Below are 56090 nucleotides of genomic sequence, written 5' to 3'. Positions count from 1 at the left end.
TAAAGAAAAAAGACCACTTGAGAACGGAGATGACGGAATGGATCAGATCGGCTTTCTCGAACCGCGGCCGTCGGTGCTGTCGCGCCGCCGCGAAATCGTTGCCGATCTCGTCGATCTCCTGCCGGAAGGCTGCCTTGTGCACGAGCCGCGTGAACTGGTGCCCTTCGAGACGGATGCCTTCGTCTCCTATCGCCGCCTGCCGCTCGCCGTCGCCCTGCCGGAGACGACGCAGCAGGTCGCGGCCGTGCTGAAATATTGCCATCGCTACGGCGTGCCTGTCGTGCCGCGCGGTGCCGGCACCTCGCTGTCGGGGGGCGCGATCCCGCAGGAGGATGCGGTGGTCATCGGCCTTTCCAAGATGGCGCGCATCCTGGATGTGGATTTCGCCAACCGCACCGCGACCGTCCAGGCCGGCGTCACCAATCTCGCGATTTCCGATGCCGTCTCCGCCGACGGCTATTTCTATGCGCCCGATCCGAGCTCGCAGCTCGCCTGCACGATCGGCGGCAATATCGGCATGAATTCCGGCGGCGCGCACTGTCTGAAATACGGTGTGACGACCAACAACCTGCTCGGCGTCAAGCTGGTCATGATCGACGGCACGATCGTCGATCTCGGCGGCAAGGCGCTCGATGCCGGCGGGCTCGATCTTCTCGGCGTCATCTGCGGCGGCGAGGGGCAATTGGGCATCGTCACGGAGGCGACGGTGCGGCTGATCGCCAGGCCGGAGGGCGCGCGCCCGGTGCTGTTCGGCTTCGACAGCTCGGAGGAGGCGGGCGCCTGCGTGGCCGATGTCATCGCGGCCGGCATCATTCCCGTCGCCATCGAGTTCATGGACAAGCCGGCCATCGAGATCTGCGAGGCCTTCGCCCATGCCGGCTACCCGATGGATGTCGAGGCGCTCCTGATCGTCGAGGTCGAGGGGTCGGAAGCCGAGATGGAGGCGATGCTGTCAAGCATCATCGAGATCGCCGGCCGTCATGGTGTCAAGGTCGTCAAGGAAAGCCAGTCCGCGACGGAGGCGGCCCTCATCTGGAAGGGCCGCAAATCCGCCTTCGGCGCCACCGGCCGCATCGCCGACTATATCTGCATGGACGGCACGGTGCCGCTTGGCCAACTGCCCGCCGTGCTGCGCGGCACCGCCGAGATCGTCGCGAGATACGGCCTGCGCGTCGCCAATGTCTTCCACGCTGGCGACGGCAACATGCATCCGCTGATCCTGTTCAATGCCAACGATCCCGAGGATGCCGCCAAGGCCGAGGCCGCGGGCAACGAGATCCTGAAACTCTGCGTCGATGTGGGCGGCTGCCTGACCGGCGAACACGGGGTCGGCATCGAGAAACGCGACCTGATGCGTCATCAATACAGCTATGCCGATCTCGCCCAGCAGATGGCCGTGCGCGCGGCCTTCGATCCGCAATGGCTGCTCAACCCGTCGAAAGTCTTCCCGCTCGAAGGGCGCCCCGCCTGATGACACCGATCCACGAACCGCTTTCCGAGGACGCCGCAAGCCGTCTTGTCCAGGTCGCCAGCCTCTCGAAATCCCCCTTCGTCATCAGGGGCGGCGGCACGCGCAGCCTGCACAGCACGCCCGAGGGGGCCGATGTGCTGTCGGCGCGTGGCCTCAACGGCATAGTCGCCTACAATCCCGCCGAGATGACCATGACGGCCCGCGCCGGCACGCCGCTGGAAGTGGTGGAAGCAGCGCTTGCCGAAAAGCGCCAGATGCTGTCCTTCGAGCCGAACGACCTGCGCGGCGTGCTCGGCTCCTCCGGCATCCCGACGATCGGCGGCGTCTTCGCCACCAATGCCTCCGGCCCGCGCCGCCTGACGGCAGGGGCGGCGCGCGACAGCCTGCTTGGCGTGCGCTTCGTTAACGGCACGGGCGAGATCGTCAAGGCCGGCGGACGGGTGATGAAGAACGTCACGGGCCTCGATCTCGTCAAGCTGCTTGCCGGCTCGCACGGTTCGCTGGCGCTGCTGACGGAGGTCACCTTCCGCCTGCTGCCGGTGCCGGAAACATCCGCCACCATCGTCGTCTCCGATCTCAACGATGCCGAAGCCGCCGCTGCCATGGCAACGGCCATGTCGCTCCCGGTGGAAGTCTCGGGGGCGGCGCATCTGCCCGAAAGCGTGCGGGGCCGTTTCATCGGCGGCGCACTGCCGCCGGGCGCCGCCACGGTGCTGCGTCTCGAAGGCCTCTCGGCCTCTGTTACGGTGCGCGGCGAAAAGCTCGTGTCCGCCATGGCCCGTTTCGGTGCCGTGTCCCGTCTGGAAGCTGAGGGCACGAAACGCCTCTGGCGTGAAATCCGCGATGCCGCACCCTATGCCGACGGCACGCCGCGCCCGCTCTGGCGTGTCTCGGTCGCGCCTATCGCCGGCCAGCAGCTCGTCGCGGCGCTTCGTCTGGAAACCGGCGTCGATGCCTTCTACGACTGGCAGGGCGGCCTCGTCTGGCTGCGCATGGAATCCGATCCCGAGGCCGCACTGCTGCGCCGCTACGTCAAGGCCGTCGGCGGCGGGCACGCGACGCTTCTCAGGGCGCGTCCCGAGGTGCTGGCGGCGACGCAGGTGTTCCAGCCGGAGACCGAGGGGGTTGCCGCCCTGCAATCCCGTGTGAAGGCGAGCTTCGATCCGTTGGGCCTGTACGTTTCCCCTCTGCTTGGTCATCAGAAGGGATAGTAGCCATGGGACGCCTTGCCGGAGATTCGATTGCCAGTCAGCGCCACAAGTCCTGGAAGGAACAGGTGGCAGAGGCGCGTGAGGAAAAGGCCACAAGCGGCGACCGGCCGCCCGAACCGCTCAGCGCGCCCGGTGCTGCCCGGCGGCGCATGGCGCTGCTCTGGTGGCTTGGCGCCTATAGCGGCGAAGCGACATTGGTGGGTGCGCGGGGCGCGGTGCCGCTCACGCCCGACATGCGGTTTCTGCTCGCCAGGAGATATCTCACGCTTTCCCGGCGAAGCAGCGGCGTGCTCGCAAGCCCGTTGCGCCGGGAAAACGAGCTTCAGATCACTGTTGCTGGAAAGCTGGCTCTGACCGCCGCCCGTGTCACCGAAGCTGAAAAGGCTTACATCATCGCAGCCCGCAGAAACCGAATGCTGCGCTAGAGTTTTGTTTTTTTTGCCGCATGATCCGACGCCCGAGCGATGCCGCTTTGGCCGGAAATGCCTGGTGCGGCATCTGAGGAGTTGAGACGTGCAGACGAATTTCACCGCCGAGCAGCTTGCCGATCCGCATGTCGCGACATCCGAAAAGATCCTGCGCAAATGCGTGCATTGCGGCTTTTGCACCGCCACCTGTCCGACCTATGTGACGCTCGGCAACGAGCTCGACAGCCCGCGCGGCCGTATCTATCTCATCAAGGACATGCTGGAAAACGGCCGGGCGGCGGATGCCGAGGTCGTGACCCATATCGATCGCTGCCTGTCCTGTCTTTCCTGCACGACGACCTGTCCGTCGGGTGTCGATTACATGCATCTCGTCGATCACGCGCGCATGCATATCGAAGAGACCTACAAGCGCCCGTTCTGGGATCGGCTCACCCGCGCCGTGCTGGCCGTGACACTGCCCTATCCGAACCGTTTCCGCCTGGCGCTGAAGGCGGCGAAGCTTGGCCGCCCCTTCGCAGGCCTCCTGAAGCGTTTCAAGCAGCTGGAACCCTTCGGCGTGATGCTGGACCTTGCGCCGCGCGTGCTGCCGAAAGCATCCGACAGCGCAAAGCCCGGCACACATCCGGCCACGGCACCGCGCCGCGGGCGGGTCGCGATCCTCTCCGGCTGCGCCCAGCCGGTGCTGAAGCCCGAGATCAACGCGGCGACGATCCGGCTTTTGACGCGCCTCGGCGTCGAGGTCGTGGCGCCGGCGGGCGAGGTCTGCTGCGGCTCGCTAGTGCACCATATGGGCCGCGAAGCGCAGGCGCTGGAGGCGGCGCGGCGCAATGTCGATGTCTGGCTCGGCGAGATCGAAAAGGGCGGGCTCGATGCGATCATCATCACGGCCTCCGGCTGCGGCACGACGATCAAGGACTACGGCTTCATGCTGCGCCTCGATCCTGATTATGCCGACAAGGCGGCGCGCGTCTCGGCGCTTGCCAAGGATGTGACGGAATATCTTGCGACCCTCGATCTGCAGCAGCAGGAGGCCAAGGGCCTGACGGTTGCCTATCACTCGGCCTGTTCCATGCAGCATGGCCAGAAGATCACCATGGCGCCGAAGGCGTTGCTCAAGGCGGCGGGCTTTGTCGTGCGCGATCCGGCCGCGGGCCACCTCTGCTGCGGCTCGGCCGGCACCTACAACATCCTGCAGCCGGAGATCTCCGGCAAGCTGAAGGCGCGCAAGGTCAAGAATATCGAGGCGACCAAGCCGGACCTGATCGCGACCGGCAATATCGGCTGCATCACGCAGATCGCGACGGGCACGCAAATCCCCATCCTGCACACCGTCGAGCTGCTCGACTGGGCCTATGGCGGGGAAAAGCCGGCTGTGCTTTCCTGATCCTGTCACGTGCGGAACTGCCAGCCGTCTAACGCTTTGCTAGAGGATCGGCCTTCCAATCCATCCGGAGATCCCGATGCGCCGCCTTCTGCTTTCGCTCGCCGCCCTTGCCGCCTTGTCCTCGCCCGCCTTTGCGACCGGCGGCTTCAGCTGCGCGATCAAGGATGCCAATCTCGCCTTCGATGCGGAGGGCGGTTTCAGCTACGGTCTCGGCGGTGGTTTCCTGAATTTCCGCGGCGAGATCGTCCTGCCGAAGGACATGGCACCGAAGGGGCTGGAGCGCGTGACGCTGACGCCGGCGCATCTCGGCCATGAATGGCTCTATGACGGCGAGCTACGCCTGCTGCTGCATGCGGAAACCGAAGGCGACCTGCCGTTCGGCTCGATCGACCTCATCGTCAAGACCACGATGGGCGAGGACGAGATCAGCTATGACGGCGATTACCGGATGATCGTGCACAACGCGGAAGGCGAGGGGATCGAGCGCACCGGCAAAGTCTCCTGCTCGGCCGGCTGAAACGACGATGCCGGCGCGAGGCCGGCATCCGAAGCGTTTGGGCGACGGCGGATCAGCCGCCGAAGCCGAACAGGTTGCCGAAGAAATCGACGCCCTTGTCGTTGTAGCTAACCGCGCCCTGGCGGTTGCCGGGGCCGACCACGATGACCTTGGTGCCGATGTCGGCGCGGGCATAGAGATGTTCGACATCCTTGTTCATCATGCGTATGCAGCCTGAAGACATGTTGAGGCCGATCGTCCAGGGCTGGTTCGTGCCATGGATGCGGAAGATCGTGTCGCGGCCGCCCTTGTAGAGATACATGGCGCGTGCGCCGAGCGGATTGTCCTCGCCGCCTTCCTGCACCACGGGCAGGATGCGGCCCTTCTTGGCCTCGCGACGGCGCATCTCGGCCGGCGGCGTCCAGCTCGGCCATTCCGCCTTGCGGCCGACCTTCACCACGCCCGACCAGCCGAAGCCTTCGCGGCCGACGCCGATGCCGTAGCGCGTCGCCTTGTTGTTGCCTTCCACATAGTAGAGGAACTTGTTGTTGGTATCGACGATCACGGTACCGGCCGGCTGGTCGGTGACGAACCGCACCTTGGTACGCTTGAACTTCTGCGCGACCTGCTTCTTGCTCTGCGGCTGGGCGACGAGCGTGACATCGGAGGTCGTCTGGCTGCCTTGAACCGTGGCACCGGGGAAGGCGTTCGCCGACGTCACCGGAAGGGTCGCCGTGGCGGCGATGGTCGCTGCCAGCAAGATCGAAGCGTATTTCCGCATGTGTAGTCCTCTCAATCCCTGAATTGCGCGAGGCTAACCGAGTCTTGACCGATTTCAAGTCGGCTTGCTGCCTGCAAGACGCATATGGCGGCTGTTTTCTTCGTTCTGTTGCCCAAGAGAGGGCCAAAACGCAAACATCTCCGGCTGCGCAGCAGCCGGAGATGTTTCGATGACCGTATCGCCGGTCGTTAGATGACGATGACCTTGGTTCCGACATTCACGCGGTCGTAGAGATCGACGACGTCTTCGTTGCGCATGCGAATGCAGCCCGACGAGACCGCATAGCCGATCGTCCAGGGGGCGTTCGTGCCATGGATGCGGTAGAGCGTCGAGCCGAGATACATGGCGCGCGAGCCGAGCGGATTTTCCGGGCCGCCCTCCATGGAGGCCGGCAGGTAGTGGCCCTTGGCAGCCTCGCGGCTGATCATTTCCTGCGGCGGCGTCCAGGTCGGCCATTCGGCCTTGCGGGTGATCGTGTGAGCGCCCGCCCATTCGAAGCCCGGCTTGCCGACGCCCACGCCGTAACGCCGCGCCTGACCGTTCCCGAGCACCAGATAGAGGAAGCGGTTGTTGGTGTCGATGACGATCGTGCCGGCCTTGTGCTCCGTCTCGTAGGAGACGGTCTGCGGCAGGTACATCGGGTCGAATTTCGACTTGATGACATTGCGCGCCTGGCCGGTCGCCGAGACCTGCTCGACGCGGGCGACGTTCTCGCGGCGGATCACGCGGCGCTGCTGCACCTGCTGGCGCTGGATGATGCGGCGCGTGGCGACGGCCGGTTGCACGCCTTCGCCGGTCAGTTGCATCACCCAGGGAGCGGTGAGGTCGGGGCTGATGATGATGGGCGGTTGGCTGATATACCGGTCGTTGGCATGGGTCGCCGTCGTGGTGGCCAGAAGGGTGGTGGCCAAAAGGGTTTTGGCTAGAAGGGTGCGTATCAACATCGGACGTACTCGCTACTGATCGTCGCCGGTCTGCGCCGTGAGAGATGCGGCGCCGGTTCGCAGGAATGCTTGCACTCTCGAATGAAGCGAATGGTAAACGGCCGTTCATGAAGCGTGCACGATGCCGATAAAGCTTTGAGTAGGGTTATTGCCTGCTTTCCAAATGTGGTTGACGAGTGGTAAATCGGAACAAAAGGAAAACGGAGGCGGCGATGACGACACGGGGACTGCTGGACGGCGACGACGGGCGCACGCGCTGCGCATGGCATGGCAATCTGGAGGACTATCGCCGTTATCACGACGAGGAATGGGGCCAGCCCGTCACCAGCGATATCAGGCTTTTTGAGAAAATCTGCCTCGAAGGTTTTCAGTCCGGCCTGTCCTGGCTGACGATCCTGCGCAAGCGCGAAGCCTTCCGTGCGGCCTTCGCCGGCTTCGATTTCGACAAGGTCGCGGCGTTCGGTGATGCCGACATCGCCCGCTGCCTTGCCGATACCGGCATCGTGCGCCATCGCGGCAAGATCGTCTCGACGATCAACAATGCGAAGCGGGCGCAGGCGCTGCGCGACGAGTTCGGCACGCTCGCGCGCTACTTCTGGAGCTTCGAGCCGACGCCGCAGGAGCGGCCGGAACGGGTGGAGTGGGACATCATCGTCGCCAATCCCACGACGCCCACCTCGGTGCGCCTGTCGAAGGACCTGAAGAAGCGCGGCTGGACCTTCGTCGGCCCCACCACCGTCTATGCCTTCATGCAGGCGATGGGGCTGGTCAACGATCACGTCGAGGGTTGTTTCTGCCGTCCACAAGTCGAAACGAAGAGAAACGGGCTGGCGCGTCCCTAATTCTAGGGATGCCGTCACAAATATATCTTTGATTCTACAGCGAATCATGTAGCTTGATCTCAAGCGGCATTATCATACATCGGAAAGTCTGGGGACGACCTGCGCGTGCGTAGTCGTGATGGGCCGCTTTGTGCTGAATGATTTGGCATGGGGGACACATGGCGCCAAAAGCATCCGCATCAGACGATTCTCGTCTTGAACACTGGGCCTGCGACAAGGCTCAGGAAATCATGCTCCGGGAAGGCTTCCGCCTCATCCGGACCGCCCGCAGCGGCAACAACACCGAACTTCGCGAAACGAGTCTCCTGATGGCCCGCGTCATTGCGGCCTCGCTTGTCGAGGCTTCGGCGGCCCAGAGGGCGCTTCCGGCCGGCGAATAGGGTGCCGCGCAACGTCTGAGCGATCAAACGGAAAGGCCCGCCGGTTTCCCGGCGGGCCTTCGTGTTTAGACTTGGCTTTCGTCAAGCGTTACTTGGCGTTCTTTGCCAGCCATTCCTTCATCATGGCAATCTCGCCCTCCTGGGCGGTGATGACATCCTGCGCCAGCTTGCGGATGTCGGCATCCTTGCCATGCTCCAGCTCCACCTTCGCCATGTCGATGGCGCCCTGATGATGGGCGATCATGCCGCGTACGAAATCGACGTCGGCATTGCCGGTGAAGTCGATCGCCATGGCCGCATGCATTTTCGCATTGGCATCGATGAAGGCCTGCGTGGAAGGGCTGCCGTCCGCAGGCGCGCCCATCGTCATGCCCTGATGGGCGGAGTGGTCCGCCTCCTGGGCGAATGCGGGCAGAGTGAAGGCGAGCGAAAGGGCTGCGCCAAGAAACAAGGTCTTTGCGTTCATTATATTTTCCAATTCTGAACAGATTGCGGGAATTTTTCTCGGTCTGTTCAGGACCGGGGAGGCGGATCGAGCGGGCGCTGTTCCAGGCCGGCAAGGGCCGGCGCTATGGCAGGTGTGCGTTCCGAAACGACGAGCAGGCGCCCAGCGGGTTCGATCCGGTCGGCCTCTATCGCGAAACAGGCGGAACAGGCGACGGGGTGGGCCATTGGCTTCGTCTTGCCATGATCGCCGCCGCCGTCCTTGCCGGTCATGTCATGCATGGCATGCACGCCGGCAGGTTGGCCAACACTGAGCGTCGCCGCCATCGCCGGCAGCCAGCCGGAGAAAAGCGCGCCCAGAATGGCGAATAGCAAAAGGAGCTGCCTCATGAAACGAGAGATAGGTGGCCGCCGTGCAAAAGGGAAGGGGTCAGTTCAGCGCTTTCGGCCTTGAGCCCATCCGCATACAGAGCCGCGCTACCGCGAAGGTGCCATGGATCATGCCGCTCGTGCCGTCGACCGTATCTGACTGGCCGAAACAGAAGACGGGGCGATAGAGGCCAGGCCCCGGACGCAGCGTCGTGGAAAAGGTGAAGACGATGGGCGATGTTGCCGCGTCCTCGAGCGCTTGCAGAACCTTGGAAAGGTCCGCGGAATCGTAGAGGCGAATGAGGTCCATGATACCGCAGGGGCTGCTGCATATTCCGTGCAGGCTCGCCGCTTTCGGCCCTAGCCGCACGATGCCGGTTGCGAGTTCCGCACTCCATTCCTCGCATACGAAAGCGCTCTCCAGCTCGCTTGGATTGATGCCGATGATCTCGGCTACAGAGGCGAGGTGGGTGGAATGGGTCTTCGCTTTTAGTGCCATGCGGTTTGGTCCAGAGAGGGACAACCGATGCTCCGGGCATTCGGTCGGCGAGGCGCGGGAATAGGCTATCATGGCCGTCACCTCTGGAAACGTCGCGATTGTGCGTTAGGCGACCTGCGAAACGGCAGTCACAGACGTTTACCTGGGATTAACGGTAGCCGACATCTCAGGCGGCAGGAAGCGGAGTCTCTGGTAGTTTAATCCACTTTCTGGCGTATTCTTGATGCTTGTCACGTCTAAGGGTTGAATTTGCGCGATTTCGTCCTCAGCACTGGCCATGATCTCATTGATCAATTGCGCGCCTATCGCCTGAAGGTTGGTCTGGCTCAGGCTGATATCGCGTGGAAACTTGGCTTCTCGACAGCGACGGTCTCGCGCTGGGAGCGCGGCATGGCTGAGCCCGATCTGCGCGCGACGGGCGCCATCGTCGATTTCCTGCGCCGGGCGGACGCGCAGACCGAGCGGCGCCTGCTCGCCTCCATCCTCGCGTCGGGGGAAAGCCGCAATCTCTGGGAGGGGCGGGATATCCGCTATCTCGGCGGGTCTCAGCAGGAATATCGCGAGAGCCCGGAAATGCGCGCCGTCGTCGGCACCAGCATCCGTCGTTTCCTCACCGGCCATTATCGGGCGTGCATCGAGGATCAGGCGCTGGTCGCCGGTCTCTATGCCCGCGAGGTGGCGAGCGTCGAGATCTATGGCGGCCCCGCTTTGTCGGTGACCTCCATTCCCGAAGGCTATGTTCAGATGAAGCGGCTGTCCTTCCAGTCGGAGATGCGCGGCATCATCCGCGGCGACACCCATTCGATCCTTATTCCGAAGGCCCAGGCGCAAACCACCTCGGCCGTCATCGTGCACAGCTGGGATACGCTGTCGCGGCGACCCTGAGGAGGGCTTTTGCGCCTTGCCGCTGCCCGCCCAATCCGCTAGGAAACCGGCAACGGAAATACAGGAAATTCGGGTATCCCGATGAGCGAAAAGCAGAAAAAACCCCAGAAGCTGAAAGCCCGCCTGCCGCGCGGCTTCGTCGACCGCGACGCGCTGGACATCCGCGCCGTGGGCGAGATGACGGTCAAGATCCGCGAGGTCTATGAGCGCTACGGCTTCGATCCCGTCGAGACCCCGCTCATGGAATATACCGATGCGCTCGGCAAGTTCCTGCCCGACAGCGACCGCCCGAACGAGGGCGTCTTCTCCGTTCAGGACGACGACGAGCAGTGGATGAGCCTGCGCTACGACCTGACGGCGCCGCTCGCCCGCCATGTCGCGGAGAATTTCAACGAGATCCAGCTGCCCTACCGCACCTATCGCGCGGGTTACGTCTTCCGCAACGAGAAGCCCGGTCCCGGCCGCTTCCGCCAGTTCATGCAGTTCGACGCCGACACGGTGGGCGCAGCCGGCGTGCAGGCCGATGCCGAAATGTGCATGATGTTCGCCGATACGATGGAAGCGCTCGGCATTGCCCGCGGCGATTACGTCATTCGCGTCAACAACCGCAAGGTTCTGGACGGCGTGCTGGAAGCGATCGGCCTTGGTGGCGACGACAAGGCGGGCGCGCGCCTCACCGTGCTGCGCGCCATCGACAAGCTCGACAAGTTCGGCCCCGAAGGCGTCAGGCTGCTGCTCGGCGCCGGCCGCAAGGACGAATCCGGCGACTTTACCAAGGGCGCCGGCCTTTCCGACGACCAGATCGAAAAAGTGCTCTTCTTCGTCGGCATCAAGGACTATGCCGAAAGTGCTGCCGACCTCGCCAGGCTGCTCGAAGGCAGCACGCGCGGTGGCGAAGGCGTCGATGAACTGAACCAGATCGGCCACCTCGTCACCTCTGCGGGCTATGGCTCCGACCGCATCAAGATCGACCCCTCCGTCGTGCGCGGCCTTGAATACTACACCGGCCCCGTCTTCGAAGCCGAACTCCAGTTCGCCGTCACCAACGAGAAGGGCGAGAAGGTCGTCTTCGGTTCGGTCGGCGGCGGCGGCCGTTATGACGGTCTCGTCTCGCGCTTTATGGGCCAGCCGGTGCCGGCCACGGGCTTTTCCATCGGCGTCTCGCGCCTGATGACGGCGCTGAAGAACCTCGGCAAGCTCGGCGCTTCCGAGGTTGTCGCGCCCGTTCTCGTCACCGTCATGGACGGCGATATCGAGAGCATGGGCCGCTACCAGCGCTTCACGCAGGAACTGCGCAATGCCGGCATTCGCGCCGAAATGTACCAGGGCAACTGGAAGAAGTTCGGCAACCAGCTGAAATATGCCGACCGCCGCAACGCCCCCGTCGCCATCATCCAGGGCGGCGACGAGCGCGCCGAGGGCCTCGTGCAGATCAAGGACCTGATCGAGGGCAAGCGCCTCTCCGGCGAGATCGAGGACAACACCACCTGGCGCGAAGCCCGCGTGGCGCAGGTCTCCGTGCCGGAAGCCGAGCTGGTCGCCAAGGTGCGCGAAATCCTCGCCGCGCAGGCTGAAGACCGGGCACGGGCCGGCTGAGATGCCTCTCGTCAACCTCCCCGCCTTCGCGCCCGATCTGATCGCCGATCTTGAAAAGCTCGGCACGGAGCGCGTCGATACGCCGGTCATTCAGCCGGCCGAACCCTTTCTCGACATGGCGGGCGAGGACCTGCGGCGGCGCATCTTCATGACGGAGAGCGAGACGGGCAAGAGCCTGTGCCTGCGCCCCGAATTCACCATCCCCGTCTGCCTGCGCCACATCGAAACCGCGACCGGCACGCCGAAGCGCTATGCCTATCTCGGCGAAGTCTTCCGCCAGCGCCGCGAGGGCTCGAACGAGTTCTATCAGGCCGGCATCGAAGACCTCGGCGAGCCCGATGTCGCCCGCGCCGATGCGCGCGCCGTGCGCGATGCGCTGGCCGTGCTGAAGAACCGCCTGCCGGGTCGCAAACTCTCCGTCATGCTCGGCGACCAGTCGGTTTTCGAAGCGGTCGTCGCTGCCTGCGGCCTGCCGGCCGGCTGGCAGAAGCGGCTGGTGCATGCCTTCGGCAACCAGGCGCAGCTGCAGAAGCTGATGGCCGATCTCTCCAATCCCGCCCCATCCGGTACCTTCGGCCCGGAGGTCGAGCGCCTGGCCATCTTCGGCACCCTCCACGACGAGGCGAAACTCATCGCCCATATCGACGAGACGATGGAAGCGACCGGCTATTCAACCAATGCCAGCCGCAGCCCGGCCGATATCGCGCGCCGCCTGCGCGAAAAGATGGAACTCGCCAACACCCGTCTCGACGGCAGCACATTGGCGCTGCTCAAGGAATTCCTGGCGCTGGAACTGAGCCTTGCCGACGCCCCCCGGGCGCTCGCCGCCTTCGCGGACAAGGCCGGCCTGTCGCTCGGCGCCGCACTCGCCCGCTTCGAAAGCCGTGTTGCGGCGCTCAGCGAAACCGGCGCCGATCCGTCTGAGATCACCTACCGCGCGGCCTTCGGCCGTCCGCTCGATTATTACACCGGCCTCGTCTTCGAGATCGCGCCCGAGGGTGACACGCTGGTGCTCGCCGGCGGCGGCCGTTTCGACCGGCTGCTGACGCTGCTCGGCGCCAAGGAACGCATTCCGGCCGTCGGCTTCTCGCTCTGGCTCGACCGCATCGCAAGCGTCAAGGGGCAAGCCGCATGACCATCACCATCGGCCTGCCCTCCAAGGGGCGCATGAAGGAAGACAGTTCCGCCGTGCTCGCCCGCGCCGGCTTTCCCGTCACCGCCGTCGGCAATGACCGCTCCTATCGCGGCCGTGTCGAAGGCCGCGACGATATCGAGATCGCCTTCCTCTCGGCCTCCGAAATCTCGCGCGAGATCGCCAACGGCACCGTCGATTTCGGCGTGACGGGTGAAGACCTCGTGCGCGAGGGGCTGGCGGAAGCCGATGCCCGCGTCGAATTCTGCGCCCGGCTCGGCTTCGGCCATGCCGATGTTGTCGTCGCCGTGCCGGAAATCTGGCTCGACGTCGACACGATGGCCGATCTCGGCGACGTCGCCGCCGATTTCCGCGCCCGCCACGGCCGCCGCCTGACGATCGCCACCAAATACTGGCGGCTGACCCAGCAGTTCTTCTCCGGCAACCACGGAATCCAGCTCTACCGCATCGTCGAAAGCCTCGGCGCCACCGAGGGTGCGCCGGCCTCGGGTTCGGCCGACATCATCGTCGATATCACCTCGACGGGCTCGACACTGGTGGCCAACCATCTGAAGATCCTGTCCGATGGCGTGATCCTGAAATCGGAAGCCTGCCTCGTTCGCGCCCGCAAGGCCGAGCATGCCGGCGATCCGGTCGTGGCCGAGATCATCGAAGCGGTGCGCGGCGCGCTCTGAGGCGCGCCCTTCCAGCGCGGAAAATTTTCTCCCGTACCTGACATCGGCAGGTGTTGCGCCCTATCTCTGGGGTCCTGCACCGAGGAGTTTTCATGTCCGATCTGTCATCCTTCCCCATCACCAAGAAATGGCCCGCCAAGAACCCCGATATCCTCCAGCTCTATTCGCTGCCGACGCCGAACGGCGTGAAGGTGGCGATCGCGCTGGAAGAGCTCGGCCTTGCCTATGAGCCGCATCGCATCGAGTTCGGGCCTGATGGCGTGAAGTCGCCGGCGTTCATCTCGCTCAACCCGAACGGCCGCATTCCGGCGATCATCGATCCCAATGGTCCCGACGGCAAACCGATCGGCCTCTTTGAATCGGGCGCGATCCTCGTCTATCTCGCGGAAAAGACCGGCAAGCTGATCCCGGCCGATGCCGCCGGGCGTTATGAGACGCTGGCCTGGGTGATGTTCCAGATGAGCGGCATCGGGCCGATGTTCGGCCAGTTCGGCCATTTCCACAAATTCGCCGCCGACAAGGTCGCCAACAATCCCTATCCCGCCGAGCGTTACCGCGAGGAATCACGACGCCTGCTCTCCATTCTGGAAGAGCGGCTGAAAGATCGTGAGTGGATCATGGGCGACGACTACACCATCGCCGACATCACGACCTTCCCGTGGATCCGCGGTGCCGACATCTTCTATGGCGGCCGCGAAGCGCTGGGTTATGCCGATTTCCCGGCCGTCATGGCCTGGCTGGAGCGCTGCATCGCCCGTCCGGCAAGCCAGAAGGGCCTCGAAATCCCCGCCAAGGCCTGACGCAAACGAAAAATCCGGCGGCGGCGGCCATGTTGACGCCGCCCGCCGACGCGGGCTACGTCTGGGAAAACAGGCAAGGGACGGAATATCGTGACGGGAAGACTGGTTGTTGTGGGCGGCGGTCAGGCCGCATTCGCCCTCGTTGCCAAATTGCGTGCGCTGAAGGACGAGCGGCCGATCACCATCATCGCCGCCGAAGCGAGCCACCCCTACCAGCGACCGCCGCTCTCGAAGAAGTACCTGCTCGGCGAGGCCGATCTCTCCCGCCTGATGTTCCGTCCGGAAAGCTGGTACCCCGACAACAATGTCGACATCCGCCTCTCCACCGAGGTGACGGCGATCGACCGTGACGCCAAGACCGTGACGCTGAGCGACGGTTCGACGCTGCATTACCAGTTCCTGGCACTGGCGACCGGTGCGACGCCCCGCCGCCTGCCGGCTGAGATCGGCGGCGACCTCGACGGCGTCTTCACCGTGCGCGACTACCGCGATGCCGACCGGCTCGGCTTGGAAATGCAGGAGGGCCGCCGGGCGCTGGTTATCGGCGGCGGTTATATCGGGCTGGAAGCGGCCGCCGTCGCGCGGGGCAGGGGGCTTCAAGTCACCGTCATCGAAATGGCCGACCGCATCCTCGCCCGCGTCGCTTCCCCGGCAACCGCGACCATTCTCAAGGCCATCCACAACGCCCGCGGCGTTGATGTGCGCGAAAAGACCGGCCTCGTGCGCCTGCTCGGCGAAAACGGCCGCGTCACCGGCGCGGAACTGACCGACGGCTTTGTGCTGCCCGTCGATGTCGTCATCGCCGGCATCGGCGTGACGGCCAATGACCAGCTTGCCCGCGCTGCCGGCCTTGAGGTCACCAACGGCATTGTCGTCGATGTCCATGCCCGCACCTCCGATCCCGCGATCTTCGCCATGGGCGACTGCGCCGTGCTGCCCTTCGAGGGCAATCGGGTGCGGCTCGAATCCGTGCAGAACGCTGTGGACCAGGGCGAGGCTGCCGCCGCCGTTATCGCCGGCGGGGATGCGCCCTATGAGCCGAAGCCGTGGTTCTGGTCGGACCAGTATGATGTGAAGCTGCAGATCGCCGGCTTCTGCATGGGCTTCGACGATACATTCGTTCGTCCCGGCCAGCGCGAGGGCAGCGTTTCCGTCTGGTATTTCCGGGATGGTAAACTGATTGCGGTCGATGCGGTCAACGATGCCAAGGCCTATGTGGTCGGCAAGAAGCTGATCGAGATGGGCCGCACGCCGGAGCGGGCGGCGCTGGAAGATCCGGCGACGGACCTCAAAGCGCTGACGCTTTAGGGTTTTCGCCGCTGAGGTGTGGTGCGAGACTGTTACATACTAAAACAGTTGCATCGTTTTGATATTCGTTAAGTATGATAATAGGCAGGCCCGTCGGACGCCGCCCAATACTTTCTGAATTCACTCATTTTTTAGTCTTCTCCGGCTGAGTGGGCGTCATAGCAGCTCCCACCCGGTGAAATCCTCCATGCTCCGTATCCTGACCTGCCTGACCGTCGAGCACGACCTGCGGCTCGTGCTCCTTGCGGCGCTGATCTGCTTCCTCTCCTGCTATGTCGCGGTGACGTTGACGCAGCGGGCGCTGGTGGCGGAGGGCACGGCGCGCACTCTCTGGCTGGGCGCGGCCGGCACGTCGAGCGGCTTCGGCATCTGGGCGACGCATTTCATCGCCATGCTCGCCTATGACCCCGGCGTCGCCATGGGCTTCGACATGGAGCTGACTCTGCTCTCGCTCGGCGTCGCCATCGTCGTTACCACGATGGGGCTTGCCATTGCCACCTATGTCAACGGCCGTAGCGCCGTGACTGCCGGCGGCCTGCTGCTCGCGGCCGGCATCAGCTCCATGCATTATATCGGCATGTCCGCTGTGGAACTGCCGGGCGTGTTCACCTGGGATAGGACCTATGTTGTGGCCTCGCTCGCCTGCGCCGGGCTGTTCGGCGTGCTGGCGCTGATGTTCTGCATGCGCCCGCAGCAGAGTGTGCGTGACCGCGCGGCGGCGACCGGCCTGATGGCGCTTGGCGTGGTCTCGCTGCATTTTACAGCCATGGCGGCCGTTCGTGTCGAACCGGGCCTGATGCCGGTCAGCAATGACACGATGCTGTCGACGAGCCTCATGGTGCCGCTCATCGCGGTTGTCGCCTTCTCGCTGCTCTTCACCGGCCTGACGGCCGCCGTCTTCGCCCGCCAGGCGGAACTTGCGGCGAATGAAAGCACACGCCAGTTCGCCATGCTCGTGCAGGGCGTCAAGGACTATGCCATCTACATGCTCGATCCCGCCGGCCGCGTCGCCAACTGGAACGAGGGGGCCGAGCGCAACAAGGGCTACAAGGCGCACGAGATCGTGGGTCGGCATTTTTCGCAGTTCTACAGTGCGGAGGACCTCGCCAATGGCTTGCCGGACCGGGCGTTGCGCACCGCACGTGAGGAAGGCAAATACGAAAGCGAGGGCTGGCGTTACCGCAAGGACGGTTCGCGTTTCTGGGCCCATGTCGTGCTTGATCCCATCTATGATGCCGGTGGTGCGCTGATAGGCTATGCCAAGATCACCAAGGATGTGACGAAGGAGAAGGCCGCTGCCGACCGGCTGGCCGACGTCACCAAGAACCTCGACCTGGCGCTGGAAAACATGTCACAGGGTCTCTGCCTGTTTGACAAAGACGAACGCCTGCTGATCGCCAACAAGCGCTACAGCGAAATCTTCGGCTTCCCGGAAGGCCGCATCCAGCCGGGCATGACGCTGCGCGAGATCGTCGACCAGGGCGTCGCCGACGTCTATGCCGATCCGGAAATCTGGAAGCCGCGGGCGCGCGACATGTATGCGCGCCGCCGCGCTGCCATCCAGGCGAACGACGGCGGCGTGCTCATTGAGAAACTGTCGAACGGTGTTTCCGTGCAGCTGCGCTACCGCACGCTGCCGGATGGCGCCTGGGTTGCGACCTATGAGGACATATCCGAACGCCTGCGCTCCGAGGAGCAGATCTCCTTCCTCGCCCGCCATGACGGCCTGACCGGCCTGCCCAATCGGGCAAGCTTCAACGCCAGTCTGGAGGCCGATCTCTTCTCCGCCCGCCGCTCCGGCGGCCTCGTTGCGGCCATCGGTATCGATCTCGACAAGTTCAAGGAAATCAACGACACGCGCGGCCATGCTGCGGGCGACGAGGTTCTGACCACGCTCGCAAAGCGCATGCAGGCCTGCCTTGAGGCCGACGAGACGGTCGCACGCTTCGGCGGCGACGAATTCGCGGCCGCCAAGCGCTTCGAGGACATGGCGGATCTCACCGATTTCATCCAGCGCCTCGAAACCTGCCTCAACGACGAAATCCGCATCGACGGCTATGACATCAAGCCGGGCGCGAGCCTCGGCGTCGCGATCTATCCGCAGGATGCCGATAATGTCGAAGCACTGCTCAACAATGCCGACCTCGCCATGTACCGCGCCAAGGATGCGCTGATCGAAACGGTCTGCTTCTACGAGGTCTCCATGGACGAGGCCGCCCGCAGCCGCCGCCTGATTGCAAACGATCTCTGGCAGGCCGTCGAGCGCAAGGAATTGCAGCTGCACTATCAGGTGCAGAAGGCCGTCACTTCGGGTGAGACCATCGGCTACGAGGTGCTGTTGCGCTGGCATCATCCGGTGCGCGGCACGATCCCGCCGTCAGAATTTATCCCGGTTGCCGAAGAGTGCGGCGCCATCCTGCCGATCGGCGAATGGGTGCTGCGCGAAGCCTGCCGCGAGGCCGCGACCTGGGGCAACGACTACAAGATTGCCGTCAACCTTTCACCCGTGCAGCTCGGCAATGCCGATGTCGCCGATCTCGTGCACCGCGTGCTTTTGGAGACCGGCCTCAGCCCGCGCCGGCTGGAGCTCGAAATCACGGAATCGACGATCATCGGCGACAAGGAGCGCGCGCTCAACACGCTGCGCCGCATCAAGGCCTTCGGCGTCACCATCGCCATCGACGATTTCGGCACGGGCTATTCCTCGCTCGAAACGCTGCGCGCCTTCCCCTTCGACAAGATCAAGCTCGATCGCAGCTTCATGAGCGAGGTGGAGGCAAGCCCCGAGGCGAAAGCCATCATCCGCGCCATCCTGGCGCTTGGCCAGTCGCTGCGCGTGCCGGTTCTGGCGGAAGGCGTGGAGACGCGCAGCCAGCTCGACATCCTTCTCGACGAAGGCTGCGACGAGGCGCAGGGCTATTTCCTGGGACGTCCGGTGCCGGTGGAGCGTATCCGCATAGACACGGAGAAGAGCGAAGCGGCGTAACGCCGCTTCCTACTGCCGCTTGAAGCGCCGCCCGACCAGATCGATCTGGAAGCGCGGGAAGATGAAGACGCCGATGATCGTACCGGCGTATTTCTCCTCAAGCCCCGTCGATTCCCCGACGCAGAACACCGGCTGGCGCGGCGCGCCGTCGAGATGGATCGTCGTGGAGAAGCAGAAGGACGAGGAGGAGGCCGCCGCCTGCTCGAAGAGTTCCAGCACGCGAGTGCGGTCGAGCGGCTCGTAGCAGCGGATGAGATTGAGCAGCCCGCAGGTGCGCTGCGTCAGGCCGTGCGCCTGCGTCGCCTTATCGCCAAGCGTGAACAGGCCGTTGGAAAGGTCGCCGGTCCAGCGCTCCGTCACACAGTATTGCGTCAACAGCTCGTTGTCCGTCTCGTCGAACTCCATCGAGCCCGGCAGAAATGGCGACGAGAGATCAGTCTTGATTATCTTGAACACCTACGACCTCAGGCAGTTGCTCGAATTTGACCGACACGTCGCGGCTTGCAGGCACGCAACATGCTAAAAAGCAGTGCCGGCTGACCTCCTCGAAGTCTGCCGCCCCCACTTTCTCATGAACTGAACTGCATCCGGCTCCGTCTGTGCATGCGGATCGGACGTACGCGAGAAAACCACCGCTGCCTCTCCATTCAGGTCGTCGGCGGTTTCTATCAAAATCGTTCGGGATATCTGGCTGCACGATAAGCGGCGAAAATGATGCCGTTCCCCAGCGCCTGAACCCCTTGTGAATCTTTAAAGTTCACTTGGAGCGTCTTTATAGTGGGTTTTTTGATACCATCAACGGCTTTTTGATAATTATTGTACAAATGGTCAAAATCTTTTTTCCGGAAACGATACAGGTCCGGCGGCGCAATAAAACAAAAAGGGCGGCCCGAAGACCGCCCTTTCCGTAACTGAACCGGATGGCTCAGATATAAGACCCGAAGGTCTTACATCATGTCCATGCCGCCCATGCCGCCCATGCCGCCAGGCATGCCGCCCGGTGCATCCTTCTTCGGCAGTTCGGCGATCATGGCTTCCGTCGTGATCAGCAGCGAAGCAACCGAAGCAGCATTCTGCAGAGCCGTGCGGACAACCTTGACCGGGTCGACGATGCCGAGGGCGATCAGGTCGCCGTATTCGCCGGTCTGGGCGTTGTAGCCGTAGTTGTCTTCGTTCTTCTCGAGGATCTTGCCGACGACGATGGAGGCTTCGTCACCAGCATTGTCCGCGATCTGGCGAACCAGGGCCTGGAGGGCCTTGCGGATGATGTTGATGCCGGCTTCCTGGTCGTCGTTCTCACCCTTGACGGTGATCTTCGTGGACGAACGGAGCAGGGCTACGCCGCCGCCCGGTACGATGCCTTCCTGAACGGCAGCGCGCGTCGCGTTGAGGGCATCGTCGATGCGGTCCTTCTTTTCCTTGACTTCGACTTCCGTCGAGCCGCCGACGCGGATGACGGCAACGCCGCCAGCGAGCTTGGCAAGACGTTCCTGCAGCTTCTCGCGGTCGTAATCGGAGGTGGTTTCTTCGATCTGGGCCTTGATCTGCGCGACGCGGCCTTCGATTTCAGCCTTCTGGCCGGCACCGTCGACGATCGTCGTGTTTTCCTTGGAGATCGAAACCTTCTTCGAACGGCCGAGCATGTCGAGCGTTACGTTTTCGAGCTTGATGCCGAGGTCTTCGGAGATGACCGTGCCGCCCGTCAGGATGGCGATGTCTTCCAGCATGGCCTTGCGGCGGTCGCCGAAGCCCGGAGCCTTGACGGCAGCGATCTTGAGGCCGCCACGCAGCTTGTTGACGACGAGCGTAGCAAGCGCTTCGCCTTCGACGTCTTCAGCGATGATGACCAGCGGCTTGCCGGTCTGGACGACGGCTTCGAGAACCGGGAGCATCGCCTGGAGGTTCGAGAGCTTCTTCTCGTGCAGGAGAATGAAAGCGTCTTCGAGGTCGGCGACCATCTTTTCCGGGTTGGTCACGAAGTAGGGCGACAGGTAGCCGCGGTCGAACTGCATGCCTTCGACGACTTCGAGTTCCGTTTCGGCGGTCTTGGCTTCTTCAACCGTGATGACGCCTTCGTTGCCGACCTTCTGCATGGCTTCGGCAATGTCGAGACCGACCTGCTTGTCGCCGTTTGCGGAGATCGTACCGACCTGAGCGACTTCTTCCGAGGTGTTGATCTTCTTGGCCTTGGCCTGGAGATCCTTGACGACTTCGGCAACGGCGAGATCGATGCCGCGCTTCAGGTCCATCGGGTTCATGCCGGCGGCAACGGCCTTGTGGCCTTCGCGAACGATAGCCTGGGCAAGAACGGTAGCGGTCGTCGTGCCGTCGCCGGCGATGTCGTTGGTCTTGGAGGCGACTTCGCGAACGAGCTGGGCGCCCATGTTCTCGAACTTGTCTTCCAGTTCGATTTCCTTGGCGACGGAAACGCCGTCCTTGGTGATGCGCGGAGCGCCGAAGGACTTGTCGATGACGACGTTACGACCCTTCGGGCCGAGCGTTACCTTGACTGCGTCTGCGAGGACGTCGACGCCACGCAGCATCTTTTCGCGCGCGGTGCGGCCGAATTTGACTTCTTTGGCTGCCATTGTGAAAGCTCCTGAATAGGTATCAGCGAATTGCGGAAAGGGTTATCGGCTAATCAGCCGATGACGCCCATGATGTCGGCTTCCTTCATGATCAGAAGGTCTTCGCCGTCGAGCTTGACTTCGGTGCCCGACCACTTGCCGAACAGGACGCGGTCGCCGACCTTGACGTCGAGAGCGACGATTGCGCCCTTGTCGTCACGGGTGCCGGTGCCGACGGCGACGATTTCGCCTTCCTGCGGCTTTTCCTTGGCGGTATCGGGAATGATGATGCCGCCCTTGGTCTTGGCTTCGGACTCAACGCGACGAACGACGACGCGGTCGTGAAGCGGGCGGAAGGTGGTGCTTGCCATTGTCTAATCCCTCGATCGAATGACATTGCGGATCCCTAGTGGATCCGATGATTGATGTTAGCACTCACCGATTAGGAGTGCTAGCGGCCTTGAAGTAGGCGTCGGCGTCTTACGAGTCAAGAACGCCGCTCTCAAATTATTTCGCCTGCCATGGTTACCGCAGCCCGGCAGATGGTGGCGATATCGCATGCCATCAAGTCAACACCGTGAATTTCCGTCTCTTTCCCTGTGGGCGGAGCAAAATTGCGGGAAGAGGCTTGTTTTCTTTGTCCCGCTTTGCAATGTCGGGCTTCGACCTTGAGACGGGACTTCCTGATGGCTGAACGCATCCAATCCTTCCGCGACATCGCCGCGCAGTACGACGTGGTGCTCTGCGACGTCTGGGGCGTCCTGCACAATGGCGTGGAGGCGTTCTCCTATGCCACCGAAGCGCTCGCCGAAGCGCGCAAGGCGGGCCTCACCGTCGTGCTCATCACCAATTCGCCGCGCCCGCATCCGGGCGTGAAGGTGCAGATCCGCGGCCTCGGCGTCACCGATGATGCCTATGACCGCATCGTCACCTCGGGCGACGTCACCCGCGCGCTGATCGCCGAAGGACCGAAGAAGGTCTATTTCATCGGCGCGGAAAAGGACCTGCCGCTGCTCGATGGCCTCGGCGTCGAAACCGTTGGCATCGACGAGGCCGGCATCGTCGTCTGCGCGGGCCTGCGCGAGGACGAAAAGGAAACGGTCGAGGATTACCGCGAGGAGCTGACGGCGCTTGCGCAGCGCAAGCTGTCCTTCATCTGTGCCAATCCCGATCTCGTCGTCGAACGCGGCCACAAGCTCATTCCCTGCGCCGGGGCGCTGGCGAAATTCTACGAGGGACTGGGCTGCACGACGCAGATCGCCGGCAAGCCGCATCGTCCGATTTATGAAAAGTCGCTTTCCGAGGCGCGTGACGTGCGCGGCGCCTTCGATCTCAGCCGCGTCATCGCGGTCGGCGACGGCATGCCGACGGACGTGCGCGGCGCTGAAGCCTATGGCCTCGACGTGCTCTATATTTCGGGCGGCATTCACGCCCAGCATTATGTGGAAGCCGGCCGCACCGACGAGGCCAAGCTCGCCGCCTTCCTCGTCCAGGAAAACACCCACCCGAAATGGTGGATGCCCCGGCTTCAGTGACGGAGACGGTCGTCATGACGGTATTTCACAGGAACGAAACCCGGCAGCCGCTGCCCGAACATCTGCGCGGCGGCGTCATCGCCATCGGCAATTTCGACGGCGTGCACCGCGGCCATCAGGCCGTCTTGCAGCGGGCGCTGGAGATCGCCGCCGAGCGCGGTATCCCGGCGCTGGTGCTGACCTTCGAGCCACATCCGCGCACCGTCTTCCGCCCGGAGACACCCGTCTTCCGCCTGACGCCCGCGCCGCTCAAGGCGCGCCTTCTCGAAGGCATGGGCTTTTCGGCCGTCATCGAATATCCCTTCGACCGTTCCTTCTCCGAAATCTCGGCGCATGACTTCATCCGCACCGTGCTGATGGACTGGCTGCATGCCTCCGAGGTTGTCACCGGTTTCGATTTCCATTTCGGCAAGGGCAGGGAAGGCGGCCCGGCCTTCCTGATGGCCGCCGGCCAGGACAACGGTTTTGGCGTGACGCTGGTCGACGCCTTTCGCGACGAAAACGCCTCGGTCATCTCTTCCAGCTTCATCCGCAAGCTGCTCGGCGAGGGCGCGGTGGTGGAAGCCGCCGGTCTGCTCGGCTATCATTATACGGTCGAGGCCGAGGTCATCGGCGGCCAGCAGCTTGGCCGCACGCTCGGCTATCCCACCGCCAACATGCAGCTTCCGCCGGAAGTGGAGCTGCGCAACGGCATCTACGCCGTGCGCTTCCGCCGTCCCGATGGCAGCCTGCATGACGGTGTCGCCAGCTACGGCCGGCGCCCGACAGTGACATCGAACGGCGCTCCGCTGCTCGAAACCTTCCTGTTCGATTTCGCAGGCGATCTCTACGGCGAAGTTTCCGCCGTCTCCTTCTTCGGGCATCTCCGCGACGAGTTGAAGTTCGACGGGCTCGATGCGCTCGTCGTGCAGATGAAGCGCGACGAGGAGGAGGCGCGGGCGCTGCTCTCTGGCGTCAAGCCGCTCGGGCCTATCGACCAGCGTCTCTGTTTCTGATCGCAAACCGCGTTGGCGTCTTTTCAAAACGCTGAAAAGGCCGTAAGACCGCGCGCATGATGCTCCACCGGCTGACCATCGATCTGCGAATTAGTGGCCCGGCCTTCCGCGCGCTCTGAGCGAGGCCGGAAGGTCCGGGATTTCGGGCGTTTTCGCAACGCCCCCGCCGTCATTGCCGGTGCAGATGACAGATATTCCCCCGCATGCGCGAAAGACGCGCGACGAGACGATAGCCATATCCATGACCGATACACCTGAAAAAGTCGATTATTCGTCCACCCTCTACCTGCCGCAGACGGACTTTCCGATGCGCGCCGGCCTGCCGACCAAGGAGCCGGAAACGGTGGCCCGCTGGCAGCAGATGGGCCTTTACAAGAAACTGCGCGCCTCGGCCGCCGGCCGTGAAAAGTTCGTGCTGCACGATGGCCCGCCCTATGCCAACGGCAACATCCATATCGGCCACGCGCTGAACAAGATCCTCAAGGACGTCATCAACCGCTCGTTCCAGATGCGCGGCTATGATGCCAACTACGTGCCCGGCTGGGACTGCCACGGCCTTCCGATCGAATGGAAGATCGAGGAAAAGTACCGCGAGAAGGGCAAGAACAAGGACGAGGTTCCGGTCAACGAATTCCGCAAGGAATGCCGAGACTTCGCCAGCGGCTGGATCAAGATCCAGGCCGACGAGTTCAAGCGCCTCGGCATCGAGGGCGACTTCGACAATCCCTACACGACCATGGCCTTCCATGCGGAGGCGCGCATCGCCGGCGAACTCCTGAAGATCGCCAAGAGCGGCCAGCTGTATCGCGGCTCCAAGCCCGTCATGTGGTCGGTCGTCGAGCGCACGGCGCTGGCCGAAGCCGAGGTCGAATATGCCGATGTCGAGAGCGACATGATCTGGGTGAAGTTCCCGATCGTGGAAGGCGCCGCCGATCTCAAGGGCAATTCCGTCGTCATCTGGACGACCACGCCCTGGACGATCCCCGGCAACCGCGCCATCGCGTTTTCCTCGCGCTATCCCTATGGCCTGTTCGAGGTCGAGAGCGCGCAGAACGATTTTGGCCCGCAGCCCGGCGAAAAGCTGATCTTCGCGACGCGTCTTGCCGATGAGGCGGCCGCCAAGGCGAAGCTCACCTTCAAGTTCGTGCGCGACATCGCGCCGGAAGAGCTGGCGGCGCTCACCTGCGCCCATCCGCTGAAGGACCTCGGCTACACCTTCCCGGTTCCGCTGCTCGACGGCGACCACGTCACCGACGATGCCGGCACGGGCTTCGTGCACACCGCGCCCAGCCACGGCCGCGAGGACTTCGACGCCTGGACGTCGAAGGCCCGCGAACTGGAAGCGCGCGGCATCTCGTCGAAGATCCCGTTCCCGGTGGACGACGCCGGCTTCTACACCGCAGATGCCCCCGGCTTCGACGGTGCCCGCGTCATGGACGACAACGGCAAGAAGGGCGATGCCAACGAGCGCGTTATCAAGGCGCTGATCGCGTCGAACACGCTGTTCGCCCGCGGCCGCTTGAAGCATTCCTATCCGCATTCCTGGCGCTCCAAGAAGCCGGTCATCTTCCGCAACACGCCGCAATGGTTCGTCTATATGGACAAGGAACTCGGCGACGGCACCACGCTGCGCTCGCGCTCGCTGTCGGCCATCGATGAGACCCGCTTCGTACCTGCCAGCGGCCAGAACCGCCTGCGCGCCATGATCGAGGGACGCCCGGACTGGGTTCTCTCGCGCCAGCGCGCCTGGGGCGTACCGATCGCCATCTTCGCCGACGAGAACGGCGAAGTGCTGGTCGATGACGCTGTCAACGCCCGCATCCTCGAGGCCTTCGAGAAGGAGGGCGCCGACGCCTGGTTCGCCGAGGGCGCCAAGGAACGTTTCCTCGGCAACGACCATGACGCGGCCAAGTGGACGCAGGTGATGGACATCCTCGACGTCTGGTTCGATTCGGGCTCGACGCACACCTTCACGCTGGAAGACCGCCCCGACCTGAAATGGCCGGCCGACGTCTATCTGGAGGGCTCCGACCAGCATCGCGGCTGGTTCCACTCGTCGCTGCTCGAAAGCTGCGCGACGCGTGGCCGCGCGCCCTACAATGCCGTCGTCACCCATGGCTTCACCATGGATGAGAAGGGCGAGAAGCAGTCGAAGTCCAAGGGCAACGTCGTTTCGCCGCAGGACGTCATGAAGGAATCGGGCGCCGATATCCTGCGCCTCTGGGTCATGACCACCGACTACTGGGAAGACCAGCGCCTCGGCAAGACGATCATCCAGACCAATATCGACGCCTATCGCAAGCTGCGCAACACGGTGCGCTGGATGCTCGGCACGCTGGCGCACGACACGGGCGAGGAGATCGCCCATGCCGACATGCCGGAGCTGGAAAAGCTGATGCTGCACCGGCTGGCGGAGCTGGATGCCGTCGTGCGCGAAGGCTACGATGCCTTCGACTTCAAGAAGATCGCCCGCGCGCTCATCGACTTCTCCAACGTCGAGCTCTCGGCCTTTTACTTCGACGTCCGCAAGGATGCGCTCTACTGCGACGCCCCGTCCTCGTTGAAGCGCCGCGCCTCGCTCTGCGTCATCCGCAAGCTGTTCGAGTGCCTCGTCACCTGGCTCGCTCCGATGCTGCCCTTCACCATGGAAGAGGCTTGGCTGTCGCTGAAGCCCGATGCCGTCTCGGTCCATCTCGAGCAGTTCCCTGCGGTCCCGGCCGAATGGCGCGACGATGCGCTCGAAGCCAAGTGGGACAAGATCCGCCAGGTTCGCTCGGTCGTGACGGGCGCGCTGGAAATCGAGCGTCGCGAGAAGCGTATCGGCGCGTCGCTGGAAGCGGCTCCGGTCGTGCATATCGCCGATCCGGAGCTTCTGGCAGCGCTCGACGGTCAGGACTTTGCGGAAATCTGCATCACCTCGGCCATCACGCTCGTTTCCGGTGAAGGCCCGGCGGAGGCCTTCCGACTTGGCGATGTCGCCAAGGTCTCGGTCGAGCCGAAGCTGGCAGAGGGCCGGAAATGCGCCCGTTCCTGGCGCATCACGACGGATGTCGGTTCGGATGCCGACTATCCCGACGTCTCGGCGCGTGACGCCGCCGCACTGCGCGAAATCGGTTTCCGCCGCGCGGCGTAACAACCTTCACTCTGTTGACGGCCGGTGATTCCGGCCGCCAACACCAGCGTGTGAATTGCGCTTGCGGTTTTCATCCGCTATTGCTGCCTGAAAATGGTCGGATTGTTCCGCCATGGCACGGCGGTGTATTGCCTGCTCGGGTTTCGGCGTACCGGCTCTGCTGGAAGGGTTTGATGGGAATGATGCGACATATTCGGGTGCATGCCGGACTTCTCGGCCTCATTGGCGGAAGCCTTCTCCTCACCGGTTGCATGGGCCCGACCTATGGCACGAGCAAGTCCTCCGGCGAGCAGCTGCTGGACGACCTCGGCAATGCCGTGATGATCCAGACGCCGGATGCCGACGCCGCCAAGAAGATCCGCTACCAGCCGCGCGGCGCGCTCGTCGTGCCGGGCAACAAGGAAGCGCTGGTCACGCCGCAGCAGTCCGTCGCCAGCAAGGACAATGCCGGCTGGATCGAAAGCCCGGAAGACATGCGCGACCGCCTGCGCGCCGAGGCCGACGAGAACAAGGACAACAGCCACTACCGTTCGCCGCTCGCCTCGCAATCGACCACGAACCACAACCTGACGACCGCCCAGCAGACCGCCGCCTATCGTGAAGGCCGCCGCATCCAGCAGGGCGCCTATTCCGACAAGCGCCGTTATCTGAGCGACCCGCCGCTGGATTACCGCCGCATGCCTGCGGAGGCCCAGGCCGATCTCGGCGAACCGGAAAAGGTCAAGGAACGCCGCCGCAAGAAGGAGGCGAAAGCCGCCAAGCAGACGGGTTCGAAGTGGTGGCCGTTCTAAGGCCATGACCTCCTACCGCATTCGTCCTGCGGTCGCGGCCGATGCCGCGATCATCCTGCGTTTCATCCGCGAACTCGCCGACTACGAAAACGCGCTCGCCGAAGTGGCAGCGACGGAAGAAAGCGTGGCCGCCTCGCTGTTCGGCGAAGGCTCGATCAGCCGCGCGGCGATCTGCGAAACCGTCGATGGCGATCCGGCAGGCTCCGCCGTCTGGTTCAAGACCTATTCCACCTGGCAATCGAAGAACGGTCTTTATCTCGAAGACCTCTATGTCACGCCCGCCCATCGCGGTGGCGGCGTCGGCAAGATGCTGCTGCGCCACCTCGCGCGCACCGCCATTGCCGAGGGCTGCGGCCGTTTCGAATGGAGCGTGCTGGACTGGAACGAGCCGGCGATCCGCGTATATGACGCGATCGGCGCTGAGCCCCATCCGGAATGGCTGCGCTATCGCCTGTGGGGCGACAAGCTGAAGGCTTTTGCCGAAGGCTGACTAGCGCCGCCCGGCGAAGAAATCCCTGAGAATGTCGGCCGCCTCGGTGCCACTCAGGCCGGAATAGACATCCGGCGCGTGGTGGCAGGTCGGCTGAGCAAAGAACCGCACGCCGCTTTCCACCGCGCCGCCCTTGGGATCGTCTGCGCCATAATAGAGCCGGCGGATGCGGGCGAAGGAAATCGCGGCGGCACAGAGCGTGCAGGGCTCCAGCGTCACGTAGAGATCGGCCCCCGTCAGCCGCTCCTGGCCGAGCTTTCTGGACGCTTCGCGGATGACGGCGACCTCGGCATGGGCGGTCACGTCGTTCTCCGCGCGGGTGCGGTTTCCGGCCTGCGCGACGACCTCGCCGTTCAGCACCAGCACGGCGCCGACGGGCACTTCGCCCCGCTCGCCGGCGGCGCGCGCCTCAGTCAATGCAGCCTCCATGAAGCGATTTGTCATCAACGGCACGAATTCCTCTTAACCCCGGACGCCTGACCTGATAGGACACGGCAAAACGCAGGCAGCACAAATGACATTCAAAGACAAGCCGAAACGGCCGGGCGACAAGCCCGCGGGCCGCGATTCCAAGCCGCGTGGCGCCGCATCGGCGGCCGCGGGCAAGAAACCTTTTGCAGCCGGCAAGAAGCCGGGGGCGAAACCCTATGGCGAAAAATCCGCTTCGCGCGATGCCAGACCGGCCCGCGCCGCCAAACCTGCGCCGCAGGTTTCGGCCGGTGCCGAACTGGCGCCCGAGCGCATTTCCAAGTTGCTGGCGCGCGCCGGCGTGGCCTCGCGCCGCGATATCGAGCGCATGATCATGGAAGGCCGCGTCAGCGTGAACGGCACGGTGCTGGATACGCCCGTCGTCAACGTGACCTTCGCCGACCGCATCGAAGTGGACGGCATGCCGATCCGCGGCATCGAGCGCACGCGCCTCTGGCTCTACCACAAGCCGGCCGGCCTGGTGACGACCAATGCCGACCCGGAAGGCCGCCCGACCGTCTTCGAAAACCTGCCGGACGACCTGCCGCGCGTCCTGTCCATCGGCCGCCTCGACATCAATACCGAAGGCCTGCTGCTCCTGACCAATGACGGTGGTCTCGCCCGCATGCTCGAACTGCCGACGACCGGCTGGCTGCGCCGCTACCGCGTGCGCGCCCACGGCAAGATCGAGCAGGCCGATCTCGACAAGTTGAAGGAAGGCATCGCCGTCGACGGCGTGCTCTACGGCGCGATCGAGGCGACGCTCGACAAGGCGCAAGGGTCCAATGTCTGGATCACCATGGGTCTGCGCGAAGGCAAGAACCGCGAGATCAAGAACGTGCTCGGCGCGCTCGGCCTCGACGTGAACCGCCTGATCCGCATTTCCTACGGCCCGTTCCAGCTCGGCGAGCTGCCCGAGGGCCATGCCCAGGAGGTGCGCGGCCGCACGCTGCGCGACCAGCTCGGCCCCCGCCTGATCGAGGAAGCCAAGGCGAATTTCGACGCGCCGCTCTTCGACCACAAGGGTGGCGAAGAGGAGGAAGCACCGGCCTGGAAGACCCGCGAGACGGCCGCACGTCCGGCCCGCGACGAGAAGCCGGGCGACCGCCGAGAGCAGGCGCGTGCTCGTCTCGACACCAAGCGCGACGACCGTTTCGGCGATAAGCCCCGTGGCGACAGGCCGCGTGGTGACAAGCCGCGCGATGGCGGGCGTGACCGTGGTTTTGGCGACAAGCCGCGGGGCGACCGCGATTTCCGCGATCGCGACGACAGCAACCGTTTCGATGCCAAGCCGAAGCACGAGCCGGCGGCGCGTGCCCGCAAGTCCAATGTCTGGATGGCGCCCGGTGCGCGGCCGGTTGCCGAAAAGAAGGCGGAGGCCGAGGAGGGCGTGAAGCGTGAGACGCGGGAACGTCCCGAAGGCGCGCCGAAGACCAAGCGTTATGGCCGTACAGCCGATGGCGCTCCGACCCGTTCGGCTAAGAAATTCGACCCCGACCGCAAGGGACCGGCCCGTGGCCGCCCCGGTGGCGACAAGGTCGAGAAGCCGCGCATCCTGAAGACGCGCGACGAGGACGGCGAATGGATCCGCGCCAGCGAGACGGAAGGCCGTGACGAAGGTCGCGGCGGCTTCGGCCGCCCGCGTTCCGGCGCCGGCGACGACCGTGCGCCCCGCGGTTTCGGCGACCGTCCGCCGCGTGGTGATCGTCCTTTCGGTGATCGCAAACCGCGTGGCGATGGCGAGCGTTCCTTCGGGGACCGCAAGCCGCGCGCAGACGGTGAGCGTTCGTTTGGCGACCGCAAGCCGCGTGCAGAAGGCGAACGTTCGTTCGGAGATCGCAAGCCCCGCGCCGAGGGGGAACGTTCCTTCGGGGATCGTCCGCCACGTCGCGATGGTGGCAAGCCATTTGGCGCAAAACCGGGTGGCGGCAAGCCCGGCGGTGGAAAATCCTTTGGCGGCAAGCCGGGCGGACGTCCCGCCGGTGGCAAGCCGGCCGGTGGCCGCCCGCGCGGCAAGGGAAAGTAAACGAGCGTGCGGATCGTCGGCGGAGAGTTTCGCGGCCGTTCGCTCGCGACGCCGAAGTCGGATGATATCCGACCGACGACGGACCGCACGCGCGAAAGCCTGTTTAACATCCTGAACCATGCCTATCCGGAGGCACTCGACGGCACGCGTGTGCTCGATCTCTTCGCAGGCACCGGCGCCGTCGGCCTCGAGGCGCTGTCGCGCGGCGCCCGCGCGGCACTCTTCGTCGAGCAGAGCGTCGAGGGCAGGGGGCTCCTGCATTCCAATATCGAAAGCCTCGGCGTGATCGGCCGCGCCAAGATTTTCCGGCGCGATGCCACGGCACTCGGCACCGTCGGCACGGTGGAGCCGTTCGATTTCCTCTTTGCCGACCCGCCCTATGCCAGGGGTCTTGGCGAAAAGGCGCTGGATGCGGCGACGCGCGGTGGCTGGCTCGTCGATGGCGCCCTTGCGATCCTTGAAGAGCGCGCCGATATTCAGCCCGCCGCCGTCGATGGTTTCGAACATCTGGAAGTCAGGACCTTCGGCGACACGCGCATGCATTTCTACCGCTACCGCTCCGGCTGATCTGCCTTTGAGGAGACTTGAGCGATGACCGATGCCCTCGTTTCCCATCCTGCCTCGCAAAACAACGGCCCGACGGTCGCCATCGCCCTTGGCGGCGGCGGTGCGCGCGGGCTTGCCCATATCCATGTCATCGAGGTGCTGGACGAACTCGGCATCCGCCCGGTGCTGATATCAGGCGCCTCCATTGGCGCCATCATGGGCGCGGCGATGGCGGCGGGCATGACGGGGCGCGAGATCCGCGAACACACATTGGCGACCATCGGCCGTCCCGGCCAGATCATGAACCGTCTCTGGAGCCTGCGCCCGTCAGGCCTGTCGGAAATGGTCTCCGGCGGTTTTCGCATGGGCCAGTTCAATCTGGAGCGCGTCCTGAAAGCCTTCCTGCCGGATCGCCTGCCGCAGACATTCGAAGAGCTGCCGATCCCCTTGAAGGTCATCGCCGCGGATTATTACGCCCAGTGCGAATGCGTGCTGGAGAGCGGCCCGCTCCTGCCGGCCGTCGCGGCCTCCGCGGCCTTGCCCGCCATCTTCCGTCCCGTCGTCATAGGCGGGCGCGTGATGATCGACGGCGGCCTGTGGAACCCGGTGCCGTTCGATCACCTCGCCGGCAAGGCGGATATCACCATCGGCGTCGACGTCGTCGGCCAGCCGCCGGCCGGCACGGCGGAGGTGCCGGGCAGCATCGACAGCCTCTACGGCGCCACCCAGCTCACCATGCGCTCCATCGTGACGCTGAAGCTGGAGAAGGCCGCCCCCGACATCTTCCTGCGCCCCGATGTCGGCCGCTTCCGCGTGATGGATTTCGTCAAGGCCGAGGAGGTGCTGGCGGCTTCAGTGGGCATTCGGGATGAGCTGAAGCGGGCGTTGGAGGAGAGGTTTTCCGCTTTCGAGAAGGATGGCGGCCTGTAGCACCCCCCTCTGCCCGGCAGGGCATAGGGGCCCCCGAAGGCAACCTCAAGCGCTCTCCTCCTCGTCGATCTCCGCCTGCGTCTTCTTCTTCGGCTTCACCAGCGGCTCCGGCTTGACCGGTTTCGAATGCAGCATATGCCGCCCCGCTGAAATTCCCTCGGCCGCCTGCAATTCCAACCGGGCCACGTCGCGGCGGCGGATGTCGTCGCTGATGGCGAGCGCATCGTCCGGCTCCACGCCGAGTTCTTCCAGCGTTTCCTTGCCGAAGACGAGGGCGGATTCGAAGGTTTCGCGCACGTCGTGCTGCACGCCGCGGGCGCGCAGCGAGAGCGTGTGGATACGGTCGTAGGAGCGGGCGAAGACGGTGGCGTTGGGATATTCCGACTGCACGAGATCGACGATGTGGTCGGTCGTCGCCTTGCCCTGCGTGCAGATCGCGACGATCTTGGCGCGCTCGATGCCGGCGGCGCGCAGCACGTCCTTGCGCGTGCCGTCGCCGAAATAGATGCGGAAGCCGAAATTCGCCGCCTGGCGCACGCGGTCCGTCGAATGGTCGATGACCGTCACTTCGCGCCCGCCGGCCAGAAGGATCTGCGCGGCGATCTGGCCGAAGCGCGAGAAACCGATCATCAGCACGTCGGCGCCGGCCCCCTCGAAATCTTCCTCGATCTCTTCCTCCAGATCCTCGACCAGCAGGAAGCGCGACAGCGCCGCGGCAATCGGCGTCAGCGCCATCGAGATGGTGACGACGGCAATCAGCAGCGAGGCGAGGCCGCCGGAAAAGATGCCGGCGGCAGACGCCGCGCTGAACAGCACGAAACCGAATTCACCCCCCTGCGGGAGGACGAGCGCGATGCGCACCGCGTCATTGTGCGAGGAGCCGGTGAAGCGGCAGAGGCCGTAGATGACGAGACTTTTCACCAGCATCAGCGCCGGCGTGGCGACGAGAATGAGAAGCCAGCGGTCGAAGATCACGTCGAGATGCAGCGAAAGCCCGACGGCCATGAAGAACAGGCCGAGCAGGATACCGCGGAAAGGCTCGACATCCGCCTGAAGCTCATGGCGATAGGAGGAATCGGCCAGCAGCACGCCGGCGAGGAACGCGCCCATCGCCATGGAAAGCCCGGCCATCTGCAGGAGCATGGCGGCGGCGAGCACGACGAAGAGGGCGGCGGCGATCATCGCCTCGCGCGCGCCGGTGCGGGCGATGATCTGGAACAGCGGGTTGAGCAGATAGCGGCCGGCGGCAAGAAGCGCGGCAATGGCCGCAAGCGCTACGACGAAATCCTGAAAGGCACTCGTCGTGTCCTCCGGCGCCTGCTCGGCGAGAAGCGGGATCAGCGCCAAGAGCGGCACGATGGCGAGGTCCTGCAAAAGCAGCATGGAAAAGGCGCGTTGGCCGTAGCGCGTGTTGGTGTCGCCGCGCTCGTCGAGAATCTGCATGGCGAAGGCGGTGGAGGAGAGCGCCAGGCCGAAGCCGATGATCAACGCGCCGTCCCACTGTTCGATGCCCGTCACCAGCGTCAGTCCCGCCAGGATGAGGCCTGTCACGATGACCTGCGCCGCACCGAGCCCGAAAATATCGTGCCGCATCGCCCAGAGACGGGACGGCTTCAGTTCCAGACCGATGAGGAAAAGCAGGAAGACGACGCCGAGTTCGGCGACCCCCAAAAGCTCCTCGCCGTCGCGGATCTGGTGCAGGATCGGGCCGATCACCACGCCGGCCGCGAGATAGCCGAGAATGGTGCCGAGCCCCAGCCGTTTGAAGATCGGGGCGGCGAGCAGGGCACCACCGAGCATCAGGAGAACCTCGTTGTAGGGGCTGTGGGTATAGGCCATGCGGCAGGCTTTCTCAGGATGGGCACTGGGTCGGAGGGCAAAAAACAACACTCGCCCTTGATGCCTGTGCCGACGCACAATAAATGGGGCATCAAAGAAAGGCCAAGTCATGTCACAGACGATCGATTCCGCAAGCCTTCTCGCGCGCGCCGGTGAACTTATCGACCGCGCCATCCAGGCGGGGGCGGATGCGGCCGATGCCGTCGTGGTCCGCGGGCGCTCCTCCTCGGTCAGCGTGCGGCTCGGCAAGGTCGAGGGTACGGAGGCTTCCGAGAGCGACGACTTTTCGCTGCGCGTCTTCGTCGGCAAGCGTGTCGCCAGCGTCTCGGCCAATCCCGGTTTCGACCTCAAGGTGCTTGCCGAGCGCGCCGTCGCCATGGCCAAGGCTTCGCCGGAAGATCCCTATGCGACGCTCGCCGCCGAAAGCGACCTGGCGAAAGACTGGCCGGACCTCGACCTCTACGACCCGACCGAAGTCTCCGCCGATCAGCTGAGCGAAGCGGCGCTTGCTGCCGAAGCCGCAGCGCTTGCCGTCTCCGGCATCACCAATTCCGGTGGGGCCGGCGCGTCGGCCGGCATGGGCGGGCTGGTGCTTGCCACCTCGCACGGCTTTTCCGGCGCCTACAGCGCCAGCCGCTTCGGCCGCTCCGTCAGCGTTATTGCCGGCGAGGGCACGAAGATGGAGCGTGACTACGACTTCGATTCGACCCTCTATTTCGCCGACCTGCGCGATGCCGAGGCGATCGGCCGCGAGGCGGCCGCGCGTGCGGTTCGCCGCATCAACCCGCGCCAGGTGCCGACGGCGAAGAACGTCACCGTCGTCTATGATCCGCGCGTGGCGCGCGGCATTGCCGGCCATATTGCCGGCGCCATCAACGGTGCCTCCGTCGCCCGCAAGACCAGCTTCCTGCGCGACCGCATGGGCCAGCAGGTGCTGAAGGCGGGCCTTTCCGTCACCGACGATCCGCTGATCGTGCGCGGCTCCTCCTCGCGGCCCTTCGATGGCGAGGGCATCACCGGAAAACGCCTCGCCATGATCGAGGACGGCGTGCTGCAGCACTGGTTCCTTTCCACCTCCACCGCCAATGAACTCGGCCTCAAGACGAATGGCCGCGGCGTGCGCGGCGGCACCTCGGTCAGCCCCGCCTCGACCAATCTCGCGCTGGAGCCGGGCGATATCTCGCCGGAAGACCTCATCCGCTCCGTCGGCAACGGCTTCTACATCACCGAGTTGATCGGCCAGGGCGTCAACATGGTGACGGGCGAATATAGCCGCGGCGCCTCGGGCTATTGGATCGAGAACGGCGAGCTGACCTTCGCCGTCTCGGAAGTGACGATCGCCTCGAACCTCACCGACATGTTCCTGCGCATCACGCCGGCCAACGACATCGACCGTTCGTTCGGCGTCGCTGCGCCGACGCTGGCGATCGAAGGCATGACGCTGGCCGGGACGTGACACCATGGCCGACGCCGCCACATGGAAAGCCGATCTTGACCTCCTCGTCGGGGCCGCGCGCCTCGCCGGTGCGCGTGCGCTCGATTTCTTCCGCAAGGGGCCTGAGGTCTGGTGGAAGAACGGCGGCGGCTCGCCGGTGAGCGCCGCCGATTTCGCCGCCAACGACATCCTCAAGAAGGAACTGCTCTCCGCCCGGCCGAACTATGGCTGGCTTTCGGAAGAGACCGACGACGATGCCAACAGGCTCGGTTGCGAGACGGTTTTCGTCATCGACCCGATCGACGGCACGCGCGCCTTTATCGCCGGCAAGGACATCTGGTGCGTCAGTGCCGCCGTCGTGCACAAGGGACGCCCCGTCGCGGGCGTGCTCTTCGCCCCGTCGCTCGACGAGGTCTTCACGGCGGCCGAAAACGGCCCGGCGCTGAAGAACGGCAAACCCATCGCCGCCACCGAGCCCGATGCCGCCCGCCCGACGCGTGTCGCAGCACCCGAGGACATGGCGCACGACCTGCAAGGCCATATGGATGGCGGCGTGCACCGCATCTCGCATGTGCCCTCGCTCGCCTACCGGCTTGCCATGGTGGCGGACGGGCGGATCGACGCGACATTGGTGAAGCGCAATGCGCATGACTGGGATCTGGCGGCGGCCGATCTCATCCTGGCGCGGGCCGGCGGCGGGCTTGTGACACTCGATGGGGCGCCGCTTTCCTACAATCGTCCGACCGTCAGCCACGAGACGCTGTGTGCGGCCGGTTTGTCCCGGCTTTCCGGGCTTGTCGCGGCCTCCCGGCACCTTGCCGGCCATTGACCTTTGGCCCGGAATACCGCAAACCGTCTGCCGAAATCGGCACAATGAGCACGGCCAGGAAAAGTGGGAACCGGTTTTCCGTCCGGACGTGCGCAAGAACAAAATGAGAGAAACATGACCGACTCGAACGAACCCAAACAGCTTCTTCATCTCGTTTTTGGCGGCGAGCTGACGACCCTGACCGATCTGCAGTTCCGCGATCTCGACAAGCTCGACATCGTCGGCATCTTCCCCGACTATGCCAGCGCGCTCGCCGCCTGGAAGTCCAAGGCGCAGCAGACCGTCGACAACGCGCATATGCGCTATTTCATCGTGCATATGCACCGCCTGCTGGACCCGCAGCAGGGCTGAGACGCGTTTTCGCCATTGTTCCGCGCGATGTGCGGTCGCGCTGAACCGAGGAGCCTGACCTCCATGAACCCGAACACCCCGAAAGCCGCAGCCATGGTGCTCGCCCGATGAGCAGACGGCTCGCCCGTATCGCACTTTCGCTGTATCGCTGGGGCGGTGTCGCGCTCTATCCGATCGTCGGTCCCTACATCGCCTACCGTGCCGCCAAGGGCAAGGAGGAGCGCTCGCGCCGCCACGAGCGCTACGGCTTCGGTGGCGTTCCGCGCCCGGCCGGTCCGCTCGTATGGTTCCATGCGGCCAGCGTCGGCGAGACACTTGCCATCGTGCCGCTGGTCAAGGAAGTGCGGCGCCGCGGCATCGCGGTGCTGCTCACCACGGGCACGATCACCTCGGCGAAGGTCGTGAAGGAACGGCTCGGCAGCGATGTCATCCACCAATATGTGCCGCTCGACATGAAGCCGGCGATCAGCCGCTTCCTCGAATACTGGCATCCGGATCTCGCCATCATGGCGGAGTCGGAAATCTGGCCGACGACCATTCTGGAGCTCGGCACGCGCCACATTCCTCAGGTGCTGGTCAATGGCCGCATTTCCGATCGCTCCTTCCCGCGTTGGAAACGGCGCATGTCGATCGCCGATGCGATCTTCGAGAACTTTGCGCTCGTCATCGCCCAGTCGGAAACCGATGCGGAGCGTTTTCGCACGCTCGGTGCGCTGCCGGTCCTGGTATCGGGCAATCTGAAGGTCGATACGGATGCGCCGCCGGCCGATCCGGCGGTGCTGAAATCCTATCGCGACCAGATCAAGGGCCGGCCCACCTGGGCGGCGATCTCGACCTTCGAGGGCGAGGAGGCCGCTGCCGGCAACGTGCATCGCGTGCTCAAGGAGCGCTCGCCCGGTCTTCTCACCATCATCGTGCCGCGCCATCCCGAGCGCTGCGATGCCATCGCCGACATGCTGACGGCGCGCGGGCTGAAGGTCGCGCGTCGGACACGCGGTGACGCGCTGACACCGGAGACGGATGTCTTTCTCGGTGATACGATCGGCGAAATGGGGCTTTACCTGCGCATGACCGAAATCGCCTTTGTCGGCCGCTCGCTGACCGCCGAAGGCGGGCAGAACCCGCTGGAACCGGCGATGCTCGGCTGCGCGGTGCTGTCGGGCGGCAATGTGCAGAACTTCCGCGAGGCCTACCAGCAGCTCGCCCGAAATGGCAGCGCCAAGATGGTGCGCGACGTGGAAATGCTGGCCAAGGGCGTGCACTATCTTCTGACCAACGAGGCGATGCGCAAGCAGATGATCGACGCGGGACAGGAGACCGTGCAGGAGATGCGCGGCGCGCTGAAGGCCACGATCAAGGGCCTCGAACCCTATATCAATCCCCTCACCGTGAAGGCGCGGCTGCATCCGCGCCAGACCTCCTGAAAGGACCCCGGCAGTATGACGAAGGCGGCGACGATATCAGGCATTCTCTTCGACAAGGATGGCACGCTGCTCGACTATGCCAAGAGCTGGATCCCGGTGAACTACGAACTCGCCCGCATCGCTGCCGCCGGTGACGAGGACCTGTCCCGCAAACTGCTGATCGCGGGCGGCATGGACCCGGATACCGGCTATGTGAAGCCGGACAGCCTGCTTGCCGCCGGCAACACGGTGGAGATCGCCGAAGGCTTCGTCGGTGCCGGCGCGCCCTTCACTATCGCGGCCTTGACCGAACTGTTCGACGGCCTTTTCGCCAAGTCCTCGGAGCTCGCCGTCGCGGTGACGGATCTCGCCGATTTCTTCGCCACCCTGCATGCGCGCGGCTACTGGCTCGGCGTCGCCTCCTCCGACAACGAGGCCTCGATCCGCGCGACGGCCAAGCGCTTCGGTTTCGACGGCTATCTGCATTATGTCGCCGGTTATGACAGCGGCTACGGCGTCAAGCCGGAGCCCGGCATGGTGCTCGGCTTCTGCGCCACGACCGGGCTTGAGCCGCACCAGATCGCCATGGTCGGCGACAACAACCACGACCTCCACATGGGCCGCAGCGCCGGCACCGGCCTCACCATTGCAGTGCTGACGGGCACGGGCTCGCGCGAATCGCTCTCGGCCGCCTCCGACTACTGCCTCAACGACATCACCGAACTCGTGCCGCTCTTCCCGGAAGCCGCGGCCGCGCGCCCGGCGGCGTGAACACAGGCCCTGCTCAAAGACCCCTCCCCAAACCCCTCCCCACAAGGGGGAGGGGCTTACTGTGCGGCATCGTCGGCATCAATGATTGTAAGGAAAACCGTGCTGCTAGCCTTTCTCCCCCCTTGTGGGGGAGATGCCGGCAGGCAGAGGGGTGCTTCACATTGCTGTCTTTCCCCCAGTTGATTTTCGCCGCCGTCTCGCGTTTTCTGGCTCGTGGACCGGGCGGGATGCCCGCGGGGAACTGCAATGGTAAGTGAAGCGCCGCCGTTCTGGTGGACGAAGGCGGATTGGCGCGCCTATGCGCTGTGGCCGGTGTCGCGCCTCTACGGGCTGATCGCCGGGCGGCGCATGCGCAACGGCCGCCGCGCCGAGGTGCCGGTGCCGGTCATCTGCGTCGGCAATTTCACCGTCGGCGGAGCCGGCAAGACGCCGACGGCCATCGCGCTTGCCCGCGCCGCCAAGGCGCGCGGCCTGAAACCCGGTTTCCTCTCGCGCGGCTATGGCGGCTCGCTCGATGTCACCACCGTCGTCGATCCGCACCATCACCGTGCCCGCGCCGTCGGCGACGAGCCGCTGCTGCTCGCCCGCGAAGCGCTGACCGTCATTTCCCGCAAGCGGGTGAAGGGCGCGATGAAGCTGGTGGAGGAGGGGGCCGACCTCATCATCATGGACGACGGATTCCAGAGCGCCCGGCTGACCTTCGATTATGCACTCGTCGTCATCGACACGCGTCGTGGCATCGGCAACGGCTACCTCGTGCCGAGCGGACCGGTGCGCGCGCCGCTTGGCGAGCAGATGCGCCAGGCCAATGCGCTGCTCGCCATCGGCAACGGCGATGCCGCCGACCGCCTGATCCGCCAGGCGGCACGCGCCGGCAAGGCGATCCATTCGGCAACGCTCGTCACCGTCGGTGCGGAGGATCTCCGGGATCAGGTGGTGATGGCCTGGTCCGGTATCGCCGACAACGAAAAGTTCTTCCGCACGGTCAATGAGACCGGCGCGCATCTCTATGTGTCGCGCAGCTTCCCCGACCACCACCATCTCACCGACGACGAGGTCGAGGACCTGCTCGACCACGCGCTGGCGCATGACTACCAGCTCGTCACCACGGCCAAGGACAGCGTGCGCCTTGCCAGCGGCCATGGCCGCTCGGAGGAGTTGAAGGAAAAGAGCCGGGTTATCGAGGTGGAAATCCGCTTCGACGACCCGAAGGGGCCGGACGCGATCATCGACGCGGCGATTGCCAGCGCCAGGCGGCGCAAGCTGCACCGGCTGGGAGGAGGCAGTCGGCAATAGGCAGTAGCCAATAGGGGATTGAAGCCTTCGGCGCGTGAAACAGCATCTACTGCTTACTGCTTACTGCTTACTGCCTACTGCCTCTTCTGGTTCGGCAGCGCGCCGGCGCGCTTCTCGGCGTCGAGCGAGGCCGCGCAGCTCACATAGGCTTCCTGCCGCGCCACGCTCCAGTAGCGCAGTTCGTCGACGGGGATCGTCTCGCCGGTCATGGCGCAGGTGACATGGGAGCCCGGCATCAGGATCTGGAAATCGCCGTCGAGATAGCGGATTTTCGCTTCCCGGCTGCCGCCGCGGCCTTCAAAACGGTTCATCATCGATTTCAGTATCCGTCTCATGTGATGCCTATGCCATATCGTGGCGAAGGCCAAATTTCCAGTGCTTTCCGGTTCAGCTTCGGCCGAACAGCCGTTCGATGTCGGAAAGCTTGAGCTCGATATAGGTCGGCCGGCCGTGGTTGCACTGGCCGGAGCCGGGCGTCGCCTCCATCTGGCGCAACAGCGCGTTCATCTCCTCCGGCCGCATGCGCCGGCCGGAGCGCACCGAGCCGTGGCAAGCCATTGTGGCGGCGAGATATTCGAGCTTGGCCTTCAGCCCGCTTGCCGTATCCCATTCCGCAAGCTCGTCGGCCAGCTGGCGGATGAGGCCGGCGGCATCCATCTCGCCGAGCATGGCCGGCGTCTCGCGCACCGCAATCGCTCCCGGCCCGAAGCGCTCGATGCCGAGCCCGAGCTTGGCGAATTCGTCGGCATGGGCGACGAGACGGTCGCAATCGTCCTCCGGCAGATCGACGATCTCGGGGATCAGCAGGGCCTGTGCCGGCACGGCCCGCGAATGCAATGCATTGCGCATAGCCTCGAAGACGAGGCGTTCGTGGGCTGCATGCTGGTCGACGATGACGAGGCCGTTTTCGGTTTGCGCGATGATGTAGTTCTCGTGCAGCTGCGCGCGTGCGGCGCCGAGCGGATGGTTCTGCGGCGGTTCTTCTTCACGCGCGCCGGCGGGCGTGAAGACCGGTTCGCTGCGGGCCGATGGGCTGGCGAACTCGGCGAAACCCGCCTGCTGTTCGCGGAAGGATGTTGCCGGTGCCGCTGCCGGAGCGAAAGGCCGGTAGGGCGAGGCGGACGGGGTCCAGGGCGCGGTGGGCCGCTGCGCTTCCGGCCGGAAGGCGCGCATCAGGCCGCTTGCCCCCGTCGTGGAGGCCCGGTCGCCTTCACGCGCCAAGGCTTCGCGGATCGCACCGATGATCAGGCCGCGCACCAGGCCGGGATCGCGGAAGCGCACGTCGGATTTCGCCGGATGCACGTTGACGTCGACCAGCGCCGGATCGATGTCGATGGCGAGCACCGCGACGGGGTAGCGCCCGTGCGGAATGGTCTCGGCATAGGCAGCGCGCAGCGCCGACCAGATCAGCTTGTCCTGCACCGGCCGTCCGTTGACGAAGGCGAACTGGTTGAGGCTGTTGCCGCGGTTGAAGGTCGGCACGCCGGCAAAGCCGGTCAGCCGCACGCCTTCGCGCTCGGCCTCGATCTCGATGGCATTGTCGCGAAAATCGCGGCCGAGCACCTGCGCGATGCGGGCGAGCCGGTCCGTCCCGGTCGCAGGGAATTCGAGCGTCGTACGGTCGGAGCCCGACAGCACGAAACGCACATGCGGGAAGGCGATTGCCATGCGCCGTACGACGTCGGAGATCGCCGAGGCCTCGGCCTTCTCGCTCTTCATGAATTTGAGGCGCGCCGGGGTGGCGAAGAACAGGTCGCGCACCTCCACCACGGTGCCCCGGTTGGCGGCGGCCGGGCGCACCGGCTCCACCTTGCCGCCGGTCACGCTGATCTCCGCACCTTCACCGGCCTCGGCCGTGCGGCTCAAGAGCGTAAGCCGCGCCACCGAGCCGATCGACGGCAGGGCCTCGCCGCGGAAACCCAGCGTGCGAATGTCCAGAAGGTCCTTGTCGAGCTTGGACGTGCAGTGCCGGCGGATCGCCAGTTCGAGATCGGCTGGGCCCATGCCGCCGCCATTGTCGGTGACGCGCAACAGCGTCTTGCCGCCGCCCGCCGTCGCGATCTCGATGCGCGTCGCCCCGGCATCCAGCGCGTTCTCGATCAGCTCCTTGGCGGCACTCGCCGGGCGTTCGATCACTTCGCCGGCGGCGATCTGGTTGATGAGGGTTTCGGAAAGCTGCCTGATGGTCATGCCGCCATTTTCGCGGATTCGCCGCCGTCCCGCCAGTGGCCGCCGCCGCTTATCCCGGCTCATCCCTCATAACCGGCTGAAATCGTTTAATCAGGCTTTAATAAAATGCTGCGAACGTGCATCTGCGCTTGTATGACCACAAGCTTGCCGGGGTCTCCCGGTGGACGATTTCAGCGTCGCTGGCCGCTGTCATTCCCGATGTCCCAAGGCGTTTGCGCGCCGTTCAGCATGTTTCATGGGAATGCCAGACAGGCGAGGACTGCCACATGAATGATGTAGCGTCATCCGACGCGCACATCCGGCTGGGAATGTTTGAGGCCGCGTGCGATATCCTCGCCGCCGCCGTGATCGTCTATGACAAGAACGATTGCCTCGTTTTCGCCAGCCGTCAGGTCCTGCGCTACTTCCCCATCCATGCCGATACGCTGAAGCCCGGCTCGCGCCTGCGCGACGTGCTCGGCGCGATTTTCGATACCGGTGTTCGCTACGGCATTCCTCCGGAACAACGCCACAAGGCCGTCAACCGCGAGGAGTGGATCTCCGCACAGATTTCCGTGCACTGGCGCGAACAATATGATGCGGTCGAACGGCTAAGCCGCGACCGCTGGCTGCATTTCCGCAAGCGCCGCCTGCCGAACGGCTATAATGTCACCACGCTGGTCGACGTCTCCGAACAGAAGAAGCAGGAGGAGCAGTGGCGCTCCGATCTCGACCGCATCGCGCTGACCGAGGCGATCCTCGAGACGCTGCCGTCGCCTGTCATCGTCAAGGATCGCAACCTTGCCTATATCGCGGCCAACAAGGCCTTCTGCACCATCTACAACGCCACGCCCGAGGGTATCCTCGGCCGCACGGTCTGGGACCTGGCGGACGCGGAAAATGCCGAGCGCATCGAGCGCAGCGACCGGCATGTGCTGGAGACCGGCGAACCATCCGTGCTGCCCGAGCACGTCATCCGCGCCGATGGCTCCGATCTCTACATCCTGACCCGCAAGCACCGCATCGGCGCGCCGGGCCACCATGTCGTCGTGACGATCATGGACGACGTGACGGCGCTTGTCGCCGGCAGCAACGCCGTGTCTGACGGCGAGGATGCCTTCCTGCGTGTAACGGGCGGTTTTGTCGAGGGGCAGAACTGCTTCGATCCGGTGCGCGATGCCGAACGCCGTCTGCTGCTGGAACAGCTCGGTGCGGAGGATCTGCGCGGCGTGTCCGGCAAGCGCGTGCTCGTCGCCACGCCCAATACCCGCATCGAAGAGATTCTGGTCGGCGAGTTCAAGGCGCGCGGCGGCGATTGCTGCGCGGTGCGCAGCCGCCATGAGTTCGATAGTTTCCTGGCACTTGCCACACAGCACGACCTTGCAATCGACCTCATTATCCTCGACGACAATATGCCGGATCACGAGGCGATGGCCGGCAACGGCCGTGGCATCGCCACGCGGCTGATCACGCCCGATGGCATCGGTCCGGATTTCATGCGCGTGCTCGTCGAGGAACACGAACTGCTGTCGGAAAACGATTCACCGCTCGGCGATATCGTCACGCCCGTCTCCTTCTCCGACGACTGGTATATCGCGACCGATATCACCGCCATGCTGCCCGCCGCCGTCGGCGATGTCGACGTGCTGGTGGCCGAGGACAACCAGATCAACCAGTTCGTCTTCTCGCAGATCCTCGAAGGCCTCGGCATCTCGCACCGCATCGCCGAGAATGGCGAGGAGGCGGTGATGCTCTGGCGCAAACATCAACCCCGTCTCGTCCTGATGGACATCTCCATGCCCGTGATGAACGGCATCGATGCGGCTAGGGAAATCCGGCAGGCGGAGGAGCTTACCGGAACCCATACGCCTATCGTCGCCGTCACCGCCCAGGCGCTCAATGTCGATATGCAGAACTGCATGGATGCCGGCATGGACGACTACATCACCAAGCCGGTCAGCCCGGATATGATCGAGGCGATTTATCGGCGCTATGCCGCCGGGAAGCTGGAGAAGTCCGTCGCGTAGAGCATTTCCAGCCGAAGCGGGATCGCTTCGGCATCGGATAATGCGAAAATGCTCAAGGCAAGTCCCGCGAAAGCGGGACGCTTTAGGGTGAGGATATCGGGTCAACTCCCCAGATTTGGGGAGGCCGGTGGGCAGGACTGACGATCGCTTGCTATGTTTTTGTTAACAGACATGGCGCATCGTGAAGCGGTCTTCGGAGGTTGAGTGCAAGTACGGGAAATCATTGATGAAGTCTGCTGACCATGCGGCACTGGATGTTTCCCAGACTGACCTCCATGCCATGGCCTATACCGACCCGTTGACCGGGCTCGGCAATCTCTACCGCCTGCGTGACAAGGTTCGCCAGATCGCCAAGGAGCGTGAAGAGGACCCGGCTCCCTTCGCCATCGGCATCGCCAATCTCGACGGTTTCAAGCCCATCAACGATCTTTTCGGCCCCCGCGCCGGCGATGAAATCCTCTGCCAGGTCGCCCATCGCCTGAAGGCCTGCATTCCCGACGGCGCCACCGTCACCCGTCATGGCGGCGACGAGTTCGCTTTCGTGCTGCCGCTGGTCTTCGAGCGCAAGGGTGCGGAGAAGATCGGCCAGATGCTGCGCGAGGTGCTGTCCGCCCCGTTCGATCTCGGCGACCGCAATGTGCGCCTCTCGGCCTCCTTCGGCTTTGCCATCTATCCCTTCGCGGGCGAGGATTTCACGGAACTTCTGAAGAGCGCCGACACCGCGCTCTACCGTTCCAAGCGCCGCGGCCGCGGCCAGATCACCGTCTATTCGCAGGAAATCGCCCAGGAGATGAAGCGCGCGACGCAGCTCGAGCAGGCGCTGCGCAATGCCATCATCGCCAATGAGGTGGACGTGCATTTCCAGCCGATCGTCAGCCTGCGCGACGACACGGTCGTCGGCTTCGAGGCCTTGGCGCGCTGGTGCGACGCCGATCTCGGCTATGTCTCGCCGGCCGTCTTCGTGCCGCTCGCCGAAGAGCGCGGCTTCATAGACGCGCTGTCCGATACGCTGCTGCGCAAGGCTGCCGAGGCCGCCCTGTCCTGGCCGAAGGAGCTGTTCCTCTCCTTCAACCTCTCCTCCGCCCAGCTGATGGATCCGAAGACGGCATTCAACACGCTCGCCATCCTCAATCGCGTCGGGCTCGATCCGCGCCGGCTGGAGCTGGAGATCACTGAAACCGCCGTAATGACGGATGCCGACACGGCCCAGAAGATCGTCGGCGAATTGCGCGCCGCCGGCGTGCGCATCTCGCTCGACGATTTCGGCACCGGCCAATCGAGCCTCGGGCGCCTGCGCGACTTCACCTTCGACAAGGTGAAGATCGACCGCGCCTTCGTCTCGCGCATCTCCAACGACAAGGCCTCCGAACACATCATCAAGGCGATCGTCGCCATGTGCGAAGGCCTCGACCTTGCCGTCGTCGCCGAAGGCATAGAGGATTTCTCCGAGGCGCTGAAGCTCAAGGCGCTCGGCTGCGGCATGGGGCAGGGCTATTTCTACGGCAAGCCGGCGGATGCCGTCGCCACCATGCGCTACCTCGCCGACCGCTATGTGACGGTCGAAGGCCGCGCCGCCTCGGCTTGAGGCGTGCCTAAATATGTCACTTCCTTAAAATTGTACCGTCCGGTTTAGCGGGACGGCAAATGCTCAAGGTTATGCTCCCAGCAGAAAGAACAATTGGGGGTTAACAGGGATGGCGACCATCAAGGACATGCCCGTCAGGGGCAACGATCGTTCCAGGGTTCGCATTTTTGCCAATGTCCAGGTCATGCACCAGTCCTCGCGGGCGCGCGTCGTCGATCTCTCGCCGACCGGCATGGCCTTCGACCTGGAAAAGCCGCTCCAGGCCATGCCCGGCCAGATGGTGACGATCGAGAGCGAGGAACTCGGCCGCCTCAGCGGCACCGTGCGCTGGTATTCCAACGGCCGTCTCGGCATCCAGTACAAGCTGTCGACCAACGCGCTGGCGCAGATCACCTCCTATTTCCGCTTCTTCCACGAAGAGGTGAAGCCGGTGTTGAGAAGGTAGGCGTTACAGGGAGGTCTCCCGGCTCAGCCGCCCTTCCTCGACCAGCCAGTCGCGCACGCGCCGCGCCGGTCCGTTGAGTTCGCGCGAGCGCGGCCAGACCACGTAGAAACCTTCGGCGAGTTCCAGCGAATGGCCGCCGACGGGAACGAGTGCGCCGGAGCGCACCTGTCCCTCGATGAGGTGGCGCCAGCCGAGTGCGACACCTTCGCCCGCCAGCACCGCCTGGATGACGAGCACATAGTCGTTGATGGCGAGCCGCCGCGCCTGGGCGGGATAACGCACGCCGGCGCTCGCGAACCACTCCGGCCAGTTGCAGGCCGCCCGCACCGGCTCTTCCAGATGGATGAGCGGCAGTTTCAAAAGCTCTTCCGGCGTCTTCGGGTGTCCACGGCTTTCCACGAAGGCAGGGCTCGCCACGGCCGTGATCACCTCCGGTGCCAGGAGAGCGGCATGATAGCGCGGCCATTTCGCCGGGTCGCCGCCGCGAATGCCGAGCGGGATCGTCTCTTCGTCGAGATCGAGGTCGCGCACGCTGGTCTGGATTCTGAGGTCGATATCCGGCAGGTCGGTGCGCAACTTCGCAAGCCTTGGCAGCATCCACATCGAGGCGAAGGCGGTCGAGGCAGAAAGCGTCACATTGGCCTCGCGTCCCTTGGCCCGGATATCCTCTGCCGATTTCTGGATGCGCGACAGGCCGAGCGTCACATCGGCATGGAAGCGCTCGCCGGCATCGGTCAGTTCGACGGCGCGATGGATGCGGTGGAAGAGCGCCACGCCCAGCTGTTCCTCCAGATTGCGCACTGCATAGGAGACGGCTGCCTGCGTCATGCCGAGTTCGTTGGCGGCGCGCGTGAAATTCTGGTGCCGCCCGGCGGCCTCGAAGATAATGAGGCTGGAGGCGGAGGGGAGCAGGCGGCGCAGGGTTTCCATAAATCAAGCTTATCGTGTCGAACAATTTTTTCCAGCGTTACAGCACTCTTTTTCAAGCCTAGCCTCACTTCCAATTATGGAGGTGATCATGGGTGTAGCAGCAACGATCGAAGCGCCGGCACGGCGGGGCAGGGGCACGCGGCGCGACAATGCCGCAAAGCCGCTGGGCGTGCCCTATATCGTGCGCGGCATCCCGACCTATGACGTGCTGTCGGAGGAGAATCTTCAGAAGGTCGAGCGTGCGGCGGATCGCATCCTCGCCGAAGTCGGCATCGAGTTTCGCGACGACCCTGCTGTCATCGACCACTGGAAACGGGCCGGCGCCAAGGTGGACGGGCTCCTGGTGCGCTTCGAGCCCGGCATGCTGCGCGAGATCGTCTCCACCGCGCCGGCCGAGTTCACCCAGCACGCCCGCAACCCCGCCAACAACGTGCAGATCGGCGGTCGGAACGTCGTGTTCTCGCCGGCCTATGGCTCGCCCTTCGTGATGGATCTCGACAAAGGCCGGCGCTACGGCACGCTGGAGGATTTCAGGAACTTCATCAAGCTCGCCCAGTCGAGCCCCTGGCTGCACCATTCCGGCGGCACGATCTGCGAGCCGGTCGACATTCCCGTCAACAAGCGCCACCTCGATATGGTCTATAGCCATATGAAATATTCCGACCGCGCCTTCATGGGCTCGATCACGGCGGAAGACCGCGCCGAGGATTCCATCGACATGGCGCGCATCCTGTTCGGCGCGGATTTCGTCGACAAGAATTGCGTCATCCTCGGCAATGTCAACGTCAACTCGCCGCTCGTCTGGGACGGCACCATGACCAAGTCGCTGCGGGCCTATGCCCGCGCCAACCAGGCGGCCGTTATCGTGCCCTTCATTCTCGGCGGCGCGATGGGGCCGGTGACGAATGCCGGTGCCATCGCCCAATCCTTCGCCGAAACACTGGCCGGCTGCGCGCTTACCCAGCTGGAGCGCAAGGGCGCGCCGGTGATTTTCGGCAACTTCCTCTCCTCCATGTCGCTGCGCTCGGGCTCGCCGACCTTCGGCACGCCGGAGCCGGCCATCGGCTCCATGGTCGTCGGACAGCTGGCCCGCCGCCTGAACCTGCCGCTGCGCTGCGCCGGCAATTTCTCCAATTCGAAGCTGCCGGACGGGCAGGCCATGCAGGAAGGGATGATGTCGATGCTGTCGGCCGTGCATTGCGGCGCGAATTTCATCCTGCATTCCGCCGGCTTCCTGGATGGGCTGCTCGCCATGTCCTACGAGAAATTCGTGATGGATGCCGATCTCTGCGGCGCGCTGCATTCCTATCTCGCCGGCGTCACTGTGGATGATAACACGCTGGCGATGGATGCTTTCCTCGAAGTCGGCCCCGGCAGTCATTTCCTCGGCTGCGATCATACGATGCGCAACTACCAGACGGCCTTCTGGGATTCGACGCTCTCCGACAACGAGCCTTTCGAGAAATGGAGCGAGGAGGGCGGCTCGACCGACATGGCGACGCGCGCCAACCGCCAGTGGAAGAAAACACTTGCTGAATATGAGGCCCCGCCGCTGGATGTGGCGATCGACGAAGCGCTGTGTGACTATATGGAGCGCAAGAAGGCCGCGATGGCCGATGCCTGGTATTGAAGCATGAAAAACCCGGTGGCGCAGGGAGCGCCACCGGGCTGGAGGTCAGAAAACTGACGCTTATTCAGCCGGCTGGGTCGTGGCCGGGGCCGTGCCCGTTGTGGTCGTCGACGAGGTCGTCGAGGTATCGACCGGGGTGTTGGCCTGGCGTTCGGCAACCTGCTGCGACTTGGTCTTGAATTCCGGCGCAGCCTGCAGGCTTTCGGCGGTTTCCGAGGTCGTCAGCTTGACGTCGTCGGAGTCCGGAACCTGCGTGATCGCGATCTTCTCGAACGGAACGGCGACCCACTTTTCACCGATGCCCAGGAAGCCGCCGACACCGATGATGGCTGCGTCAACGCCGCCGGTCTTGGCCATGATCAGGTCGGAGATCTTGCCGATGCTTTCATCGCCGCTGTTGTAAACGGACTGGCCGATATAGGTGTTGGCGCTGATCTGCTCATCCGACTGGGCTGTCAGATAGTCGCCTCCGGCGGCCGGAGCCTGGGCGGTGTCTTCCGTAGCGGTACCTGTTGCCGGCGTCTGGGCCGTGTCTTCGGTCGGCGTCGTGGACGGGTTGGCGGCGGTGTCGCCCGGAGTGGTGCCTGTGGCGGCGTCACCGGTCAGGCCCGGCTGCTGCTCCATGGTCTGGGTCTGGTCGGCCGCGGGCTTGGTGGTGTCCTGCGCATAGGCCGCGGGAGCAAGGGCCGCGCCGAGGAAAATGGCACTGGCGGCAACGGAAGTAAGAAGCTTGTTGGTCATTTGGAACCTGCCTTTTCGTCTCTCGTTGGCATCAAGGCGCGGCGGTTATTGAAAGGCCGTCCGCACCCGCTGATGTCTAGAAAACGACGACCCCTCGGTTTGGTTCCGATAAAAATTGCCTTCTTTTTGATCGTCCAGATACTTAAGCTATGCGTAAAAAACGGCTCCGGATCGGTCAATCCGGAGCCGCAATCTGGCATTCGATCGATCGGACGATGTCTCAGATCGAGAATTTCGGCTCGAACCGGCCCTTGACGGCTATGCCAAGCTCGAAGGTCTTGCCGGCATGAGGATCGGCAAGGCGGGCGGCTTCATCCATGTCCGCCCAGGCCGATGTCACCAGCAGGCGGTCCGCCTTCGCGCCGATGAAAGCCGGGCAGCTGGACTGCGTGGCCGGCACGCTGTAGCGCGCGATCTTCGTGCCGTCGGGCTTGTAGACATCGACGGCACCCTGTCCCCAGCGAGCGTTCCAGATGAGGCCGTCGGCATCGCAGACCGAACCGTCCACGTCGCCCGGCTCGCCGCTTTGATCGGAGAAGACCTGGGGTTCGCCCGCGGGAAGGCCGGTTTTCGGATCGAGCGGGACGCGCATGATCTTGTTGACGGCGGAATCGACGAAGTAGCCGGTCGCGCCATCCGGCGAGAAGCAGATGCCGTTGGGAATGGTCACATCGGCAAACAGCTTCGTCACCGTCGTGCCGGCCACATGATAGATCGCGCCGGAATGCTTTTGCGCCGTGCGGCCCATCGTGCTGGCCCAGAGTGCGCCGGAGGGGTGCACGCGGCCGTCGTTCGATCGGTTTTCGGCCTTGTCTTCCAGCTTCGCGAAGGGGGCCAGCGTGCCGTCGGCGACGCTGCGGATGAACAGGCCCCGATCGGAAACGATGAGCTGGCGCTCCGCATCGACGACGGCGAGCACGCTGCCCAGGAAGGGCAGGTCGTGCACGGTCTTCTTCAGGGTCGCGAGATGCAGTTCGTGCAGCTGTTGGCCCTTGATGTCGAACCAGAACGCCGTGTCGGTCGCCGGATCATAGGTCGGGCCTTCGCCGAGCTGGCAATCGACCGCGTCGAGGATGCGGCCGGTGAAGGAATGGTTGTCGCTCATCGGCTGGCTCCATAGACGGTGTCATAGGCTTCGATCGTGATCTTGGCGCGCGCCCGCACCTCGTCGGCTCCCATGCCGACCTTGTAGAGACTGGAGCCGAGGCCGAAGCTGCGGATGCCGATGGCGGCATAGTCGGAAAAGTTCTTTTCCGACACGCCGCCGACGGCCGCGATCTCAAGCTCTGCCGGCAGCACGGCGCGGATGGCCTGGATGCCGGACGGGCCGAGCACGCTGGCGGGGAAGAATTTCAGGCCCGTCGCCCCTGCGCGGGCAGCGGCCAGCGCCTCGGTCGGCGTGAAGACGCCGGGCATCGTCACCATGCCCCTGGCGGCGGCCGTCGAGATCACATCGGGCTCGACATTGGGGCTCACCATCAGCTTGCCGCCGACGGCGTCGAGCCTGAGGACGTCCTCCACCGTCAGCACGGTGCCGGCGCCGATCAGGCAGCCTTCCGGCGCCATCTTTGCGGCGATCTCGATGGATTTGAACGGCTCGGGCGAATTGAGCGGGATTTCGATGGCGGTAAAGCCGGTCTCGATCAGCGCGCCGACAACGGCCTCGGTCTCGCTCGGCTTCAGCCCGCGCAGGATGGCGATCAGCGGATATTTCATCGGGGGAAAGGGAATGCGGCTCATCTGTCTGCTTTCGTGGGGAGGAATTAGAGGGACCAGAGCGCCTTGGCGCCAGCGGCAAGGCCGTTTCGCACGGCGGTATCGGCATCGATGACGATGGGTGCAAGGCCTGCGGCGGCAAGGGCTTCACCATAGAGCGTGCCGAGCCCGCCGGAAACGACGAGTGCGACCGGCGTGCCCTCGGCGACCAGCGACAGCGCGCCGGCGATTTCAAGCCCGATCAGCGTGCCGGAGAGGCGGGCCTTCGCATCGTCGGGCGTAAGGCCTGATATCAGGGCACCGGCCCGCACCGAAAACAGCTGGCTGGTCGCCAGCGCCGGGTTTTTCACCATGCGGCTGACGGCCGCGCGGAAGGCGTCGCTGCGGCCGGAGACCGGGCCGGCCTCGGCAATCGAATGGCTGAGAATGGTGTTCTTCGCGATGGCGTCGAACAGTTCGCCCGTCATGAAGGTCGAGAAACCCTCGACCCGGCCGCCCGAGAGGCGCACCCATTTGCTGTGCGTGCCGGGCATGCAGACGAGATGGTCGCCATTGCCGAGTTCCGCGGCGGCGCCGAGCAGCTGCGTTTCCTCGCCGCGAATGACGTCCGGGGCCGCCGGATCGCGCTGGGCAAGGCCGGGCAGGATGCGGATATCGGCCTCAACGCCGGGAATGCGCACGGCGGCGGCCGGAATATCGAGAAGGGCGGCGGGCGTATCGAGATAGCCGGCCTCGACCCAGCCCTGCTTGGCACCGGCCATGCCGCAGATCAGGACGGGCAGACCTGCCGGCGCGGCAATGGCAGAAAGGTGGCTGTTCAGCACCTCTGCAAACCCCGTGCGGGCGGCGGTCGTCATGCCTTCGCCGCTGCGGCGTTCGGCGAGCACGCCGCCGTCCTTGCCGATGAGCCAGAGGCGGAAGCTGGACGTTCCCCAGTCCACCGCGACGTAAGCGGGTTCAGTCATCAGAGCATGCCTCCATCGACAATCAATGTTTGTGCAGTGATGGCGGCGGACGCATCCGACGCCAGGAAAAGACAGGGGCCGACCAGATCGTCGGCAATGAGCGAGCGCTTCAGGCATTGCCGGGCGATGCCGCCGGCAATGTCGGCCTCGTCGATCCACAGGCGCTTTTGGCGCTCCGTCAGCACCATGCCGGGCAGGATGGCGTTGACGCGGATCTTGTCCGGGCCGAGCTTGCCGGCGAGCGACTTCGTCAGGCCAACGATGCCGGCCTTCGCCGCCGCATAGCCGGGAAGCTCGCCCATGTTGAGCAGATAGGCGATGGAGGAGAAATTGACGATCGCTCCGCCGCCGGCCTTTTGCATATGCGGTGCGACCGCCTGGGCGGCGAAGAAATGGTGGCGGAGGTTGACCGACTGGTTCTCGTCCCAGTCATCGGGCTCGACCGCCTCCAGATCGTGCCGGTCGTCGCGCGCGGCGTTGTTGACGAGCACGCGCAGGCCGCCGAGCGCATCCGCCGCTTCGGCAATGGCCACGCGCAGGGCCGCGATATCGCGCAGATCCACCCTTATATAATGGGGCCGGTGTACGACCTTGCCGTCGAGGTCTGCAACGAGCGCGCGGCTATCCGCCTCGGCGATGTCGAGGAAGGCGACGCGCGCGCCCTGCGCCGCAAAGCCGGCCACCAGCGCCGCGCCGATGCCTGAGCCCCCGCCGGTGATGAGCACGCCCTGTCCGACAAGGTCGGGATAACGGCCGGCCATGGGTTTCTCCAAATTTGTTCCAATATTTGGAACTGAGTTTGATTATTCGGAATTATTCCGCTAGCTTTGTCGCAAGTCAAGACAGGCGGGGTGCGGCACGATGGAAATGGAGCGGGACGGCGAGGGTGGTACGGGCACGCTCGGCAAGGCCATGGCGGTCCTCGAAACGGTGGCGCTGTCGGATCGCCCGTTGCGCTTCACGGATGTGCTCGCCGTCAGCGGCCAGCCGCGCGGTACGCTGCACCGCCAGCTTACCCATCTCGTACAGGAGGGCCTCTTGGAGCTTCGCCCAGACCACGCCTATGTGCCGGGCCTGCGCCTGCTCAAGCTCGCCTCGGCAAGCTGGGCGCGCAACGAGGTCCGCGCCGTCTCCGCGCCCTTTCTGGAGGCGCTGCACCGGCAGACCGGCGAGACAGTGCATTTCGGCGTGCTGCGCGGCCGGGAGATCATCTATCTCGACAAGGTGGAGAGCCGTCAGGCGGTGCGCATGAATTCGCAGATCGGCAATGCCTCGCCCGCCTTCTGCACGGGAGTGGGCAAGGCCGCCCTTTCCACGCTCGACGCCGCGGCGCTGGACACCATCCTCGCCGATATGGAATTCCGCCGCTTCACCCCGCACACGATCACCGACCGGCCGTCCTTCGTCGCCGAACTCGACCGCATCAGGCAGAGCGGTATCGCCTTCGACCGGGAGGAGCACGAGCCGGGCATCCGCTGCGTCGCCGCACCGGTTTTCGACGAAAGCCGTTCGCTCGTGGCGGGCGTTTCGGTGACGGGACCGGCCTATCGTGTCAGCGAGGAGCAGCTTGCGGCATGGGCGCCGCTGGTCGGCGAAGCGGCCCGCGGCATCATGGGAGAACTCGCGGCACGGCTTGGCCCGCAACGATAAGTCGTGGTGAATGGTCCGTAAATGGTCACATGGTTGTCTTGTGCCCCCATTTTACGGTAAATTAGAAAATCACGCTGGACGTGGATGGGGGCCGCCATTAGCTTCCGTGACGACCAGCTTCTAAGTTGCGTCGCTTGCCGCGAACTTGAGCGCGGTTCATCGAACATACTTGCATTGGGATACGGGGGTTCCTGAAGCAAGCAGTGCATTGTGCCGGCAGGGTCTGCCGCGCGGTTGCGTGCGTTGCTGAAGGAAGATTGGACATGGCGGATCGATTCCATACGATATCTGCGCAATCCCAGACGCGTTGGGGCCGTGCCCCCTTGGCCATGGGTTCGCAGGACGATGTTGCTGAAAAGCTTGATGGTCTCGCCAAGCGCTTTGACCTGCGCGGCTACCTGCTGATCAACGTTCCCTCGGAAACCTCGACGGATTTTTCCTCGAACGTGCTGATGACGTCCTGGCCGGACGAGATGCTGAAGACCTATGACCATGCCGGTCTGATCTTCGGAAGCCCTGTCATTGAGCGCCTGCGCCAGAGCACCAATCCCTTCGCCTATGATGCTGACGGCACCAACCGCCGCCGCACCGATGGCAAGGCGGCGATTGCGGCCTCGCTTTTCGAGAAACACGGCATGACGCGTGGCGCTTATTTCCCGGCGCACAATTCCGCCGGCCTGCGCGGGGCCCTTGCCTTCGGCGGCACGCGTGAAGCGCTCAATCCACGGGAAATGGCCGAGCTGAATGCCATGGCCAACCTCATCTTTACCGAAGTCGTCGAGCTGAAAGCCGCCGCGGGGCAGCACGTTTCGCTGTCGCGCCGCGAGGTCGAATGCCTGTCCTGGGCCTCGGCCGGAAAGACGAGCGTGGAAATGTCCGAAATCCTCGGCCTCTCGGAATATACGGTCAATCACTATCTGAACCGGGCGACCCGCAAGCTCGATGCGGTTAACCGGGTCCAAGCGGTCGCCAAGGCGATCCGCGCCGGTCTTTTGAACTAATGCATAAAAAACACCTTGAGATAGTCTGGAATGCGCACGGTCCCGCTCCAAATGCCCAAGGCGACAAAAGAAATGCGGGGAACAATGACAACGGATGAAACGAGCGGCGGTGAAAACCAGCTCCAGGACGACGGCAGCGAGATCGCTGCTCTTGAGACCCAGTTCGACATCGTGCGCTATATGCGGCGCAAATGCGAACAATATGGTCTGAAATATTTTATTGTCTTCACGCTGCCCGGCTTCGAGGCGGAAAAGCTCTCGGCCTATTCCATCGTCAGCAACTGGCCGCAGGAAATCATCGGCAAATACGATGCGTTGCGCATGGTGCGCCACAGCGCCGGTATCCGCAAGCTTCGGCTGACGACGGTGCCGTTTTCCTACGACATGCGCGAATGGATTGGAGAATCGTCGGAACAGACGGATTTCACCGAGCTGCTCGACGTGATGACCAGTCACGGCATGCTCGTCGGTCACTTCTTTCCGGTGCACGACGCGCTCGGCAATCGCGGCGCGATCGTCTGGGGTGGAGACAATGCCGCGCTCAGCCGCGATGACCGGCTGATGTTGCAGATGATCTCCGTCCACCTCTTCAACCGGCTGGCCGAAATCGGTGCGGCCTGGAAGTCGGGACAGGTGGTGCTCACCGAGCGCGAGATCCAGTGCCTGAGCTGGACCGCGGCGGGCAAGACCAGCCTGGAAATCGCCGAAATCCTCGGTCTCTCCGAGCACACGGTCAATCACTACCTCAACCAGGTCACCCGCAAGCTGGAGGCGGTCAACCGCACCCAGGCCGTGGTGAAGGCGATCCGCCGCGGGCTGATCGCCTAGGTTCTTGCCTTCAGGCAAAGATGCCGCTGCCCATCGTCCGTAAATTCGTTTGGCTGCCGCCTTTTCGTGCACTATCTACGAAGGCGGCGGGCCGATCCCGCGGCAGGTTGATGAGGATTTCATGACGGACGTAAGCAAGGAACAGGTGCTGGAACGGCTGCGCACGGTGCGCGGTCCTGATATGGACGGCAACATCGTCGATCTCGGCATGGTTTCCGACGTCTTCATTTCCGACGGCAAGGCCTATTTCTCGATCACCGTGCCCGCTGAGCGCGCCCGCGAGCTCGATCCCATGCGCGCCGCCGCAGAGCGTGTCGTCAAGGAAATCCCCGGCATCAAGGCGGCCA

General features: G+C 64.3%; 54 protein-coding genes. 36 read left to right on the top strand and 18 right to left on the bottom strand.

What is annotated here, in order from left to right; translation table 11 throughout:
* The first annotated feature begins 37 nt into the window (after window positions 1-37).
* The 5 genes from AC27VQ_RS16485 to AC27VQ_RS16465 all read left to right on the top strand — a co-directional run bounded on the left by AC27VQ_RS16485 (window position 38) and on the right by AC27VQ_RS16465 (window position 5011).
* A complete protein-coding gene (locus tag AC27VQ_RS16485; protein ID WP_488717105.1) occupies window positions 38-1471 on the top strand; it encodes an FAD-linked oxidase C-terminal domain-containing protein in 1434 nt (477 codons plus the stop codon).
* Window positions 1471-2682, top strand: coding sequence for an FAD-binding protein (locus AC27VQ_RS16480; protein WP_488717104.1), 1212 nt, complete (start codon window positions 1471-1473; stop codon window positions 2680-2682). The genes AC27VQ_RS16485 and AC27VQ_RS16480 overlap by 1 nt, the downstream gene beginning before the upstream one ends.
* Window positions 2683-2687: 5 nt before the next feature.
* Window positions 2688-3107, top strand: a complete 420-nt coding sequence (locus AC27VQ_RS16475; RefSeq protein ID WP_488717103.1) for a hypothetical protein — start codon at window positions 2688-2690, stop codon at window positions 3105-3107.
* A gap of 88 nt (window positions 3108-3195) precedes the next feature.
* Entirely contained in the window at window positions 3196-4494 is a 1299-nt protein-coding gene (gene glcF, locus AC27VQ_RS16470; protein ID WP_488717102.1) for a glycolate oxidase subunit GlcF, read from the top strand.
* Window positions 4495-4570: 76 nt separating this feature from the next.
* Entirely contained in the window at window positions 4571-5011 is a 441-nt protein-coding gene (locus AC27VQ_RS16465) for a hypothetical protein (protein ID WP_488717101.1), read from the top strand.
* A 52-nt stretch (window positions 5012-5063) separates the two neighbouring features.
* Here AC27VQ_RS16465 and AC27VQ_RS16460 read toward each other — a convergent pair whose 3' ends face one another.
* Window positions 5064-5771, bottom strand: coding sequence for a L,D-transpeptidase (locus tag AC27VQ_RS16460; protein ID WP_421591863.1), 708 nt, complete (start codon window positions 5769-5771; stop codon window positions 5064-5066).
* 188 nt (window positions 5772-5959) lie between these two features.
* Window positions 5960-6715: a L,D-transpeptidase gene (locus AC27VQ_RS16455; RefSeq protein ID WP_488717100.1), complete on the bottom strand. Its 756-nt coding sequence runs from the start codon at window positions 6713-6715 to the stop codon at window positions 5960-5962.
* A gap of 212 nt (window positions 6716-6927) precedes the next feature.
* On the opposite strand from AC27VQ_RS16455, the gene AC27VQ_RS16450 reads away from it, so the two are divergent.
* Entirely contained in the window at window positions 6928-7557 is a 630-nt protein-coding gene (locus tag AC27VQ_RS16450; RefSeq protein WP_488717099.1) for a DNA-3-methyladenine glycosylase I, read from the top strand.
* A gap of 158 nt (window positions 7558-7715) precedes the next feature.
* Entirely contained in the window at window positions 7716-7937 is a 222-nt protein-coding gene (locus AC27VQ_RS16445; protein WP_313527777.1) for a hypothetical protein, read from the top strand.
* Window positions 7938-8025: 88 nt separating this feature from the next.
* On the opposite strand, the gene copM is transcribed toward AC27VQ_RS16445, so the two are convergent.
* From copM to AC27VQ_RS16430, 3 genes are read right to left on the bottom strand one after another with little or no spacing between them, the layout of a single operon-like run.
* Window positions 8026-8403, bottom strand: a complete 378-nt coding sequence (copM, locus tag AC27VQ_RS16440; RefSeq protein WP_313527779.1) for a CopM family metallochaperone — start codon at window positions 8401-8403, stop codon at window positions 8026-8028.
* 47 nt (window positions 8404-8450) lie between these two features.
* Window positions 8451-8756 (bottom strand): hypothetical protein, encoded by a 306-nt coding sequence (locus AC27VQ_RS16435; protein ID WP_421591858.1) that lies wholly within the window; start codon window positions 8754-8756, stop codon window positions 8451-8453.
* Window positions 8757-8811: 55 nt separating this feature from the next.
* Entirely contained in the window at window positions 8812-9249 is a 438-nt protein-coding gene (locus AC27VQ_RS16430; RefSeq protein ID WP_421591857.1) for a hypothetical protein, read from the bottom strand.
* A 249-nt stretch (window positions 9250-9498) separates the two neighbouring features.
* Between AC27VQ_RS16430 and AC27VQ_RS16425 the strand changes: the two genes are divergently transcribed.
* The 7 genes from AC27VQ_RS16425 (at window position 9499) to AC27VQ_RS16395 (ending at window position 18651) form a co-directional block, all read left to right on the top strand.
* The gene (locus tag AC27VQ_RS16425; RefSeq protein ID WP_421591856.1) at window positions 9499-10134 is read left to right on the top strand and encodes a helix-turn-helix domain-containing protein; all 636 of its coding nucleotides are present in this window, start codon (window positions 9499-9501) and stop codon (window positions 10132-10134) included.
* An 81-nt stretch (window positions 10135-10215) separates the two neighbouring features.
* Window positions 10216-11730, top strand: a complete 1515-nt coding sequence (gene hisS, locus AC27VQ_RS16420) for a histidine--tRNA ligase (RefSeq protein ID WP_488717098.1) — start codon at window positions 10216-10218, stop codon at window positions 11728-11730.
* Between the two features lies 1 nt (window position 11731).
* Window positions 11732-12865, top strand: a complete 1134-nt coding sequence (locus tag AC27VQ_RS16415; protein ID WP_488717097.1) for an ATP phosphoribosyltransferase regulatory subunit — start codon at window positions 11732-11734, stop codon at window positions 12863-12865.
* On the top strand, window positions 12862-13557 hold the full coding sequence (hisG, locus tag AC27VQ_RS16410) for an ATP phosphoribosyltransferase (RefSeq protein ID WP_313527791.1): 696 nt from the start codon (window positions 12862-12864) through the stop codon (window positions 13555-13557). Before AC27VQ_RS16415 ends, hisG begins: the two co-directional genes overlap by 4 nt.
* A gap of 92 nt (window positions 13558-13649) precedes the next feature.
* Window positions 13650-14357 (top strand): glutathione S-transferase family protein, encoded by a 708-nt coding sequence (locus AC27VQ_RS16405; RefSeq protein ID WP_488717096.1) that lies wholly within the window; start codon window positions 13650-13652, stop codon window positions 14355-14357.
* 90 nt (window positions 14358-14447) lie between these two features.
* Entirely contained in the window at window positions 14448-15665 is a 1218-nt protein-coding gene (locus AC27VQ_RS16400) for an NAD(P)/FAD-dependent oxidoreductase (protein ID WP_488717095.1), read from the top strand.
* A gap of 187 nt (window positions 15666-15852) precedes the next feature.
* Window positions 15853-18651 (top strand): bifunctional diguanylate cyclase/phosphodiesterase, encoded by a 2799-nt coding sequence (locus tag AC27VQ_RS16395; RefSeq protein WP_488717094.1) that lies wholly within the window; start codon window positions 15853-15855, stop codon window positions 18649-18651.
* A 9-nt stretch (window positions 18652-18660) separates the two neighbouring features.
* Here AC27VQ_RS16395 and AC27VQ_RS16390 read toward each other — a convergent pair whose 3' ends face one another.
* The 3 genes from AC27VQ_RS16390 to groES form a co-directional block, all read right to left on the bottom strand.
* Window positions 18661-19107: a hypothetical protein gene (locus AC27VQ_RS16390; RefSeq protein ID WP_313527799.1), complete on the bottom strand. Its 447-nt coding sequence runs from the start codon at window positions 19105-19107 to the stop codon at window positions 18661-18663.
* 491 nt (window positions 19108-19598) lie between these two features.
* Window positions 19599-21239, bottom strand: a complete 1641-nt coding sequence (groL, locus tag AC27VQ_RS16385) for a chaperonin GroEL (RefSeq protein ID WP_313527801.1) — start codon at window positions 21237-21239, stop codon at window positions 19599-19601.
* 53 nt (window positions 21240-21292) lie between these two features.
* Window positions 21293-21589 (bottom strand): co-chaperone GroES, encoded by a 297-nt coding sequence (gene groES / locus AC27VQ_RS16380; protein ID WP_117368581.1) that lies wholly within the window; start codon window positions 21587-21589, stop codon window positions 21293-21295.
* Window positions 21590-21904: 315 nt separating this feature from the next.
* Between groES and AC27VQ_RS16375 the strand changes: the two genes are divergently transcribed.
* The 5 genes from AC27VQ_RS16375 (at window position 21905) to AC27VQ_RS16355 (ending at window position 28162) form a co-directional block, all read left to right on the top strand.
* A complete protein-coding gene (locus tag AC27VQ_RS16375) occupies window positions 21905-22753 on the top strand; it encodes a TIGR01459 family HAD-type hydrolase (RefSeq protein ID WP_488717093.1) in 849 nt (282 codons plus the stop codon).
* Between the two features lie 14 nt (window positions 22754-22767).
* Window positions 22768-23748, top strand: a complete 981-nt coding sequence (locus AC27VQ_RS16370) for a bifunctional riboflavin kinase/FAD synthetase (protein ID WP_313527808.1) — start codon at window positions 22768-22770, stop codon at window positions 23746-23748.
* Window positions 23749-23989: 241 nt separating this feature from the next.
* A complete protein-coding gene (gene ileS, locus AC27VQ_RS16365; RefSeq protein WP_488717092.1) occupies window positions 23990-26881 on the top strand; it encodes an isoleucine--tRNA ligase in 2892 nt (963 codons plus the stop codon).
* A gap of 173 nt (window positions 26882-27054) precedes the next feature.
* A complete protein-coding gene (locus AC27VQ_RS16360) occupies window positions 27055-27672 on the top strand; it encodes a hypothetical protein (RefSeq protein WP_488717091.1) in 618 nt (205 codons plus the stop codon).
* A 4-nt stretch (window positions 27673-27676) separates the two neighbouring features.
* Window positions 27677-28162, top strand: coding sequence for a GNAT family N-acetyltransferase (locus tag AC27VQ_RS16355; protein WP_313527814.1), 486 nt, complete (start codon window positions 27677-27679; stop codon window positions 28160-28162).
* On the opposite strand, the gene AC27VQ_RS16350 is transcribed toward AC27VQ_RS16355, so the two are convergent.
* Window positions 28163-28606 (bottom strand): nucleoside deaminase, encoded by a 444-nt coding sequence (locus AC27VQ_RS16350; RefSeq protein WP_488717090.1) that lies wholly within the window; start codon window positions 28604-28606, stop codon window positions 28163-28165.
* Window positions 28607-28676: 70 nt separating this feature from the next.
* Between AC27VQ_RS16350 and AC27VQ_RS16345 the strand changes: the two genes are divergently transcribed.
* The 3 genes from AC27VQ_RS16345 to AC27VQ_RS16335 are packed head-to-tail and all read left to right on the top strand — an operon-like array spanning window position 28677 to window position 32132.
* The gene (locus tag AC27VQ_RS16345; RefSeq protein WP_488717089.1) at window positions 28677-30656 is read left to right on the top strand and encodes a pseudouridine synthase; all 1980 of its coding nucleotides are present in this window, start codon (window positions 28677-28679) and stop codon (window positions 30654-30656) included.
* A 6-nt stretch (window positions 30657-30662) separates the two neighbouring features.
* On the top strand, window positions 30663-31223 hold the full coding sequence (gene rsmD, locus AC27VQ_RS16340) for a 16S rRNA (guanine(966)-N(2))-methyltransferase RsmD (protein WP_488717088.1): 561 nt from the start codon (window positions 30663-30665) through the stop codon (window positions 31221-31223).
* A 24-nt stretch (window positions 31224-31247) separates the two neighbouring features.
* Window positions 31248-32132: a patatin-like phospholipase family protein gene (locus AC27VQ_RS16335; protein WP_488717087.1), complete on the top strand. Its 885-nt coding sequence runs from the start codon at window positions 31248-31250 to the stop codon at window positions 32130-32132.
* A 45-nt stretch (window positions 32133-32177) separates the two neighbouring features.
* Here the strand turns inward: AC27VQ_RS16335 and AC27VQ_RS16330 are convergent, their stop codons facing one another.
* Complete coding sequence (locus AC27VQ_RS16330; RefSeq protein ID WP_488717086.1) at window positions 32178-33971, bottom strand: monovalent cation:proton antiporter-2 (CPA2) family protein; 1794 nt, start codon at window positions 33969-33971, stop codon at window positions 32178-32180.
* 109 nt (window positions 33972-34080) lie between these two features.
* Here AC27VQ_RS16330 and AC27VQ_RS16325 point away from each other — a divergent pair, with 109 nt between their 5' ends.
* The 6 genes from AC27VQ_RS16325 (at window position 34081) to lpxK (ending at window position 40056) form a co-directional block, all read left to right on the top strand.
* Window positions 34081-35427: a TldD/PmbA family protein gene (locus AC27VQ_RS16325; RefSeq protein WP_488717085.1), complete on the top strand. Its 1347-nt coding sequence runs from the start codon at window positions 34081-34083 to the stop codon at window positions 35425-35427.
* Between the two features lie 4 nt (window positions 35428-35431).
* Window positions 35432-36235 carry a 3'(2'),5'-bisphosphate nucleotidase CysQ gene (locus AC27VQ_RS16320; protein WP_488717084.1) on the top strand — a complete coding sequence of 268 codons (804 nt, stop codon included), beginning with the start codon at window positions 35432-35434 and terminating at the stop codon, window positions 36233-36235.
* Between the two features lie 114 nt (window positions 36236-36349).
* Complete coding sequence (locus AC27VQ_RS16315) at window positions 36350-36586, top strand: DUF4170 domain-containing protein (RefSeq protein WP_488717083.1); 237 nt, start codon at window positions 36350-36352, stop codon at window positions 36584-36586.
* 107 nt (window positions 36587-36693) lie between these two features.
* Window positions 36694-38010 (top strand): lipid IV(A) 3-deoxy-D-manno-octulosonic acid transferase, encoded by a 1317-nt coding sequence (gene waaA / locus AC27VQ_RS16310; protein ID WP_488717082.1) that lies wholly within the window; start codon window positions 36694-36696, stop codon window positions 38008-38010.
* Between the two features lie 15 nt (window positions 38011-38025).
* The gene (locus AC27VQ_RS16305; protein ID WP_488717081.1) at window positions 38026-38760 is read left to right on the top strand and encodes an HAD family hydrolase; all 735 of its coding nucleotides are present in this window, start codon (window positions 38026-38028) and stop codon (window positions 38758-38760) included.
* A 246-nt stretch (window positions 38761-39006) separates the two neighbouring features.
* On the top strand, window positions 39007-40056 hold the full coding sequence (gene lpxK / locus AC27VQ_RS16300; protein ID WP_488717080.1) for a tetraacyldisaccharide 4'-kinase: 1050 nt from the start codon (window positions 39007-39009) through the stop codon (window positions 40054-40056).
* A gap of 74 nt (window positions 40057-40130) precedes the next feature.
* Here lpxK and AC27VQ_RS16295 read toward each other — a convergent pair whose 3' ends face one another.
* Window positions 40131-40370, bottom strand: coding sequence for a DUF2093 domain-containing protein (locus AC27VQ_RS16295; protein ID WP_488717246.1), 240 nt, complete (start codon window positions 40368-40370; stop codon window positions 40131-40133).
* A gap of 73 nt (window positions 40371-40443) precedes the next feature.
* Window positions 40444-42246, bottom strand: a complete 1803-nt coding sequence (mutL, locus tag AC27VQ_RS16290) for a DNA mismatch repair endonuclease MutL (protein WP_488717079.1) — start codon at window positions 42244-42246, stop codon at window positions 40444-40446.
* Between the two features lie 266 nt (window positions 42247-42512).
* On the opposite strand from mutL, the gene AC27VQ_RS16285 reads away from it, so the two are divergent.
* The 3 genes from AC27VQ_RS16285 to AC27VQ_RS16275 all read left to right on the top strand — a co-directional run bounded on the left by AC27VQ_RS16285 (window position 42513) and on the right by AC27VQ_RS16275 (window position 46282).
* Window positions 42513-44252 (top strand): response regulator, encoded by a 1740-nt coding sequence (locus AC27VQ_RS16285; RefSeq protein ID WP_488717078.1) that lies wholly within the window; start codon window positions 42513-42515, stop codon window positions 44250-44252.
* 226 nt (window positions 44253-44478) lie between these two features.
* Entirely contained in the window at window positions 44479-45837 is a 1359-nt protein-coding gene (locus tag AC27VQ_RS16280; protein WP_313531913.1) for a putative bifunctional diguanylate cyclase/phosphodiesterase, read from the top strand.
* Window positions 45838-45946: 109 nt separating this feature from the next.
* Window positions 45947-46282 carry a PilZ domain-containing protein gene (locus AC27VQ_RS16275; RefSeq protein ID WP_117368619.1) on the top strand — a complete coding sequence of 112 codons (336 nt, stop codon included), beginning with the start codon at window positions 45947-45949 and terminating at the stop codon, window positions 46280-46282.
* Window positions 46283-46285: 3 nt separating this feature from the next.
* On the opposite strand, the gene AC27VQ_RS16270 is transcribed toward AC27VQ_RS16275, so the two are convergent.
* Complete coding sequence (locus AC27VQ_RS16270) at window positions 46286-47212, bottom strand: LysR substrate-binding domain-containing protein (RefSeq protein ID WP_421591833.1); 927 nt, start codon at window positions 47210-47212, stop codon at window positions 46286-46288.
* A gap of 88 nt (window positions 47213-47300) precedes the next feature.
* On the opposite strand from AC27VQ_RS16270, the gene AC27VQ_RS16265 reads away from it, so the two are divergent.
* Window positions 47301-48842: a trimethylamine methyltransferase family protein gene (locus AC27VQ_RS16265; protein ID WP_488717077.1), complete on the top strand. Its 1542-nt coding sequence runs from the start codon at window positions 47301-47303 to the stop codon at window positions 48840-48842.
* A 60-nt stretch (window positions 48843-48902) separates the two neighbouring features.
* Here AC27VQ_RS16265 and AC27VQ_RS16260 read toward each other — a convergent pair whose 3' ends face one another.
* The 5 genes from AC27VQ_RS16260 to AC27VQ_RS16240 all read right to left on the bottom strand — a co-directional run bounded on the left by AC27VQ_RS16260 (window position 48903) and on the right by AC27VQ_RS16240 (window position 53025).
* Window positions 48903-49583, bottom strand: a complete 681-nt coding sequence (locus tag AC27VQ_RS16260; RefSeq protein WP_488717076.1) for a PRC-barrel domain-containing protein — start codon at window positions 49581-49583, stop codon at window positions 48903-48905.
* Between the two features lie 220 nt (window positions 49584-49803).
* Window positions 49804-50688, bottom strand: coding sequence for an SMP-30/gluconolactonase/LRE family protein (locus AC27VQ_RS16255; RefSeq protein WP_488717075.1), 885 nt, complete (start codon window positions 50686-50688; stop codon window positions 49804-49806).
* Entirely contained in the window at window positions 50685-51323 is a 639-nt protein-coding gene (locus AC27VQ_RS16250) for a 2-dehydro-3-deoxy-6-phosphogalactonate aldolase (protein ID WP_488717074.1), read from the bottom strand. The genes AC27VQ_RS16255 and AC27VQ_RS16250 overlap by 4 nt, the downstream gene beginning before the upstream one ends.
* A 23-nt stretch (window positions 51324-51346) precedes the next feature.
* Window positions 51347-52264 carry a 2-dehydro-3-deoxygalactonokinase gene (locus AC27VQ_RS16245; protein WP_488717073.1) on the bottom strand — a complete coding sequence of 306 codons (918 nt, stop codon included), beginning with the start codon at window positions 52262-52264 and terminating at the stop codon, window positions 51347-51349.
* Window positions 52264-53025, bottom strand: a complete 762-nt coding sequence (locus AC27VQ_RS16240) for an SDR family NAD(P)-dependent oxidoreductase (protein WP_488717072.1) — start codon at window positions 53023-53025, stop codon at window positions 52264-52266. The genes AC27VQ_RS16245 and AC27VQ_RS16240 overlap by 1 nt, the downstream gene beginning before the upstream one ends.
* Before the next feature lie 106 nt (window positions 53026-53131).
* Here AC27VQ_RS16240 and AC27VQ_RS16235 point away from each other — a divergent pair, with 106 nt between their 5' ends.
* The 4 genes from AC27VQ_RS16235 to AC27VQ_RS16220 all read left to right on the top strand — a co-directional run.
* A complete protein-coding gene (locus AC27VQ_RS16235) occupies window positions 53132-53914 on the top strand; it encodes an IclR family transcriptional regulator (RefSeq protein WP_488717245.1) in 783 nt (260 codons plus the stop codon).
* Window positions 53915-54177: 263 nt separating this feature from the next.
* Window positions 54178-54915, top strand: coding sequence for a helix-turn-helix transcriptional regulator (locus AC27VQ_RS16230; RefSeq protein ID WP_313531896.1), 738 nt, complete (start codon window positions 54178-54180; stop codon window positions 54913-54915).
* An 84-nt stretch (window positions 54916-54999) separates the two neighbouring features.
* Window positions 55000-55743, top strand: coding sequence for a helix-turn-helix transcriptional regulator (locus AC27VQ_RS16225; RefSeq protein WP_488717071.1), 744 nt, complete (start codon window positions 55000-55002; stop codon window positions 55741-55743).
* A gap of 121 nt (window positions 55744-55864) precedes the next feature.
* Window positions 55865-56090: iron-sulfur cluster assembly protein (locus AC27VQ_RS16220; protein WP_488717070.1), on the top strand; the 226-nt coding region annotated here is incomplete at its 3' end.

Source organism: Shinella sp. 20P9.1.1, from assembly GCF_057798995.1.
The sequence above is the reverse complement of the archived record's forward strand: the minus strand, read 5'-3'. Positions and strand labels throughout refer to the sequence as shown.

Excerpts from the sequence above, each read along its gene's own strand:
- AC27VQ_RS16485 (WP_488717105.1), top strand. The coding sequence starts at position 38 with ATGGATCAGATCGGCTTTCTCGAACCGCGGCCGTCGGTGCTGTCGCGC.
- AC27VQ_RS16480 (WP_488717104.1), top strand. The coding sequence starts at position 1,471 with ATGACACCGATCCACGAACCGCTTTCCGAGGACGCCGCAAGCCGTCTT.
- AC27VQ_RS16475 (WP_488717103.1), top strand. The coding sequence starts at position 2,688 with ATGGGACGCCTTGCCGGAGATTCGATTGCCAGTCAGCGCCACAAGTCC.
- AC27VQ_RS16465 (WP_488717101.1), top strand. The coding sequence starts at position 4,571 with ATGCGCCGCCTTCTGCTTTCGCTCGCCGCCCTTGCCGCCTTGTCCTCG.
- AC27VQ_RS16460 (WP_421591863.1), bottom strand. The coding sequence starts at position 5,771 with ATGCGGAAATACGCTTCGATCTTGCTGGCAGCGACCATCGCCGCCACG.
- AC27VQ_RS16455 (WP_488717100.1), bottom strand. The coding sequence starts at position 6,715 with ATGTTGATACGCACCCTTCTAGCCAAAACCCTTTTGGCCACCACCCTT.
- AC27VQ_RS16450 (WP_488717099.1), top strand. The coding sequence starts at position 6,928 with ATGACGACACGGGGACTGCTGGACGGCGACGACGGGCGCACGCGCTGC.
- AC27VQ_RS16445 (WP_313527777.1), top strand. The coding sequence starts at position 7,716 with ATGGCGCCAAAAGCATCCGCATCAGACGATTCTCGTCTTGAACACTGG.
- copM (WP_313527779.1), bottom strand. The coding sequence starts at position 8,403 with ATGAACGCAAAGACCTTGTTTCTTGGCGCAGCCCTTTCGCTCGCCTTC.
- AC27VQ_RS16430 (WP_421591857.1), bottom strand. The coding sequence starts at position 9,249 with ATGGCACTAAAAGCGAAGACCCATTCCACCCACCTCGCCTCTGTAGCC.
- hisS (WP_488717098.1), top strand. The coding sequence starts at position 10,216 with ATGAGCGAAAAGCAGAAAAAACCCCAGAAGCTGAAAGCCCGCCTGCCG.
- AC27VQ_RS16415 (WP_488717097.1), top strand. The coding sequence starts at position 11,732 with ATGCCTCTCGTCAACCTCCCCGCCTTCGCGCCCGATCTGATCGCCGAT.
- hisG (WP_313527791.1), top strand. The coding sequence starts at position 12,862 with ATGACCATCACCATCGGCCTGCCCTCCAAGGGGCGCATGAAGGAAGAC.
- AC27VQ_RS16405 (WP_488717096.1), top strand. The coding sequence starts at position 13,650 with ATGTCCGATCTGTCATCCTTCCCCATCACCAAGAAATGGCCCGCCAAG.
- AC27VQ_RS16395 (WP_488717094.1), top strand. The coding sequence starts at position 15,853 with ATGCTCCGTATCCTGACCTGCCTGACCGTCGAGCACGACCTGCGGCTC.
- groL (WP_313527801.1), bottom strand. The coding sequence starts at position 21,239 with ATGGCAGCCAAAGAAGTCAAATTCGGCCGCACCGCGCGCGAAAAGATG.
- groES (WP_117368581.1), bottom strand. The coding sequence starts at position 21,589 with ATGGCAAGCACCACCTTCCGCCCGCTTCACGACCGCGTCGTCGTTCGT.
- AC27VQ_RS16375 (WP_488717093.1), top strand. The coding sequence starts at position 21,905 with ATGGCTGAACGCATCCAATCCTTCCGCGACATCGCCGCGCAGTACGAC.
- AC27VQ_RS16370 (WP_313527808.1), top strand. The coding sequence starts at position 22,768 with ATGACGGTATTTCACAGGAACGAAACCCGGCAGCCGCTGCCCGAACAT.
- ileS (WP_488717092.1), top strand. The coding sequence starts at position 23,990 with ATGACCGATACACCTGAAAAAGTCGATTATTCGTCCACCCTCTACCTG.
- AC27VQ_RS16360 (WP_488717091.1), top strand. The coding sequence starts at position 27,055 with ATGGGAATGATGCGACATATTCGGGTGCATGCCGGACTTCTCGGCCTC.
- AC27VQ_RS16355 (WP_313527814.1), top strand. The coding sequence starts at position 27,677 with ATGACCTCCTACCGCATTCGTCCTGCGGTCGCGGCCGATGCCGCGATC.
- AC27VQ_RS16350 (WP_488717090.1), bottom strand. The coding sequence starts at position 28,606 with ATGACAAATCGCTTCATGGAGGCTGCATTGACTGAGGCGCGCGCCGCC.
- AC27VQ_RS16345 (WP_488717089.1), top strand. The coding sequence starts at position 28,677 with ATGACATTCAAAGACAAGCCGAAACGGCCGGGCGACAAGCCCGCGGGC.
- AC27VQ_RS16335 (WP_488717087.1), top strand. The coding sequence starts at position 31,248 with ATGACCGATGCCCTCGTTTCCCATCCTGCCTCGCAAAACAACGGCCCG.
- AC27VQ_RS16330 (WP_488717086.1), bottom strand. The coding sequence starts at position 33,971 with ATGGCCTATACCCACAGCCCCTACAACGAGGTTCTCCTGATGCTCGGT.
- AC27VQ_RS16325 (WP_488717085.1), top strand. The coding sequence starts at position 34,081 with ATGTCACAGACGATCGATTCCGCAAGCCTTCTCGCGCGCGCCGGTGAA.
- AC27VQ_RS16320 (WP_488717084.1), top strand. The coding sequence starts at position 35,432 with ATGGCCGACGCCGCCACATGGAAAGCCGATCTTGACCTCCTCGTCGGG.
- AC27VQ_RS16315 (WP_488717083.1), top strand. The coding sequence starts at position 36,350 with ATGACCGACTCGAACGAACCCAAACAGCTTCTTCATCTCGTTTTTGGC.
- waaA (WP_488717082.1), top strand. The coding sequence starts at position 36,694 with ATGAGCAGACGGCTCGCCCGTATCGCACTTTCGCTGTATCGCTGGGGC.
- AC27VQ_RS16305 (WP_488717081.1), top strand. The coding sequence starts at position 38,026 with ATGACGAAGGCGGCGACGATATCAGGCATTCTCTTCGACAAGGATGGC.
- lpxK (WP_488717080.1), top strand. The coding sequence starts at position 39,007 with ATGGTAAGTGAAGCGCCGCCGTTCTGGTGGACGAAGGCGGATTGGCGC.
- AC27VQ_RS16295 (WP_488717246.1), bottom strand. The coding sequence starts at position 40,370 with ATGATGAACCGTTTTGAAGGCCGCGGCGGCAGCCGGGAAGCGAAAATC.
- mutL (WP_488717079.1), bottom strand. The coding sequence starts at position 42,246 with ATGACCATCAGGCAGCTTTCCGAAACCCTCATCAACCAGATCGCCGCC.
- AC27VQ_RS16285 (WP_488717078.1), top strand. The coding sequence starts at position 42,513 with ATGAATGATGTAGCGTCATCCGACGCGCACATCCGGCTGGGAATGTTT.
- AC27VQ_RS16280 (WP_313531913.1), top strand. The coding sequence starts at position 44,479 with ATGAAGTCTGCTGACCATGCGGCACTGGATGTTTCCCAGACTGACCTC.
- AC27VQ_RS16275 (WP_117368619.1), top strand. The coding sequence starts at position 45,947 with ATGGCGACCATCAAGGACATGCCCGTCAGGGGCAACGATCGTTCCAGG.
- AC27VQ_RS16270 (WP_421591833.1), bottom strand. The coding sequence starts at position 47,212 with ATGGAAACCCTGCGCCGCCTGCTCCCCTCCGCCTCCAGCCTCATTATC.
- AC27VQ_RS16265 (WP_488717077.1), top strand. The coding sequence starts at position 47,301 with ATGGGTGTAGCAGCAACGATCGAAGCGCCGGCACGGCGGGGCAGGGGC.
- AC27VQ_RS16260 (WP_488717076.1), bottom strand. The coding sequence starts at position 49,583 with ATGACCAACAAGCTTCTTACTTCCGTTGCCGCCAGTGCCATTTTCCTC.
- AC27VQ_RS16255 (WP_488717075.1), bottom strand. The coding sequence starts at position 50,688 with ATGAGCGACAACCATTCCTTCACCGGCCGCATCCTCGACGCGGTCGAT.
- AC27VQ_RS16250 (WP_488717074.1), bottom strand. The coding sequence starts at position 51,323 with ATGAGCCGCATTCCCTTTCCCCCGATGAAATATCCGCTGATCGCCATC.
- AC27VQ_RS16245 (WP_488717073.1), bottom strand. The coding sequence starts at position 52,264 with ATGACTGAACCCGCTTACGTCGCGGTGGACTGGGGAACGTCCAGCTTC.
- AC27VQ_RS16240 (WP_488717072.1), bottom strand. The coding sequence starts at position 53,025 with ATGGCCGGCCGTTATCCCGACCTTGTCGGACAGGGCGTGCTCATCACC.
- AC27VQ_RS16235 (WP_488717245.1), top strand. The coding sequence starts at position 53,132 with ATGGAGCGGGACGGCGAGGGTGGTACGGGCACGCTCGGCAAGGCCATG.
- AC27VQ_RS16230 (WP_313531896.1), top strand. The coding sequence starts at position 54,178 with ATGGCGGATCGATTCCATACGATATCTGCGCAATCCCAGACGCGTTGG.
- AC27VQ_RS16225 (WP_488717071.1), top strand. The coding sequence starts at position 55,000 with ATGACAACGGATGAAACGAGCGGCGGTGAAAACCAGCTCCAGGACGAC.